Below are 56,407 nucleotides of genomic sequence, written 5' to 3' on the forward strand. Positions count from 1 at the left end.
AGTAAATAGAAGAATCTTTAAAGAGTTAGGCGAGTTTGATAAGGATTTTTTTACGGCTATGGCGATACTGATTTTTCGTTTAGGGCTTTAAAGAGGGGTTATAAGGTAGTTTTTCCCTGCTACGGTAATTCATCATGAGCATGGTTCGTTTTCTAAGGATTTGAGAAGTAGGGAAATAAGGCTAACGTATTTTCTTGAGAGTAGAAGGCTTTATTTCCTCTTAAAGAACTTCAGTAGGGGGTATTTGTTTAGGAAAATGCCTAAAGTCCTTTTCTACTTCTTCGGTTCAATGCTCATGGACTTAGTTAAGAGGAGGAAGACTTATTTGTTTAAAGCCAGGGTTAAGGCATTACTTTGGGTTATATCCAAATTACCAGAAATTTACAGAAAGAGGAAGAATGAAATTTTCATTAATGAGGAAGAATTAATCAGAAGGAGTTTAATAGTAAAACACCAATTAAAAATATAAAAACACTAATTTCGTGTAGACAAGATTATTCCTTATCTAAACACTCTAGGTTTTATTTATTTAATTTTATCACACCATAACAACCCTTGTTCTTCCTTAGAGACCCAAGGTGCTAATGAAGTTAATTCACAGTGGAAGTCTTTAGATAATTTATCTATTAATTTTGTATATTCAATACCGGTAAACTTTGCATGGTGTTCCATAAGTAATTTCTCAAACATCCTAACGTGCTCATAATCATTTAATATTACATCAAACTCACAACCTTCACAGTCCATTTTGAGAAGATATGGCTCAGTAATTTGTTTCATAACCTCAGTTAAGGTTACTATAGGAACCTCACAATCTCCATTAGACTTTAAAGTAGAAAAACCGTTTGACATAAGCGTTGACATATTACAAGGTACTTTAAGCTTTCCACGCTTAGAGCCTATAGCAGCATTTATTAAAAATATTTTGCCCTCTAAGTGGTTAAGCTTGACATTCTCTATAGCTCGAGCGTACACGTTAGGTAAAGGCTCAACGCCTACAACTTTCCTAGCTCCTTTTAATGCAAAATAGATTGATGAGTCACCAACATTAGCACCTATGTCAATAACCTCTTTATTTAAAACATTTATATTTCCATATACATTTTCCTCAAAGACTTCCAAAACGGAATAACTTATATATTTAAATTTTACAGAACCATTTTCCATATACATTTTCCTCAAAGACTTCCAAAACGGAATAACTTATATATTTAAATTTTACAGAACCATCGTTTTTCTCTATTATGCCGTCCTCATATTTCCATCCTCTTTTTATAAAAGAGTATAAAAGTCCAAATCCTTCGTGTAAAATCTCGGGCGATTCAGGGCTCCATTGCGATTTCTATTTGTTTCTATAGAATGAAAGTGACTTAATTGATCCTACATCAGTAACACTAAAAAGGGGACGAGCGCTAGGTGGGCGATTCAGGGCTCCTTTGCAAATTGTAATATCTCTGTTGATTTGGACTTATTCAATGGAGGAATTATTGAATATATTTGACCATTTTACGAAGAAATAAGGGATCCTGTAATATTATTACAATGATGAGATAACAGGTCGAGAGGTTGTAGTTGAGGGCTATGGCCCGGGCGATCTGGAGTATCCTCCAGGGGGAGTGGCACTTCCCGAACCTCCTCCTCTCCAGGAGGGAGTTGAAGGACTCGGCCAGGTTGTTTGACCTGAGGAGGGACCAGAGCTCCCTGGGGGCGAGGAGGTAGGAGAGGAGGGGAGAGCCACGGGTGGGGACGGACTCGGCGAGGGAGAGGAGGAGGTCCAGCAAGACCCTCACCCTCCTGCTTCGTTTGAGGTGGACCAGGCAGGTCTGCCTCGCGACCTTGATCCCGGAGCGGGAGATGGCCGTGTCTAGGGCCTTCACCCCGTCGGCTACGACCAGGGTGAGGTTGTACCTCCTCCACAGCCTCACCGGGAGGTCCCAGTAGCTCACGACGTCCTCCTCCCCGGTCAGGACCACGTCAAGCACGGCCCTCACACCGTGGTCAGTGAGTCCCAGCCCTAATAAGAGGACCCCCCTCCTCCCTCCCCTCAACTTCACGTACTTCCCGTCCACGACCACGTACTTGAAGTCCCCCCTCACCTCCAGCTCCTGGGTCCAGAGCTTGGCGTTCAACTTCCCTCCCAACACGGAGTAGAGCAGGAGGAGGGCCCTGAGCACCAGCCTCTCCTCCCTGAGCAACTCCTCCTCCACCCTCGTCCTCACCCTCTCTCCTCCCCTGTACATCACGGGCAACCTCACCGTGACCCACTCCAGCCCGTACACTACCCTCCTCCCCCGCGGTAGACCCAAAATCGTATTATGAAAAATAATTCTGGCAGTATAATATCGACTCATGGCAGATAACAGGATTTATAAGGGTATTAAGAATTCAGTTGAAGAAAGGTTTAAGGTGAGGGAGATGTGGTATTACCACGTGAGTAAGCGAGATGATAATACACTATCTCCCTCACCAAAACAACGTTCAACAAATAGGATATAAATTACTTTCCATGCTGAACTTCAAGGGAAAGAGAGGGGAAGAGGTGGCGAGAACCCTCATCTCAGCGTGTTTATGGAACGATTCGGTGGAAAGTAAGTCGAGGGCGTACGGCGTGTCCCCACAGACCGTGAGGAATTACGTGGAGGAGCAAGGGGTGGAAGTGGTGGAAAAGCTGTTGGAACAAGTGAGGAAGATATCCTTGGAGACGCTGAAGGGAGTCAAGGAGATAGACGTCTCAATAGACTGGACGACCAAGACCTGGTACGGGAGACCGGTGGGAGGGGCTCGGGAGTTCGGAGGAGGGAAACTCTTGGAACTACGCAACTGCGACGACAAAGTTTGACGGGAAAGTGCTCCTACTAGCTTTCATCACACTAGTCAAGGGCAGCAGTTATGGGACTTTCCCTTAAATATCGCCCTGTAATCGAGGCAAAATCTAATAGCTGCTGTCAAGGGGATGACCAAGGATGAGGTCGTGAAGGCCCTCGTGGAGCAAGTCGTCGCCATGGGGTTCAAGGTAAGGTTGATGACTCTCGACGCTGGTTTCTACACTGTAGACGTGCTCAACTTCGTTTCGCAGTTCAAGTACGTAATTGCCGTCCCTGTTGGTGATGTTAAGGTCTACCAGGAGTTCGACGGCGAGTACGAGACGAACAGTAAGAGGCACAGGAAGGACGAGCAGGTCAAGTTCAGGCTCCTCGTGTACAGCAAGGAGAAGGTCAGGAGAAAGAAGAGGACTCTAGTTTACTTCGCTAGGGCGACTAATCTAAACCTACCGAAGGGGGAGGTGTTGGACTTGTACAACAAGGTGAGGGGTCCCATAGAGACCTCTTACCGGAACATCAAGGCCTTTCTCCCATTCACCAGTTCCACCAAGTTCGTCTTCCGCACGTTGATCTTCGTGCTGGCAATCGTACTCTACTCCCTGTACACCGTGTTCAAGGGGGAGGTGAGGAGGGAGCAGTTCAGGTTACTCCTAATACTCTTGTTTTCTGATGATTTATTCTATCTAAGAGATTTTCTACTTAAATCAGTAGAACCGCTTATTAATAATATAGATTTATTTTCAAGGAGGTGATTTTGGGTCTACCGGTGAGGGTGGGGTAGATCACTATAGGGAAAAATTTAAAATTTGCCAAAACATTTGTTACTTATGAGTCAGCAGAAATATGGTTATCTTATAGATTACGTTAACTATGTGGAATATATAACTATTATGCAGCACATGAACTTTAGTACTTTTTGTAAATATGAAGATATTTATTATTGTGATGCAGATAGTGGAATACGTTTCTGGCAAAACGTAGAAAAAAGGATCTTTGTACAACTTCTAACTAGTGATGAAATAGCTTACCTCAGTGGTGATAATCCTCAAAAGATCAATTATTTCTTTAATAGTGCCCCAGAACAGATTATAAGGCAAAAGTGTCAACAATTTGCTAATACTATGGATGATATTAAAAATAACTTAATGAAGTATGAACTAGATAACTACAAGGAGTTGAAAAAGGCTTACATAGAGTTTATTAGATCCATGATCGATAAAAAATTAAGTGCTGCTACTTCTACGAGCCAAATAATGAACATTAAGCAGGCGTTAAGTCAGCTCTTAACCTTTGTTAAAATGAAGCAGGACGCTTTTAATGTTGTGAGATTTACAACTGATGTTGGAACTATATTTGTTTTAGATAAAGATCTAAAGCCAGGAGTACCAAAGCCTGACAGTTGGAGATATACAATAAGAGGTGTATCTATCATATTCGAGTGCAATATTAATGGAAAGGAAGAGTTTATGTATGCTTTTCCTGCTCCCATGTTTACTGATGACTTCGTAAACTTACTACAGGGATTCCTAAACAAAACCAGTTCCACTGGAGTCAATCAGACTATTCCTTCAGTCCCACAGCCCCTACTTCCAGTTGTTTGCTCCTCAGAAGACATTAAGAAAACCTTTCCAAATGTTAGAGATCCCTTAGAGGCGGCTACTGCTTATGCTTTTAAGCTTCTAGGCTTCAACGTCAGTACTAACGTATATGAAGAAAATAGGGCAGGACAAGACGTGGAGATAGACGTAAAGGCCATTAAAGGAGGTCTTGAGATCTACGCTTCTTGCAAGAACTTAGATAGTCCTGTAGATAGACCAACAGTTGAACAGGAAGTAGGCAGAGTTAACAGCCTAAAGAAGCTTCCGCATTTGAAAGTTCTGGTAGTCTCATCTCTAAACGATCAAGCTAGGGAAACAGCTAAGAGCGAGGGATTCCTTCTAGTTGAGCTTAATAGGAAAGTGACAATTAAAGACTTAGATAATGCTTGTATAGAGATTAGTAAGCAATTAAGAGGATATTTTGAGACTTTAGCGCCACCCGAGCTTGTTTCTGCCTATACAGCCTTACAAGAAGCGTTGAATTCCTTAAAGGAGGTAGAGGAGGGACTTAAGAAAGCAATAACAGCTCTGCAGAAGGCTAGCAACAAGGAGTGAAAGCAGAACCTAGAATGTTTTCGATAATCCCACAACTGGAAAAGCAAGATCGAAATTAACCCCGCAATACTTAAAAATGTTTAATGCCATTTCGATTAAGATGAGGCTCATTCCAATTCTTTTTCTCGATTTCTCCATATCTCCAATAGTATCAATAGCCTTTGTATATCAATTCAATCTACAGGGAACGACACTTCCCCCCAACTATTCCGAGTATATCAAAGTGAACATTGTTAAAGGGCAAGCGTACATATTTAACATCAGCAGTTATGGGACTTTAACGTAACTTGAAGTTTTTCATCAGCCCCGGCGATCCGCCTAAATGACGCTCGGGAACATGAGGAACGCCTCCACGCTCCTCAGGTTCAGCTCCCCCACCAGCTCCCTGACGACGTTGGTCATGATGGTGAAGATCGTGAGGTAGCCCTGGAGCCTCTCCCTCCTCCAGGATGAGGAGTCCTCCAGCCCAGGGCCTTGACGTCCCTTGGAGTTCCTCGATCTCCCACCTCATCCTCCAGGCCTCCTCGATCTCCTCGCTGAGCGAGAGGTCGGTCGTGTAGAGGTACCTGGCCTGTGTCCCAGAGTCACGTTTACGTTCCCGGACTAGCAACTTCACCGTAATCGCTCGGCCTCCCAGGGTCAGGTCGGCGTAGTAGACTCCAGGTTATCCCACTGGGAGGTGCCCCTCCTCGAGGGTCCCCTGCGCCGACTCTGAGCTCGGTTGGACTTGAGCTCAGACACCACGTTGTCCGTCACGAGCTTCTCGGACAGTACGGGAGTCGAAGACGACCCTGGCCACCGGAAGGGCCCCTTGAGCACGTCCAACATCTGGCCACGTTGATCTTGGTCTTGAACTCGGTGACCATCCTAAATCAACATCTTCCTCACGGCGTGGGGAAACCGTGAACGTCCTGCTTGAGGTCCACTATCACAACCGTGAGGAGCTTGGCCCTCTCGAACCTCCCGCGGGTGTGAGAGTAGATCCAGTGGTTCTCAGGGGCTCACGTCCTCCCGGAGCGTCGTGGTCCACGGTGTCGTCCACGATGACGATCTGACCCTTCACCAGTCTGACAGGGCCTCCAGTCTTCACGCGTAGTCGAGTTCTCCCAACCCCTCCAGTAGGTTTGCGTAGTCCAACCCGAACGTCTCGGCCGTGTTCCTCACGCTGACCCTCCCACCTACCAGGACCATCAGGACAAGTGCCAGTTAACCTTCCTGCTCCTCCCGTTCCTCCCGACCACTCCCAGAGCCTGTTTACCGCCTTGACCAGCCTCTCCCTAGTGAGTTCGATCATTCCCTATCCGTTAAGCTTCTTTTCAGGGGGACGTCGTCGAAAAACTTCTCACAATACCAAGTTCCTAGTATTACCTCCCTAAGATTCCCATAACTGCTGTAATTTAGATTCTTCGCTTATTGAGGAAGTTAAGAAAATAGAAGATAAGCTAAAATTGCACTCTTCAAAGCTATTAGAATAGCTATTAGAGAAAATGTGATCATGTATAATAATTGGGCGTTAATTTAATAGGCTCAGATAAGTTTATCTCAAGTTAACCAAAGTCTCTCTATTTCTTTAATTCGATCAAAATCCTTATCTTCACTTATAATTTTACTGATTGAGTTGTTTAACATTATGGAGACGTGAAACGCGTCAGAGGGCTTTAGGTTATATTGTAGCATTATCTCTTTTGCTTTATCATAATCTTCTTTTCTTATAGGAAGGATTAGAGAATTGGGTAAAACAACTTCATCTAGAAAACTTATTGTATCATTAAAGTTGACGTTATATTTCTTCTTTGAAATATAAATTACTTCATCTATAACTAATGAGTCTAAAGCTAATTGATCTTCTTGTAATACTTTAATATAAAAATTTTCTACTTTTTTAACATCTAAATTCAAGTATATGATAAAGTTTGCATCAAGAAAAATCATCGAACTCCTCCTCAAGGCTTGAGTAAAGTAAGTCTCCTAATTTAGCGCTCTTTGCATAAGAGGATATTTTAGCATGATGTTCTTCTAGTCTTTTTAAGATCTCATGGATGTCAACCTTCCTTTCAGGTTCAAGGATAATTTTACCGTCATAGACGTTAAGAATGAGCTTGTCACCTTCTTTTATGCCTAGAAGATCTCTAATGCCCTTAGGAATAATTACGTAACCTTTCTTTCCAACTTCCACCTTTATAGTCAAGCTAGTTTCACTGTAGTTAAACTAGCTAAACCAATATTTAAATATCGCAGCACCACGAATATTTAACTACTCCCAGCCTGTTGATCTCCCTGACCGGTCTCTCCCCAGCGAACCCCATGAATCCTTCCGCACCTTTTCAGCGGGACGACGTCGAGGAACTTCTTGCCAACACCGACTCTTCATATTACCTCCCTAGGATTCCCATAACCACTGTTTATTTAACTCCTCGAATAAATATAGCACATGGCCAAAGTACACGTCAGTGCTGTAGGAACTTCCCTATTAAAGAACTCTCTGAGCGACGGGAGGGTAAAGGAAGAGGTTGATAGATTGGGCCTAGGGGACTGGGATAGGCTTAAGTTTGATGACGATAGGCAAAATAAAATAGGGAGCAATTTTAACCGTCTTGAACCTCTCTTACTCAACTACTTGAAAGGTAAAGGAAAGGTAGCTTGTGCTGAACTGGATTCCTTGTTCTCAGCTCTTAAAAAATTAGAGCATGATAAGAAAAAAGAGGAAGTCCACGTATTTCTTTACGCAACGAACACTTGGAATTCTAGGCTTGCTGGGGAGGTGATTAAGAGCTACTTAGATGAGGAAGGAATAAGGTCTGAGCTAGCTATCGTAAAGACAATTTCATCTGAGGAGACCTTCTATGAGGGCATTGAGGATCTCTTTGATAAAGTTATTTACAAGATACTAAAATTTAAGGAGGAAGGAAACGAAGTTTACATTAACGCTACTCCAGGCTTTAAACCCGAAACAGCCTTCCTCACGTTAGCTGGCCTTTTGGCGGGGGCAGACTTAATTTACTATAAATACCAAGAGTTCAACGACGTGGTCATACTCCCTTCGCCTCCAATCATTTTTAGCCCTAGATATCTGGAATGGTTAATCAGGTTCGCCAATTGCGGTTACACTCTCTCTGAGAAGAGGGCTGAAGAGTTGGGAATACCGGTAAAAGTCCTTGAGACTAAAAACCTAGTTGAGAGAAAGGGTGAGGACGCGTACAGACTAAAGGGCTGGGTTAGGAAAATGTTAGGGCTTTACTTACCTTTAGCCGCTCCGAGCTCTCAGTATAAGGTTATTGTAGAGGGCGAGGAAGAGAAGGTATTTAACGACGAGAGGGAGGCCTACGAGTACATGGAGGCAAAGAGGAGGGAAGGTAAGAGGGTAAGAGTTGAAGTTCCGGATAAGGTGTATTTCCTTGGAACTTGAGCTGGAAATTGAGGGTATAAAGGTTCTGGCTAAAGTTGATACTGGTTTTGACGGAGATGTGATAGTTATCAAGAGGGTTTTTGACTCCATCCCTTGCGATCCTTCTCAAGGACCCAGAGTGTGTACTGCCACCTTGGAATGTTATTCTACTTTTGTTAAACTTGCTAGCGTTAGATACTTAGGAAGAGAGATTATAGCTACAGTCCTTAACTCGCCAGTAATTGAGAAGAACATAGTAGGGGAAGGATTTTTGAGGAAAATGAAGGCGATAATTGACTACAAGGATAACGATATAAGAGATCCTTAGAACTGGGGGGATTCAAGACTCCATCGCGACTTCTATTTGTTCCTTAAAACGAAAGTGACTTAATTGATCCTTCATCAGTACACGAAAAGGGGACGAACGCTAGGTCATACCGTGAGGTGCCCAATCACGTGGTGACCGCGCTCCTCCTTGAGGTAGTTGGGGAGGACGCGCCGTTAAACGAATGAGATGGAGAGGAGGGCCCTGGAGGAGAGGAGCAATAGTTGTGGGACTTTCCCTTAAATATCGCCCTGTAATAAAGGTAAAAACTGATAACTGCTGTAATAATGTTACAAGAACCCTTATTTCTTTGCGAAATGATCAAATATATTCAGTAATTCCTCCATTGAATAAGTCCAAATCAACAGAGATATTACAATTCGCAAAGGAGCCCTGAATAGCCCCATCATACTATAATCTCTTTCATCACCTCAAATATTCTAACTAAAACCCAGTTTACAGCAGTTATGGGATTTCTCGTTAGGTTCGGCCTTGAAGTCAAGGCAAAATCTAATAACTGCTGCCAGTTTATAAATTTTTTAACTATCTTGCTGTAAAGAACAGTTAATAACATAGCAATTGTAATATAAATAAAAAATGGAAGTAATTAAGTTTAGAGATTTAATAAAGCGTTTTGTATGTAATCCTTAAGCTTGAACTGGAATGTATAGGCGTTTATGAAAGTAATTCCGTTTATTGTCATTTTAGGGGCCACTGAATTTTCATGGAGATGCCCGTAAATGTAGTAGACTATCTTTTTGTTAGAATTAAAGATTATATTAGATAAGTCTTGCCCATCATAAGCGTTAAAGAATGAATGTTCTTTCATGAAATCCTTAAGTGGTGCGTGATGTGTGACTATTATGGTTCGCCTCCCCCTCATGTTCCCTTCTATCTTCTCTTTATTTATCTTAGCGAAACTTCTTGATTCGAGCTTTGTATATATACAGTCGTTATGCCAACTAGGGCATGAACACCCACGCGTGGTATTAAGATAAATGCAATTACTCTTTATGTACTCCTTACTAAACCCGTAGGGATTACAGTTTTCATAATCGAAATCGGTATAACCGGGGGCAAAAGAATAATCGTACCAACCTACATTGCCAACAACATCGTAATCCCCTAACTCTACCCTATTTATAGTATCTAATAGTTCTACGTTATATTTTTCACTTAGCTTGTTTATTCTTTCTATCTTACTAATGCTGTCTATGTCTCTCTCGTGTATCCATAAGTCATGGTTTCCTAAAACTGTAATTACTCTCATTTTCTGATTAGCTTTCTTTAACTTTATGAAAAGTTTTTCAATATCTCCCAGCTTTCCATCTACACTCAGATCTCCAGAAATTATAAGTGCGTCAGGTTTTACTTGTTTTATTCCCTCTAACATTGTAGCTAAGTAAGGTGATGGCATGTGGATATCTGTCGCTACAAGTATTCTAGTCATTATTCATAAATAGTATTATCTAGCTTTTAAATAATTGATGGTTCTTCGGTTAGTGTCGTCATTGACCTACAAATTCTGGAATTAATTTTCTCTCCCACAGCAGTTATGGGAATCTTAGGGAGGTAATACGAAGAAGTCGGTATTGTGGGAAGTTTTCGACGTCTTCCTGCTGAAAAGGTGCGGAAAGGGACAGATCGAGTTCGCTAGGGAGAGGCTGGTCAGGAAGGTTAACAGGCTGGGAGTGGTCGGGAGGAACGGGAGGAGCAGGAAGGTTAACTGGCGCTAGTCCTCATGGTCCTGGTAGGTGGGAGGGCCAGAGTGAGGAACGCGGCCGAGACGTTCGGGTTGGACTACGCAAACCTGCTGGAGGCGTTGGGAGAACTCGACTACGCGTGAAGACTGGAGGCCCTGTCAGACTGGTGAAGGGTCAGGTCGTCATCATAGACGACACCGTGGACCATAACGCTCCAGGGGGAAGGACGTGAGCCCCTGAGAACTACTGGACCTACTGCCACACCCACGGGATGTTCGAGAGGGCCAGGCTCCTCACGGTCGCCGTAGTGGACCTCAAGCAGGACGTTCACGGTTTCCCCCACGCCGTGAGGAAGATGTTGATTTAGGATGGTCACCGAGTTCAAGACCAAGATCAACGTGGCCAGATGTTGGACGTGCTCAAGGGGCGCTTCCGCGTGTCCAGGGTCGTCTTCGACTCCCGTACTGTCCAAGAAGCTCGTGACGGACAACGTGGTGTCTGAGCTCAAGTCCTATCGAGCTCAGGGTCTGCCCAGGGACCCTCGAGGAGGGGCACCTCCCAGTGGGATAACCTGGAGTCTACTACGCCGACCTGACCCTGGGAGGCCGACCCATTACGGTGAAGCTGTGTGGGAGATCGAGGACCTCCAAGGGACGTCAAGGCCCTGGGACTCCTCATCCTGGAGGAGGGAGAGGCTTCAGGGCTACCTCACGATCTTCACCATCAACAACGTCGTCAGGGAGATGGTGGGGGAGCTGGACCTGAGGAGCGTGGAGGCGTTCCTCAAGTTCTAGAACGTCATTTAGGTGGACCACCCAGGCTGATGAAAATCTTTAAGTTACGTTAAAGTCCCATAACTGCTATACATTAAATCGTTTCCTTGACCTTTAGAGTCTAAGGAAGCATAGTTATTTCATAGAAGCTTAAACTAACTCCAAAGCTAGTTCATGATAAAATATTAAGGGGTTATTCAAGTAATTAATCATGGCATCACAAGGGAAATGCATGTTATGTGAAAAAGAAATTACTACTTCTACAGCTTTAACACATTACAAATCATGTGATAAGGCTAAAGAAATATTGAATGGAAAAATAGATGGATATATAATAAATGTGAAGGATAAAAACATTCCTGATTATTGGCTTTACATAGCAGTACCATCATCTTTTACATTAGAAGATTTAGATGATTTCCTTAGAGATATTTGGGTTGAGTGTTGCGATCATTTGAGCGAATTCGTGATTAAAGGTGCCCATTACGGTTCTTCGAATGCTATAGAGGCCAGTAGAGAACTACCTTTTGGACCCCGCTTATTATCGGCAAAAAAGAAACTTTCCAATATTTTATCTAAGGGACTCAAATTCGATTATATATATGATTTTGGTAGTAGTACAGAACTTATATTGACAGTAAAAGATAATGTTAAGTTAAAGGACGATCATATATATGTTTTAGGAAGAAATGATAGACCAGATCGCAAATGTGTTAAGTGCGGTAAACCTGCTGAGTACATTTGTTATGAATGTTTAGTCGATGCAGGTGAATTGGAATCTTCGACTTATTGTAAAGAATGTTTAATGACGCATGAACACGCTGACGAAGATGCTGGATTCATTCCTAACTCTCCAAGAGTTGGAGTTTGCGGTTACACTGGTGATGAGGATATGGAGAAGCTAAAGCTATGGCCTATTGAGTCCAATGAATCACTTCGTCTATCTTAAATATTATTACTTTCCGCAGTTTTTTATCTTATCCTTATTTCTTTTATGCTGTAAAAGAATAAGAGCTTTAAGGAATCAGTGATGTGTCGGGCGATTCAGGGCTCCTTTGCAAATTGTAATATCTCTGTTGATTTGGACTTATTCAATTAAGGAGTTACTGAATATACTTGATTATTTCACGAAGAAATAAGAGTTCCTATAATATTATCAGGATGAGATAACAGGTCGAGAGGTTGTAGTTAAGGGCTATGGCCCGGGCGATCCTCCAGGGGGAGTGGCACTCACAGAACTCTCCGGGAGGGAGTTGAAGGGTTGGTCGGGTTGTTTGAGGAGGGGCCTCCCTGGGGGCAAAGAGGTAGGAGAGGAGGGGAGAGCCCCGGGTGGGGCAGGGAGAGGAGGAGGTCCAGCGTGTCCCTCATCCTCCTGCTTCGTTTGAGGTGGACCAGGCAGGTCTGCCTCGCGACCTGGATCCAGGAGCGGGAGATGGCCTTCACGGCCTTCACACCGTCAGCTACAACGAGGGTGAGGTTGTACCTCCTCCACAGCCTCACCGGAGGTTTCAGTAGCTCACGACGTCCTCTTCCCCGGTCAGGACCACGTCAGGCACGGCTTCACACCGTCCTCCGTGAGTCCCAACGCGATCGGGAGCACCCCTTCCTTCCTCCCCTCAACTTTACGTACTTCCCGTCCACGATCACGTACTTGAAGTCCCCCTCACCTTAGCTCCTGGGTCCAGAGCTTGGCGTTCCCAACACGGGCAGGAGGGGGGACCTGAGCACCAGCCCCTCCTCCCTGAGCAACTCCTCCACTCCAGTCCTCACCCTCTCCCCTGTACAGCACGGGCAACCTCACCGTGACCCGCTCCAGCCCGTACACGACCCCCCGGAGGGAGACCTTGAACCCCTTCAAGAACCTGTACCTGGCGTAACCCCTCCTCCTCACCTCCTTCCCCCTGGCGTACCTGGGGGAGGTCCTCTCCGCCTCCTCCAGGGCCCTCCTCTCGATCTCAGCCACCGTTTCATTTAATAGCGCGTCCTTCCCAAGTAACTCGGGGACGAGCGAGGTCACCACGTGATTGAATGAGTGTCTCATGGTATGACCTAGCGCTCGTCACCTTTTTAGTGTTACTGATGTAGGATCAATTAAGTCACTTTCATTCTATAGAAACAAATAGAAATCGCAATGGAGCCCTGAATCGCCCTGCAAGAACAAGATCCGAATATATTGGATCATAGCTCCCAAGTAAGTTAAATAGCTTATTTCTCTTTTCTATAATTATATTAGTATCAACGAGTACTTTCAATTTCACCACTACTTAGAAAGCCAATACAGTTGTTGTGAGAGGTGCTCCTTGTATTTATCCATCGTGAACTCTCCACATACTGGAATAATTTCTTCCCCTAAGCCGTTAATCAGAGTCAATGAAAGAACAACGTACTCTACTCTCTTTACCAATCCACAGTCGCTTAAATAAAGGATCTTTGTCTCTCGGTCTACAGGAGTTAGGTTATGCTTTGTTTCTATTTTATATTCCCAACCAAGGTCTTTCATCACTTCTTCCAGGTCTAATGACTTAACGTCAGGTAAAACTATCTCCTCTAAGTCGGAGTCCCTCACGTATTTCAACCAGTCCTCGAATGTAGTAAAATATATTGGATTCCCTTCATTATCACAATCTATACGCAACACACTGAAAGGTGGAGCATATACACTACTAATAGGATATGAAGATTGTAAATATGTAGTAGCCATTAATAATATATGATGTAGTATTTCAGTTGTAGATCTTAAAGACTCTATCTCGCGCAACTTTTCTCTAGTCAAGCTTAAGCTAATTTTTCATCACCTCTTACTATCTTCTCTATCTCATTTATTAGACTTTTTAATTACATCTACGCTTACTTGCCTATTCCTATAAATTATTTCGACTAAGGATTTCCTCGAGTCGAGAACATAAGGCAAAACATATATTGACGATAAGTATTCTGACTCTCTTAAGTCGCCTTCGTTACTATAGTCCAATAACACGTAGCCTGCCTTTTTATATTTAGATAATCCGCGTAATTCTACGTCCAAGACGTAAATTAACATAACCTCAATTAAATAGTCTATATTTAACAATTTTCCTAGCTCAGATAACTTCAAAATAGCGTCCTCAACTTTCTCATCAGTAGTTTTACCTAATGCTGCCTGCAAAATAATTTTCTTCTCTATAAAGGAAACCTCATATTATATCAGTAATTGCAAGTCATCATAAGTTACGGTAGTAAGAAGGGAAGAAGGAACAGGGACATTAGGATACAACGACTCACTTACAGAAATTAAAGGCAATTTTAGGTCTACTTTATCATTAGACAGTACCTTCAAAATCGCATCCTTACTAGAATTAGTAATAAGCGAGACGGAAGCGTAACGAAACTCAGTCATAACTAAAGTTTAGAGTCAATTCTAATAAAGGCTAATTAATAATTGGATCCTAGTGTCGTCATTTTAAATGAATTTGCCTTTACAAAAGATTGAAAGCCTCGAGAATGGGCGGGGATGATGCTATGTGGGCTACTTCAGAATTATACAAAAATTTATAAATAATCAGCAGTTATTAGACTTTGCCTAGACTTCAGGCTACACCTAACGAGAAATCCCATAACTGCTGTCATGTTGTTTAATTCTTGGAAAATTTATTATTGTGGGATTTAGTAGAGTATCATATGAGGCTTGAGGAGCTGTATAATGTACAATCGTTAGATGAGTGGGAGCTTCTTATGGATGAGGCTATTAAGAATAAGGACAAGGTTGCTATTTTAGTACTCACTGATTATTTGAGGTGGATTCCTAAAGATTTTTCTCCTAAATTTCCGAATGTAAGGGAATACGTGCAGCACGTTAAGTACCTAATTGATAATTGTAATGATTTGGTGGAGGATTGGCTGAACATTCATTCCTGTGAGGAATTAAGAGAATCGTGTAATTTTAATATTGAAGGAAAGAGAAGCTCCTTTATTCCAATAGATGATAAGGAATTAGTACGTTACATAGCTAAAGGGTGTGGAATCTTTTGGCTAGTATGAAGTTCTCTCCATCTATATGGATACCAGTTTTACAAAAGTTCTATAAGTCCTTAGAGATACCAGTAGTCATTTATGGGTCTCAAATAATATATGTAAACTTAGGAATAGCATTTGAGAGTAAGGATATAGACTTACTCATATATGACGTTTATCCGCACACTGTTTTCGTTAATGCGTATAGGAAGGCATTTAGTGAGGAAAACGTAAGAATAGAAGTTTTTGTTAAAAATAGAGAAACAATTTATCACTTATTTACCAAATACGGAGTTTCAATAGAGATTTTTGCTCCACCTAAAGAGGAGTCGCCGTTAACTCTATTTGCTGACGAGATTTTATTTAAGGAAAGAGACGGTGTATCATACTGGACATTAAGTTTGGAAGCGTACGCTGTGATTCAAGCCAATAGAAAGGAAGGTATAAGAGATATTGATGTAAGTAGATTTAGGCTTATAAAAGACCAGATTAATTGGGATAAGGTAATTACTCTAGGAAGAAAAATGAATATAGAAAGAGTTAAAGAATTTATTAAATTAGTTAATTCACCCACTTAAAAACGAATTTTTCTTCTAGAAGGAATACAATAATTTTCTGACTTATTTTTATATAATATTAATATAATTGTATTATTAGTGTTGGTATCTTTTAATTGAGCTAACTTGTTATAAGTTCAGTTTTTCTCTAGTACAGCTAAACATTTAATTTGATTGCATAGTTAAAGATCATTTCCTTTTATTGATTCCAAGGGCGATTCAGGGCTCCTTTGCAAATTGTAATATCTCTGTTGATTTGGACTTATTCAATTAAGGAGTTACTGAATATACTTGATTATTTCACGAAGAAATAAGGGATCCTGTAATATTATTATTTCAGTTATTTGATTTTGCCTTAATTGCAGGACGATATTTAAGGGACAGCAATTGTGGGATTTTTCCTTAGGTAGCGCCCTGTAATCAAGGTAAAATCTGATAACTGCTGTGAGGGAAAATCCGACAACTGCTGTTAATTATTAGTGCCCTTATGTAGATAAATTGAGTAAAATCTAGAACTACATTATGTTTAATTAATACGAAAATTAACAGAATATTAAGCTAATATTCTTCTAATACCGTGTACCTCACTATTGGGTCTGCAACCTTATACTCGTTTCCTTCTTTTTCTATGAAACCCATTTCAAGTAAATTCTTTAAATCTCTAGAGATGGTGGACGTTGTTACTTTCCTCCCTGTCTGAGCGATGACGTAATTTACAATATTCTTCCACCTAGCCTCACCTAAAGTAGCTATTGCCTTCATTATTAATGCGTAATATGGGCTCCTAGAGAAAGCCTCATCTAATTCCTTAAATTTTAGAGCCCAATGACTTTACCTCGTCAATTGCTTCCTCCCCTTTCTCCAAATATAACTTACCGAAATACACTAACCAACCTACTATACCGTCAAGTTCAGAGACGGCTTTATCTAACACCGGATCTTCAACCCTAACTCCTAACTCCTTAAAACCTGCCCTCAAGAATTCCTTTGATTTTACTTCGTCGAAAGGCTTTAATTCAACGCATACGTAATACCTACCATAAAAGTCCGAACTCGGGTCGTCTATTCCTATGAAATCGTGTAGTAAACCTACTTCGCTTCCCATGAATATTAGAGTTACGTTTTTTAAGTAATCGTATACGTGAGCTAGAAGGGGTTTAACACCTATAGTGGAATATCTGAGGTATTGTGCTTCATCGAGTACTACAACTACTTTTCCTAACTCGTTTATGGCCTCAAAAATTTTACTTATGTTATTTCTTATCTCCTCTAAAGGTAATTTTACGTTTAATGGATATTCTAATGATAGGTTAAATTTTGACAGTAAGTCCCTAATTCTTTCCTTTCTACTTAGTTTTAAAAGCCCAGAGTAGAGTTCCTCGTAAAGTTTTTCAGCGGGAACTTTCTTGGATATGTCGTCGTAGATTTTCCTTACGTCTATGAAAACGCAATTCGCGTTTAAAGAGTTGAGAGTTGACAGTACTAAACTGGATTTTCCAGTTCTCTTTAAGCCTAGAACTACTATCATTCTCTCGTTTAAACTCCTTTTTAACCTATCTATTTCAGTTTCACGATCGAATAAGTCTTTAATGGAATCCTTAGGCTCTGTTGAAAATAGCAAGTATCACCCCTGATACTTAGTATCACCCCCGCTAATAAAAACGTTTATGATTAGACTACTTTTACAGCAGTTATCAGATTTTACCTTGATTACAGGGCAGTACCTAAGGGAAAATCCCGTAACTGCTGTCCTTTACTTTTACCAAATAGTTCCCAGGCAGAGTCAAGGTATTTCTATCTCATCTGTAATGACGTTCTTGACTATTTTGAGAGAAGAGCTCCTATTGCTTGAGGTGCGCAGAGTTTATTCTGTAAGCAAATTCTCCAAAGGTTTATCTATCTATTGTATGTATGTATTATGTATGAAAACGATAATGATAAGGGACGACGTCTACAGAAGATTGGTGGAAATAAAAGGAGATAAAAGCTTAGTGAAATAATTGAGGAACTTATAGAAGAATCTTTAACTGTGAGGAGAAGAAAATTAGAGAAATATTTCGGAATTCTTAGCGATAGGGAAGCTGAAGTGGTGATGGACGAAATCAAGGAAGCGAGGAAAATACTTTAACACAGCAGTTATAAGACTTTAACGTAACTTAAAGATTTTCATCAGCCCAGGTGATCAGCCCAAATGACGTTCGAGGACCTGGGGAACGTCTGCACGTTCCTCAGGTTCAGCTCCCCCACCAGCTCCCTGACTACGTTGGTCGCGTGAAGATGGTGAGATAACCCTAAAGCTTCTCCCTCCTCCAGGATGAGTCCCAGGGCCTTGACGTCCCTTGGAGCTCCCCCATCTCAGGCCAGGTAGTCACTCCATGCGTCCTCTAAGTTCTCTAGTGCTTTTAACAAGTTCGCGTAGTTTAACCCGAATGTGATGGATGCGTTTCTAATGCTGGCCCTCCCTCCTATCAAGGCCATGAGTGCTAAACCTACTGCGACCTTTCTGCTCAATCCGTTCATCCTCAGTATTCCGACTAAGGAATTGAAGGACTTAATGAACTCACTCCTCGCAATGTTCAGCTCCCTCTCGAATTTCACAGTTTTCAATCAACTAAACGCAAATCTAAAAACTTTATCGATAGTACCGTGAACTTTGTATTACCGAGGAAAAGTAGAACAACTGCTATTCCTAGAATGGTGATGGTAAGTAGCGTCACCCAAGAAGTACTTACCGCAATCCCTACACAAATACCTCTGCCTACCCAAAGGCCTACCACACTTAACAACATGATGAGAACCACAAGAGGGGCAAGAAACGTCTTGCCTAACTACAGCCTTCCTACCATATGTAATACTCGTTATACAAATATAAATAGCTTAATGACGACACTATCGAGATATTGAACGTTATAGATATGAACACAGATAATATGCAAGATATTAAAATAATTATAGATTTCATGAAGAATTTCGTTGATAATTGCCACCACGTTAAGGAAGAGAAACTACTGTTTGACTTTTTAGAACATAAAGGGATGGTAGGAGGTCCAATTTATGTTATGGCATATGAGCATAACAAGTTAAGGGATATAATAAATAGGATAGAGGTTAAATACAATGAGCCCAAAGGCTTGCGAGAGGATTTGAATAACCTTATCGTGATGTTATCTAGCCATATCGATAAGGAAAATAACGTTCTATTTCCAACTGCTGAAAATTTGCTATCTGATGATGAAGACAAAATAATTTATTATAAATTTGAGAGGATAGAAGAAGGTTTTGGTAAAGAAAGACACAGGAAATATATAGAGCTAATTAACACGCTTTATAATAGATATACCAATAAAAATCAAATAAAAGATAAAAGAATAAATTACCCAACTAATTTTTCTACTTTTTAGATTAACTTTTTAATTTCTAGGTCATATTAATCACAAAATTTTTTAACCTATGTACTAAGTAATACGTATGGAAAGCAAAAAGTTACTATTAATAGGCATAATAGTTGCAGTTGTGGTTGCGAGTGTAGTAGGATATGCTTACTATTATAATTACTATCTACCTGTCCAAAATTCTTTAACATACTATAACCAACAATTACAGTACATGGGATATTATTCACAAGGAAATTACGGAATGATGGGTAGAGGAATGATGGGAGGTGAAGGAATGTACCACATGATGGGATATTATGGAGGTTATGCTACCTTATATGAGAATACTATTCCAATAAGCGAGGCAATATCCATGATGAGAAATATACCATCTTACGTTAAAGTGTTTCCCAATAACAACACTTTACTTTTCACCTCTTCAAATATAGTATTAGTAGTTTTGGGAATGGGTCATGAGAGGGCAATAAACTTAACTGGACAACAACCGCCAGCCTATGCACAGCACGATGTCTTCGTAATTTATGGTTTGATTAACCCAACACTTATTATCCCGAGGGGAGCTACAGTTCAAGTTGTATTCATTAATCCAGATGATGATATGTTACATAATATTGCAATTACACCAGTCCCACCACCTTACCCCTATTACCCTATGATGTACATTAGAATGAATACAATAGGAATGACGCCAATGTTACCTTATGCGAACTATAATTCTGGACAAGCTTATGAGTTCAGCTTTACAACCACCTTGAGTCAGCCAAGTGTATATTATTACGTTTGCGAATATCCCGGTCATGCAGAAATGGGAATGTATGGAGAGATAGTGGTGGCGTAAAAGATGGAGAACTATCAAATTTTAGGATTGGTTGGCTCACTACTTTTAATTATTGGAATAGCCTTTCCTTTCGCATTTTTCTACCCTAGATATGGAATGATGGGATATGGAGGAATGATGTTTTACGGCTTCATGGAATTTCTAGTTATATCTGCGTTTGTTTTGGGTATAATCGGTTCGTTAATTTCAGATAAGACAATAGCAGGTGTGTTATTAGTTTTAGCTGCAGTACTTTCAATACCTGCCATGGGATTTATCGGAATAATATCATTTATCCTATTACTGATTGCTGGAATTCTAGCTTTCACTAGTGGTAAGAAGACTTAATCAGATATAATATCCAATTCTCTTTTTTATTTTTACTTACTATAATGTCAATACCCTTCTTAAGTTTCAGTCTTGCAAGTATCCTAGCTGGATCAACTTTGGAAATTACCACTATTATTTCACCCTCTACTATCTCATTAATCCTTCTTTCAATTATCTTATGAGAGAAATACTCTAAAACTCTAGTATCAATTATATACCTTGTCATCTCATGGATTGTATGACCTCTTTAGATATAAAAGGAGGACCTAAAATATAAGGTGGTTAAATAGAGTGAATCGGAAAGTCTAAGAAAATTGTGCCGAGATTTTTGTATATTTAACGTGTCTCTCATATGGTCGCTAAAGAGCTCTAGGCGTCCTCAACTCTCTACTTCTAACTGGCATTTTCAAAAAACGTAGTAACCCTAATGTTTTAGCGTACCATTTTTTATAATATAAGGTAAAACACTATCCCATGGAACTAGATCTAAGAAGTGTGGAACCAGAATATAGGCACAGACTAGTGTTAGAAAGCTTCGATAAGCTAAAAGAAGAAGAGGAGTTGACAGTAATAGCTGATCACTATCCATCTCACTTAATACAACTATTATCCGGTCATGTTGAGAAGTATAAGGTTGAGCAAACGGAAAATGGTGATTTCGTATTAAGGTTGACAAAAAAGAAGGGAGAAAGTAATAAGGCGATAATTTCACACATTTCCGAGTTTAGAAAAACTGGAGAAGTTTTCACTCCAATTCCAGTACTTAGAAAAGAAGAGTATGGGGTTATTTTGGTCTTTTTCAAGCCAAGCCAATACATTCCAATACATGCACCAAATTCAGATTTAATATTTTATGTACTGCAAGGACAGGGAAAAGTTACCATTGGCAATAAGGAATATGAAGTACGTGATGGATCAATCGTAATAGTACCTAAAGGAGTTAAGAGAGGAGTTAAGGCTGACACTTATATGGAGGCTTTACACATAGTTGTACCAAGCCCTTCACCAGAAGATCACGAGAAAGTAATGGGAGCAGCCAAAAAGGGTATTGCAGAGGTTAATCTAAAACACTAGACAAACAACCTTCTCTCTTTTATATACTTTAATTTCCTATTTTTTAATAAGATGATAACTCTCGTTGGAAAGATATTCGACGGAGAAAGAATTATTGAACAAGGCACAGTAATTGTAGAAAATAATAAGATTGAAAGAATCGTAGAAGGAATCGAGATTCCTCAAGGAAGTAAGATTATTCATGGCAATTTCATAATGCCAGGGTTAGTCGATTCCCATTTGCATTTCTTCGGAGTTGAAGAGGATAACGTTCTCTCTTGGAATATGGTTAACGAAATTGACGCTGCAATAAGGAGTACTAGGGACATGGAAAGACTATTACGTTCAGGATTTACCCTAGTTAGGGATTTGGGAAGTAAGGTCGCAGTTAGGTTAGATTACCTTCAGAGAAGAGGGGAAATATTAGGACCAACTGTGATCGCCTCTGGATACTCTTTAGCGATTACTGGCGGTAACGATGATCCTAAAGATTTACCAATAGACATTGCACAAAGACTTTCATACTCATTCTACTGTGATTCCCCTTATGAGTGCAGAAAGGTTGTAAGAATGGCAGTAAGGCAAGGTGCTAGGGTAATAAAAGTTTACGCCTCTGGAGCATTTTCTCAAGGTGGAAAAATCTTACCGGGGTTAGCATTGGATGAGCTTAAGGCCATAGTTGACGAATCACATAGGTTTAGTTTGAAAGTGGCGTCTCACGCTTACGGAAAAGATGCAATCATGAACTCAATTTTAGCTGGTGTGGATACAATAGAACATGGCTTAGGATTGGATGATGAAACTGCGAGCATGATTAAGGAAAGGGGAATTTGTTACATTCCGACGTTAGCTACTTATGAAATTCCATTTGAGGTAAGAGATCCTGAAGCTAAGGTTTACAGAGAAGAGTTAGTTAAGAGACATTTCAGCGAGGATATGAGTATCGCCGTTTCCCATAAATTGAAAATAGCCACTGGCACGGATTACGTGGGATCTAAGAGGAGACCTCATGGACGGAACTACAGAGAAGCTGTGTTGCTATCTAAATATATGAGCAATTTAGAGGTATTAAGGGCATCAACTTCAATAGCTTCCGAATGCCTTGACGTTAAGGCCGGTTATATAAGAGAAGGGCATAGGGCTGACTTAATAGTATTAAAGGATGATCCCACTAAGGATATTGAGAACTTAAAGCCCACTAACGTTTCATACGTTATTAAGGATGGCAGATTATATACTGGTTATGGATTGTATCAAGAATAACTAATCTTTTCTAACCGCTTCTATAACGGTTAATTTGGAGGCCTTCCATGCAGGATATATACCAGCTATAATACTCGTCACTAAGGCTATCACAATTGAGATTCCAACGTCAGACATTGAGAAAAGTGGACGTATGACTATAAGTAAATTTGAACCATTGCTTGAACCTGCATTAAATGGTATACCATTTATGTCTAATAAATATGTACCCACAAAAGTTAATGTTAGTCCTACTATTCCTCCGATTACTCCTATAATAAGTGCCTCTAATAAGAAGGCTAATAAGATTTGTCTAGTTGTTAGCCCTTAGGGTTTTCATTATTCCAATTTCCCTAGTTCTCTGATAAACTCTAGCTAAGGTTATCCCCATTATTCCAACGGCACCAACGAATAGTGATATAGATCCTATTAATATTACTAGAAACGAGAAGCTCGTTATTATAACTTGAACAGATGATACTGCTTGCTGTATTGTAGTTACCGTTAAGGAGTTTCCGTAAATGTAGCTTAATAGAGTGGTGATCGTGTTAATTTCACTTATACTACCAGCTTGCAATACTACTAGAAAATAGCCCGGAGGATTTATCAGCGCCCTGGCCTCACTTAATGAATGAAAATGGCATCTGAGGTATCACCTATGACAATGGATTGGGTTGATTGTAATACACCATATACTGTTAAGGGAGCCGTATTTCCATTAAGAGGAAATTCTATGTTTTAATTGGAGATAACATAGAGATTGGCTTCTATTATAACCTTTATTTACCCGATGGAAAGAGAAATGGTATAGTAGAGATGATACCTTACTACAAGCAGTATAAATAATAAGGCGTAAACGTTGATGATAATAATATGATATCACTTATTTTAACATTAGATCATAGGAGACTTGAGGGTTTGGTAGAGGATTTTTTAGCAAATCCTAGTCTTTCTCTTTATACCATGATGTGGAAAGCGTATACTAATCATATTTATTGGGAAGAGGAAATTCTATTTAAAAAGATTACAGATACTTCTTTTCTTGCCATCATAAGAAGCTTGGAGATAGAGCATGGAAGCATGTGGATCTTATTAAAACAAACAGAGGAGTTATTGAAATCTAATGAGATTGAAGGAGCGAAAGATAAAATAAGGGAGTTTATGAGAGTACTTTTAGAACACGATGGTGCTGAAGAGGGAAGTGTGTATCAGTTTCTTGAATCATTATCCGATGAGGAACAAGCTAAGTTAGTCTTGGAAGATATAGAGTTAGCGGAACCACCTAGTGATTGGAAATGTCACGCAATCACCTAATGGCTTAGGTGTTTCGTATAAATCCTTAGTCTAAAAGCAAGAAACGTGTGAGATTACCACTTTTATTGATGATTACGGGAATATTACTGCTTTTACTTGGAGGAGTACCTGCAGTATTTGAGTTCATGAGCATGCAAGGGTTCTTCGTAGACCCCACGGAGTCATTATTCCCGGCTCACTGAGTTTAAATGATACAACTTTAAGGAAATTTTAACCAAATTTCAAATGAACGAAATTGTTGTCCACACTCTGAACATGTGCCTGCTTTGTGGATTAGTTGAATTTTCTTAGATCTTAAGCTAGGAGAAGTAAAATAAATTCTAAATCTTATGTTGAGTTAAAATTTAGCTATACGTTCCTATTGAGAAAAACTGAAGAATTCCACAAAGCAACATGTGCCAAAATTGTTATAAGTTATTGTTTTTGCCATTTAAATTTACTAGTATTCATTATTTATAAAATCCCATATTCTGCTTTAAATCATCATTTAATTAATCTCATTTTGAACAACAATTTCATTCGTTTTATCGGAAATATAAATGAATATAAAATAAAATCTTTAATGAAGGTCTCCTAAAATGACTATTAGTTTCTCATAAATATCATCGCTAATAATTTTACGCTCTTTTACCGTGTATGCATAACTTACTATATACTATATATTTTCTAAATTTTCTATTGAAAGATATTTCTATCAGTTTTATCTTATATTTTACGAGCAGGCATTCACACACTATTTTCCTTCTATGCTTGTAGAAGGCGTATCTGAATAGCTGTTCGAATAAATTACGTCTCTTATGACTACTATTGAGATAATAAAGGAATAGGGAAAGAAACAGAAAAGTTTTAAATGAGTTTTATTTCTGTATTATTGTGGTTTGTAAAGAATGGAAAATAAGGTTTAAGATGAGGAAAGCTGTAACTTTCGAAGAATTTGTAGACTATATATCTAACGAATTTTCTAACATAAAAATTTTGAATAACATAAGGGAGAAGCTTAAATTGCTCAGAAATGACCCTTTCAAATACTCTAGGGAGAAGTTAGGTAAGGATAAATACGGTAATCCAATGTTCTCTATAAAAGTTACGGGAGATATAAGAATACTTTATAGCGTTGATCCAAAAAATTGTGTAGTTTTCATTTGGGAGGTTGGGTCTCATAAGAAGGTTTACGGGCGTTAGCTTTCTCCTTAACTTTCTTTATTACTTCATCAAATAATTTATCTATATCCTCATCATTCTCTAACTCAAGGAATCTTTCTCCATCTTCATCTTCAACAATTCTCATATATATATAAACTACTCACAGGTGTTATTAAAGGAATGTGTTATAGTCTTTTTCATAATAGTTGCAACAGGCTTTTAACTTCTCTCAATACAAAATATAGAAAAACATTGAGAAAAGCTTGTATTATTGTGAAATAAAACTTGATAAAACTTGTTAACAGATAATAAATCAAATATGAGAAAAATTTTCCCATACTTATACCTTCCTCAAGATCCCCAAGCACGTCACGAAACTTATTAATCCAATACCTAGTATAATTACCCTTAGAAACCAAATAATAGAACTCATCCTCAATTCTAGAGCATAACACGAGTAATAATAAGTATTAACCCAACGCTTCAAATCCTTCCAAACCAACTCAATTGGGTTTAAATCCGGAGAATAGGGAGGCAAGAAAAGCAAAGTAATGTTAAGCCTAGAAGCAGTAGCGAAAACGTAAGAAGACTTGTGAAACTTAGCATTATCAAGAATCAACACGACATTACCAGAATTCCTAACCCTAAGCAAGTAAAGAAAATTAACGAAAACCCTAGAATCAACATTGGAATAAATTAGCATAAAACAAGGCTTACCATCAAACAAGGGAATACAAGCTAGAATATTAACCTTAACACTTGGATAATCAACCCTAACAACATACAAACCCAACCTCCTAACCCTAGACGGATCATGACTAATACCAGACTCGTCCATGAAAAACACTTTTACGCCCTTCTTAATAACGCCCTTCAACCTCTCCCTAAGTATATTGTCGGCATCTATTGGTCTCTTCTTGTCGATCTTGTAGGGTTTTATGAAGGGAATTTTCAGTCTTTTTCTCGCTATTCTCCAAGCTGTTACGTAGCTTATTTTTACGTTGAACTTCTCCTCTATGTAGGCCTTTGCTTCCCATATGGTTTTTCCTTGTATTTCTTCTACCTTTATTTCCCTCTCGTTTACCTTCTTTTTTCTTCCTTTTCTTTCCTTGTGGAATAGGCATTTTTCTCCCTCTCTCTGGAATTCGTTAATCCATCGAATGCCCTATTTGTCACGAAAAAGGAAAAGATTAGAACCCATGTTAACGCATATGGGCTTGCAACACCTAATTAACAACCCAATAAGGACTGAGATTGCACAGTAAGATGGGTAATGTACTTTAAAATTATTGCACCTAATCTATTAGTCTCCCTATTTTTATTTTAGAGAGGATAAGTACTCATATGATAAAAGTTAAGAGAGTTTACGATCCTTTAGAAAAGGATGATGGGATTAGGATTTTAGTAGACAGATTATGGCCTAGAGGTGTTAAGAAGGATCAAGTAGACGTTTGGCTTAAGGATATAGCACCTAGTGATGAACTAAGGAAATGGTATAATCACGATCCTAACAAATGGGAGGAGTTTAAGAGGAAGTACTTTGAGGAACTCAGTAGAAATCCTAAGGTTGAAATACTCTTACAGTTAATTAAAAAGGGGAATAATGTAACCTTACTTTATGCCTCAAAATCTCCGTATAATAATGCGTTGGCATTAAAAGAGTATTTAGAGAAGGTATTAAAGGTTTGAACACTATTTTATAGATCATGTATAGATCTACCTTTGAAGTAACATTACTAATAGAGGATCACCCTTGTGAAGTAATGAAAATAATATCATTAACGGGACTTAAAGCAAGTGTGGAAAACGTTAAGTTAGGAGAACAAACTACGGACCATATAGTTAGCTTCGAAAAGGAGATAGAGAAGAGTGAAGTTCTAAAATTAAAGTCAAATAGCGTTAAAGTGTTAAAACTCAGTGAAACTAAAGTATGGGTGAGAACTAATGGATGTGCGGTATGCAGGATACTTTATACTTCTGATGTAGTTGCAGAGAAAATTAAAGTACTAAAAGAGAGGACTTTACTTTATACTCTACTTGTACCTAATAGCTCATCGTTTAATGAATTTTTAACCAAATTATCGAAAGAAGGAGTGAAAGTAACAGTTTTAAACGTCTCAGAGATATCTAGCGCGGAACTTACTGAGAGGCAGATGGAAATACTACAATTAGCCTATAAGTTAGGTTATTTTAATGATGATAGGGGTATTACATTATCTCAGCTAGCAGATAAATTGGGAATAAGTACGCCAACTCTGGAAGAGATATTAAGGAGAGCTCTCAGAAAAGTTGTTAAGTATTATTTGGATAAGCATTAATATAATTGAAATTATAATATTAACTTAAAAAATTAAATTCATATAATACTATACGTATTAAAAATCCTTTTTAATATAACGGGCGATTCAGGGCTCCTTTGCCAATTGTAATATCTCTGTTGATTTGGACTTATTCAATTGAGAAATTACTGAATATATTTGATCATTTCACGAAGAAATAAGGGATCCTGTAATATTATTACAATGATGAGATAACAGGTCGAGAGGTTGTAGTTGATTGCTAAGGCCCAGGCGATCCGGTCCTCCAGGGGGAGTGGCACTTGCCGAACTCTCCGGGAGGGAGTTGAAGGGCTGGTCGGGTCGTTGGACCTGAGGAGGGGCCAGAGCTCCCTGGGGGCAAGGAGGTAGGAGAGGAGGGGAGAGACCCGGGTGGGGACGGCGAGGGAGAGGAGGAGGTCCAGCGCGTCCCTCACCCTCCTGCTTCGTTTGAGGTGGACCGGGCAGGTCTGCCTCGCGACCTGGATCCCGGAGCGGGAGATGGCCTCGTCCAGGGCCTTCACCCCGTCAGCTACGACGAGAGTGAGGTTGTACCTCCATAGCCTCACCGGGAGGTCCCAGTAGCTCACGACGTCCTCTCCCCAGGTCAGGACCACAGCACTGCCCTCACACCGTCCTCCGTGAGTCCCAACGCGATCGGGAGCACCCCCTTCCTTCCTCCCCTCAACTTCACGTACTTCCCGTCCACGACCACGTACTTGAAGTCCCCCCTCACCTCCAGCTCCTGGGTCCAGAGCTTGGCGTTCAACTTCCCTCCCAACACGGAGTAGAGCAGGAGGAGGGCCCTGAGCACCAGCCTCTCCTCCCTGAGCAACTCCTCCACTCCAGTCCTCACCCTCTCCCCTGTACAGCACGGGCAACCTCACCGTGACCCACTCCAGCCCGTACACGACCCCCAGGAGGGAGACCCTGAACCCCCTCAGGAACCTGTACCTGGCGTAACCCCTCCTCCTCACCTCCTTCCCCCTGACGTACCTGGGGGAGGTCCTCCTCTCCTCCAGGGCCCTCCTCTCGATCTCAGCCGTTTCATTTAATAGCGCGTCCTCCTCAACTACCTCGGGGACGAGCGTGGTCATCACGTGATTGGATGAGCATCTCATGGTATGACCTAGCGCTCGTCCCCTTTTTAGTGTTACTGATGAAGGATCAATTAAGTCACTTTCATTCTATAGAAACAAACAGAAATCGCAAAGGAGCCCTGAATTGTCCCTAATGGATTAGGTTCAATATTTTTAAATAAAGTAAACTAACTACTCTTGATGTGCGATGAGTAAGGATATGCGTAAAGAGGGGAAGTTGGTCAAGTCATCTGACATTCTGGGTAATCCCGGCAGAGGCTTAATGGCCGGCACCATAGCCTTCTTTGCCGGCTATGCTGCTGTAGCACTCTTCGGCATCACCGTGCACAGCATCGCGCCTCTGCTTCATCTGACGATAGTTGAGATCGGTTGGCTGGTCGCGATACCCCTGCTTACGGGCTCGCTACTCAGGATACCATTCGGGGCACTCGTGGACGCCGTCGGAGGGAGGAGGACAATCATGATTCAGTTGCTGGCCGCGTTGATCGGCATGGCCGGACTAATACTCACATTGCATTTAATATATTTAAATTCATTGACGGCATCGGTCGGTTACGCGTTGCTAATGCTATCCGGTGCGGTGGCTGGCATCGGAATCTCCACATTTGCCTCCGGCATAGCTTACGTATCGTACTGGTTCCCACAGCGCAGGCAGGGTTACGCGCTGGGAACTTTTGCCGGCGTCGGTAACGCGGCGCCCGGAATATTTACCGCGATATTGCCATTCGCCCTTGTCAGCATAGGCTTGATCGGGTCTTACATAGCATGGGCAATATTCTTGGCCATAATGATACTGGTATTCTTTCTCATCGGCCACGACGCCTACTACTTCCAGCTGGTGCGCAGGGGCCTCTTAAGGAGCGACGCCATCGACAAGGCCAAGGCTCTCGGGGAGGAGTTGGTGCCCTCCGGATCAACTGCGAGGAGCCTGGCGATAGCCGCCAGGGCGTGGAGGACATGGCCGCTGACGATCATGTATTTAACTTCATTCGGCGGTTTTGAGGCGCTGACCGAATGGCTGCCGACGTACTGGACCAAATACCTCGGCATATCACTGGTCCTGGCGGGCATATTGACCGGGATCGTTTACTCGCTCCTCACAGCGCTCATAAGGGTCCCAGGTGGATGGTGGAGCGACAGATGGAGTGGAGAGATGGTGGCCATAGTATCGTATTTAATACTGATCCTCGGAAGCGTGTTGTTCATGACAAGCCATTCGCTGATCGCCGGCATCATATCCGAAGTCGTGATGGCGATGGGCATGGGCATCGCGAACGCCGCGGTCTTCAAGATGGTGCCTAAGTATGTGCCGGAGGCCGTCGGCGGCGCCACTGGCTGGGTCGGCGGGCTGGGTGCTGTAGGTGGGCTGTTGATACCGCCGATCATGGCCTACATAGCGGCCGTGATGGGAAAGCCCGGCTACGCTTATGGCTTCATCATATTTGTAATTCTTGGTATATTATCGATGATCCTGGCGTTGATTCTGCGGAGCACATCGAGGTAGATAGCACATGATGATGGACGCGTTGGGCGACGTGCTATGGGCTTTCCTTCCGTACATCACCATCGCGGTATTCATTCTCGGCCATGTATACAAGTACGCCACGGATCAGTACGGCTGGTCGTCGAAGTCCAGCGAGATTCTGGATAGAAGGTGGCTCGGCGTCGGTAGCCAGCTGTTCCATTGGGGTCTATTGATAGTTTTCCTAGGTCACATAATCGGGCTCCTGGTACCGCCGAGCATCACGCTTGCAATGGGCATAACGGATGAGGAGTACCACCGGATCGCCATAATCCTCGGTGGTGCTTCAGGTCTCGCCGCGTACGTTGGCGTGTGGATACTCCTCTTGAGGAGGTCATTGATCAACAGGGTCAGGGCTACTAGCGACGCCTCCGATTTCCTCGTGCTGGCCCTCTTGGTGGTAGTCATGAGCCTCGGTTTGTATAACACACTTTATTACGATATATTCATACATCCGTTCGACTACAGGACAACTATAGGCGCGTGGGTCATGTCCGTGCTCACGCTGCACGCCAACCCGAACTATATGACCAACGTGCCAATATCCTTTCAGCTGCACATAGTCTCCACATACGCGCTGTTCCTCGTGTGGCCATTCACGAGGCTCGTGCACATGTGGAGCTACCCGATATTCTACCTAAAAAGAGCCTGGATACTGTATAGAGGGCAGGAAACCTCCGAGGTGGTGGCTAATGCCTAAGGCAAACTTCCTCAAGGAGGTTTTCAGACACTTCTTGCCCAGCGAGAGGTTCAACGGGAACTGGAGCGAAGTCGATAATGCCGACAGGTCCTGGGAGGAGCTGTACAGGCACCGGTGGCAATACGATAAGATGGTTAGGACGACCCACGGCGTCAACTGCACGGGCTCCTGCAGCTGGAGGGTCTACGTCAAGGATGGCATCATAGTCTGGGAACACCAGGCCGTAGATTACCCGACCAACGGGCCCGGGATGCCGGAGTATGAACCAAGGGGCTGCCCGAGGGGCGCCAGCTTTTCCTGGTACATTTACAGCCCGTTGCGCATAAAGCATCCCTACGTGAGGACCGAGCTGCTGAGACTATGGAGGGACGCGTTGGGCAGGACCGGCGATCCAGTGGAGGCATGGGCGAGGATTGTTGAGGATGCTGAGTCGAGTGCCGGCTACAAGTCCAAGAGGGGCATGGGCGGCTTCGTCAGGATCTCCTGGGATGAGGTGCTACAGATGATCTCCGCGGCGCTCACGTACACAATCAAAAAATACGGGCCAGATAGAATATTCGGCTTCACCCCGATACCGGCAATGCCAATGGTCAGTTTCTCAGCCGGCTCCAGATTCCTCGAGCTGTTAGGCGGCGTCATGCTGAGCTTCTACGACTGGTACGCCGACCTGCCAACGGCGTCGCCGCAAGTCTGGGGCGAGCAGACAGACGTCCACGAGAGCGCCGATTGGTACAACTCTATGTACACGATCGTCTGGGGCAGTAACGTGGCAATGACTAGGACGCCAGATGCGCATTTCTTGGCGGAGGCCAGGTATAGGGGGTCCAAGCTGGTCGTCATCACGAGCGATTACACAGATGTAACTAAATTCGCAGATCTATGGGTATCCCCAAGGCCTGGGACTGATGCAGCGCTGGCCCTGTCCATGCTCCACGTGATCCTCAAGGAGTTCTATGCTGAAAGACGAGTTGATTATTTCGTGAATTATGTCAAGAAACACACGGATTTACCGTTCCTCGTGAAGCTCGAAAAACGGGGCGACGTTTACGTCCCCAGCAGATTCCTGAGGGCCTCGGATCTGGGGCTTGACGTACCTAATGCCGGGTGGAAGACGACGGTGCTGGACATGAACTCCGGCGCGATTTCCGTGCCCAACGGCAGCATCGGCTTTAGATGGAGCGGAGAGAGGAGATGGAATCTGAAGCTCGAGGACTCAGTGACCGGTAAGGCCGTGGATCCCGCGCTGACGCTACTAGGCGCCCACGACGGCGTCGCAATGGTCGAGTTCTATACATTCGACGGCAACGGCACCCGGCGCATGATCAGGGGCGTTCCAGTCAAGACCATAAACACCCGGTCCGGTCCATCCGTGGTCGCCACGGTCTTCGATCTGCTCATGGCACACATGGGTGTCAGCAGAGGACTGCCTGGTGATTATCCGTCGTCATACGATGATCCCCGCCCCTTCACACCCGCTTGGCAGGAGGGTATAACGGGCGTGGACAAGCACGTCGTCATCCGGATAGCCAGGGAATTCGCCATGAACGCAGAGTCCACGCACGGTAGGTCCATGGTGATAATAGGCGCGGGCGTCAACCACTGGTACAATTCGGACTTGTTGTACAGGGCCATAATAACCATGCTGATGCTCTTGGGCACCGTAGGCGTCAACGGCGGCGGCCTTGGCCATTATGTCGGCCAGGAGAAGATAAGGCCACTCGATTCGTGGTCGCAAATAGCGTTTGCGCAAGACTGGGTCAGGCCACCGAGGCTCCAGAACGGCACTTCTTGGGTCTACGTGCACTCCGATCAGTACAGATATGAGGATGTGGGAATGTCGAGGATGGGGGTCAACGTAAGTCACGAGCACCCCGTGGATTACAACGTCATTGCGGTGAAGAAGGGCTGGCTGCCATTTTATCCCCAGTTTAATGCAAATCCGATATCGCTATATAGGGATGGAACCACGAAGGTCGACGTCGCGAGACAAGTCGAAGAGAAGTTGGCCACCGGGGACCTCAAACTTTCCATTGAGGATCCGGACAGTCCTGAAAATTTCCCGAGGATACTCCTCATGTGGAGGGCAAACTTCCTGGCCTCCAGCGGTAAAGGCCACGAGTACATTCTTAAGCATCTACTGGGCACGGACAACTCCGTGCTCGCTAATGAGGGAATCTTGAAACCTCGCGAACTGACGCAGCGCGATAAGGTGCCGATCGGCAAGCTGGACCTTGTAGTCACCATCGACTTCAGGATGAGCACTTCCGCACTGTACTCCGATATCGTGCTGCCCGCTGCCACGTGGTATGAGAAGTACGACTTGAGTACCACCGATCTGCACCCATTCATCCACCCGTTCAACCCGGCCATAGCACCACCTTGGGAGGCCAAGACGGACTGGGACATATTCAAGGAGCTTGCGAGGGTTTTCTCGTCGATGGCATGTAAGCATCTCGGCAAGGTCAGAGACGTCCTGCTCACGCCGCAGTTGCACGATACACCCGGTGAGCTGAGCGGCGAATCCCCAAAGCCCAAAGTGACGGTGGTGGAGAGGGACTATTGTGAGGTCTACCATATGATGACGACGCTCGGGCCCCTGATTAAGGACTCGATTGGGACCAAGGGCATCAACTGGCGCGGCGAGGACGAGTACCTCGAGTTGGCCAAGCTGAATGGCGCGGATGAGCACAGCCATCCACTGATCACCAGTGATAAACAAGTCGCGGAGGCGATACTTCATTTGTCCAGCACGACCAATGGCAATGCCTCGTACAAGGCCTATGAGGCGCTCGAGAGGATCACCGGATTGAAGTTGACGCAATTGGCCGACGGTCAGAGGGATATCGTAATCCACTTCGATGATCTAACGGCGCAGCCGAGGAGGGTTCTAAGGAGCCCCATCTGGAGCGGTCTGGAATCGGAGGGCAAGCCATACACGCCGTTCGCCCTGAATGTGGAGTACCTGGTGCCGTGGAGAACGCTGACAGGTAGGCAACAAGTCTACATCGATCATGAATGGTTCAGGGAGTTCGGCGAGCACTTGCCCACGTACAAGCCGCCCGTCGTCAAATCGCCCTTCGCCCAGGGCGAGGACATACCTGTCAGCGGCAAGTACTTGGTAGCCAGGTACTTGACGCCCCACGGCAAGTGGCAGATCCACTCCACCTACATGGATAACCAGATAATGCTCACGCTTTTCAGGGGCGGCCCCGTAGTGTGGATCAATTACGAGGACGCGCGGGAGATCGGCATCAAGGACAACGACTGGGTAGAGGTGATAAACAGGAACGGTGTAGTTGTGGCCAGGGCGGTAGTGAGCATCAGGGTGCCCAGAGGGACGGTGATCATGTACCATGCCCAAGAGAGGACGGTGTACGTCGGTAATTCAGAGTTGACGGGCAAGGTAGGCGGTACCCACAACAGTGTTACCAGGGTCATGGTGAAACCCTTGCATATGGTGGGCGGTTACGCGCAGCTGAGCTGGTCCTCCAACTATTATGGGCCGATCGGCACTCAGAGGGACACTCTGGTTATTGTCAGGAGGCGGTCGAAATGAAGGTGCTTGCGAACGTATCCATGGTCATAAACTTGGATAAGTGCGTTGGATGTAACGCATGTAGCATAACTTGCAAGAACACATGGACCAACAGACCCGGAGTCGAGTATGCGTGGTTCAACAACGTGGAGACGAGGCCCGGGATCGGCTATCCCAAGAAATGGGAGGACCAAGTCAAATACAAGGGTGGTTGGGTACTCGATCACGGGAAACTAAAGCTGAGGATCGACGGCAAGATATCGAGGTTGTTCAGGATATTTTACAATCCATACCTTCCAGAACTCGATGATTACTATGAACCTTGGACCTATGACTATGCTAAGCTGATCGAGGACGAATCGGGGAAGCAACCCGTCGCGGAGCCCAAGTCACTCTTGGATGGCAGACGTATCGACTTAAACTGGGGTCCGAACTGGAATGACGACCTAGCGGGCTCCCCGGAAGTGGCCTCAATGGATCCCAACTTGGAGAAGGAGATAAAGCTCGAGTTCGAGAGGACTTTCATGTTCTACTTGCCGAGAATCTGCAACCACTGCCTTAATCCGTCATGCGTGGCGGCGTGCCCATCTGGTGCAATCTACAAGAGGATGGAGGACGGCATTGTGCTGATTGATCAAGAGAGATGTCGTGGATGGAGATTTTGCGTGAGCGCGTGTCCATACAAGAAGATATACTTCAACTGGAGAACGTACAAGTCTGAGAAATGCACCTTCTGTTATCCGAGGATTGAAAACGGTCTGCCGACCGTGTGCTCTGAGACTTGCGTAGGCAGGATCAGGTACATAGGCATTCTCTTGTACGACGCGGATTCCGTGTTGAGGGCCGCCTCTGTTCCCGACCAGAAGCGTTTGGTCGAGAGCCAGCTCTCCATCATAATGGATCCGAATGATCCGGAAGTCATCAAGTCCGCCAAGGAGAATAGCATCGCCGATGACTGGCTGGACGCCGCCAAGAAGTCGCCGGTCTATAAGTTCCTCGTGAAATGGAAGATAGCGTTCCCGCTGCATCCCGAGTATAGGACGTTGCCGATGGTCTTCTACATACCGCCGCTGAGCCCCGTGCTCAAGCTGTTCAACGGTGTGGATGAGGGCAATTTGAGCCCCGAGGATGTATTCCCAAAGATAGACAACTTGAGGATACCCATCAAGTATCTAGCGAACATGTTCACGGCGGGCAATGAGGAACTGATCAGAGACGCCTTGAAGAGGTTGATGGCCATCAGGATCTACATGAGGAGCCTGGAGTTGGGAAGCCCGAACAAGGATGCGCTAAAGGAGGTCGGGTTAACTGAAAACGATGCCCTCGAGATGTACAAATTATTGTCGATTGCCAAGTATGAAGATAGATTCGTGATACCCAAATCACACAAGGAAAACGCGATGAACGCGTATGTGGAACGGGGAATGTGTGGTTACGATGAGTTCAAGGATGCAGTCCCCGAGTTGAAACGATTTAGTAAGATGTCTCTCAGGATCAAAGATAAAAACACGAAGAACTACCAGCTCCAGCAAAAAGAAGGGGTAGAATTCAAGGATTAAGTGGCGATGAGCTAGGCGATGTGAATGGATCGCTGGGAGGCACTTGAACTGTTAGCAAAGTTGCTGGATTATCCTGGGAATCAAATGGGTGGTATGGAGAATATGACTGGGGAGATCGGAGAATTCTTGGATAATATTATTAGGATGGATCCATATGAATTGCAAGAATTATACGTGAACACGTTCGAAATATCCGAAAAAGTGAGCCTTTATGTGACGCACATAATATATGGAGATGATAATGATAAGAGGAGTGAATTGATGCTGAAATTAATTGACATTTACCGCAAGTATGGATTTAAATTTGATAGGCATGAATTGCCGGATTATTTGCCCACCATGCTGACCTTTATTTCGACACGTCACAATTCTATCCCCATTGCTACGCTGCGGGAACTGTCGTCGCTGATATATAACGCATTCATAAATATAAAAGATAGAATACCGGACGATAATCCATATAAGCTCTTGATCAACGCGCTAGTGAAATTGATGGATGATATCATTAAACAATTAAAATGATATTAATCATGGCTATATTATAACATCACACAATTAAACTTTGTAGAGTAGTAGTAGCGGATAGGAGCCCAGGTTCGAGGCCGTCGACTGCCCTGACGGCGGGGAGGAACCCCTCCTCCAGCTCGATGGACCCAAAATCGTTCTACAAATATAAATTCAATACTAAAACTCATATTTTTTCTTAATAAGTAAAAGAGTTTTTTTATCATACTCATAATAGAGGGCATTAAGGATAATGTATTAAATAATCGATATGAATGAAACGGATTCTATCATACATACATATATCTCATCATTATTTTCTAATATTATAATAATATTCCCCAGTTAATCTTGTGGAAATATAAAAGATCTAATACAATACTTAAAAATTCCCAAAAAATATTGTAGAATCAACTGTTTAATTTCATTAAATCTTCATGTTATTAATAACAAATAAAAATTATTTTTACTATTCAGATTTTGGGTCTACCGCTAGGCGTGGGGAGGAGAAGAGGAGTGATGAGGTGCTTTGTGGACCTCTTCAGTTTATTTCATAAACATAATATGATACACTGAGGGTTTTTCAGTAATTAATATTTATTTCAACGTTGTTCACAAGCTCAAACCTTAATACCCGGAGCCCTACCGACTAAAGAATTAGCCAAGTGAACCATCCACGCGTAGGCCCAGAACTTGAGCTTAGCCTCAACCACTTGCCCTAGAAAACTTGTAGCCCCAACAGATTCACCAAAGGTGCGCTTCACGGCAGAGAACAGGGACTCAACCAACCACCTAACACCGTAACCCCTCTCCTCCCTCCAACGATCGTAACCCAACTCCTTGAACTCCCTCACAGCCTTTCTCCTGGCGGGATGACCGCGTCTAGTGGAGGCGTTCTCCCTAGGTGGGACGACCTCAACCCCAGTATTGTAAACCTCGTTGGCGTCGTAAGCCTTATCCCCGTAAAACCTCTTGACCTTCTTCCCCTATCTTGTAAATCCCCTATCTTGTAAGTCCTTAGTCTTGACTGCAGTCTCGACCTCGTCGCTAGTCACCTCAGCGTCTATCACGTTGAGCTCGTCCTTATCCATTACTATCTCTATCTTGAGGAATTTTGAGTCCCTCCTTTTGCCCCACTTTGCAATGATGTATTGTCCTCCCCTTGTTGTGCTTATCCCCGTCGCGTCTGCTATTACTTCAAGTTGGTCACCCGCTTCAGGGAACGTTATGTCCATGTTCCTCACCCTTTCCCATATTGTCGAGTAGTCTAGGCTTGTCGGGACGATCTTCAGTCTCTCCAGTGCTCTCAATACTCCTTCCATTGCCCTGTAGGGTAAGAACAAGTGTAGGAATGCTAGGAACTCGTTGAACTCCTTCGGTGCCTTGTAGGTTTTCTTTGCATCCCTATTCTCCTCTGCTAGTAGATCCCACCAGTGTTGGAAGACGTAGAAGGGGAACATTAGCTTGTATCTCGTTATGACGTTCTCGTCGTACTTGCTCCAATCCCTCTTGTACTCACTCTTTCCCATGGGTAATACACGATATATTAGTTATAAATTTTTGTATAATACTGAAGTAGCCCACAATACAGTGATGAGGACGAGTGATTAATAGTCATTAAAAGTGGCTATTAGTTACGATGAAGGCCGAACTCTTATCTCTCTCACTTTAACCTAATTATTAAGGGTATTTACTTTTTAATTTAACCTTAACGCTGTCTTATCATGTTATTATTGTATTTAACGTTCATCATGATTATCATACATATGTTAGGAGTCTTATTATCTTTTTCTAAAAGGACTTTCCCAAAGCTCATTGGTAATTTAATTGCGGTCTATGAAATGGTATTTTATTTTATAATCATATTTTCACCAATTATATATAAAAATAAAATTATCCTTGTAATATCATATATTTATCTCATAATTCACCTTATAGGGGGAATAACTTATTTAAAGGGATATCTAAACAGGCTATATTCCGCTGAAAGGCTAAAATATTATGGTTTTTATGAGCTGATTGAAATGTTATATCTAATTTCCATTTTATTTAAGATGTGAGTAACCTAAAACATTAGGTATATTCTATAAAAATATCCCGTTTCAAAGGATGGTGTATGAAAGCAGCTTTATTTTTGATGATTATTGGTATTTTACTACTCTTACTTGGTGGAATACCTGCTGTATTTGAATTTATGGGAATACAAGGCTTTCCTTTAGATCCTACTAGCTCACTGTTTCCTTCTCATTGGTTTCTAATGATTTACGGTTTCTTTGGAGCCCTTATAGGTAATGAAGTCTTGGTTGCGTTAAGTGTAGAATGGACAGGGAGAACTGCAGATAATAAACTGATAATCTTATTTATAATTTTTACGTTAATTGGTTCCATATCATTTATTTATAATCAGCAATTAGGATTGGTTTTAATTTTAGTCGCCATGTCAATTTTACTATATTATTCTAAAGAATATTTAGGACGATCCAGAATAGGATTAAATCCAACCTTGTATAATTGGCTACTTTTCTTATCCTTAATGGTAACCGTAACTATAATCGATGTTCAGATAAGTTTAGGTTATGTAATACCGTATCTAAATCTAATATTTCCAGTAAGTATGGTATTTGCAGTTATGGCTAGGGACATTAGTCTTGTAACGGGTGTTAAACCAACTAAAGGCTGGGAAATTTCTTTAGCCTTAGTTCTTCTAATTTTAGGTATGACTTTTCGATTAGATTTTTTAATGATTTTAGCATGGATTCTGTCTTTTCACACGTCTCGAATTTACAAATTTAAGGGAAGAAAATACCCAATAATTCATCTCTTTACTGCTTGGCTATATCTTTTAATCGGTTCGATATTCGTATTCAATTACGACATTTTCATTCACTCTATCGCAGTTGGTTTCCTATTTAATACGGTATTCGGCGTGGATGTTGTCTTAATGGATCTATTTATTAATACTTTTCAAAAGAGGGTTTCAATTAAACCTTCTTATGCCCCATATTTTTTATTAAATTTAGGACTGCTGATGAGGTTTATATATGATCTTGGATTATCATTACCGTTTTTCTTATTATCTGCACCTCTTCAAGGTATAGGAATTTTATTGTTTTTTATACTTACTTTAAGGCAGGTGATTAAATGAAAATGAGAGTGAGAAATCACGCTTTATATTTCATAGGAATTTTATCTTATATCGTTTCACTAATTCCATTCTTTGGAATTAACGTAATCAGAGCCCTACTGTTAATCCCAGTAATAGCATATACTTTGCCTATACTTGAATACTTACAGCCTAAAATTATGATTTTGAAAATTAACTATAAGGATATATTATTAATACTTTTAGCTACAATGCCCTACATTTTTATTAAAATTAATATATATATAATTATACCAATGGCATTATTAACAGTAACATTCATGTTCTATTTTAATAAAAATACAATGTGGGGAAATGTTCTAGGCACGACATTTATAGTCTCATTGTCCCTAGTTTGGGCTTTATTTGAGAGCAATTACTTTCTTATACCTGATATTTACTGGATATTATATATATTCACGGGGGCCCTATATGTGGAATATAAGATACCTTATAGAAGACTTAACAAATCTATAGTCCAAGCTTCCTGGGTATTATCGTTAATAATACTTACATTGATTAGCTTAAACACTCCCCTATTATTAGTATCGCTAATAGAACCCTCAACGAGGTTTCTAAGACCTGGAGAAAAGTTAAAATCATCGAAAGAGATAGCACTCCTAGGTAGGAAGGGTTCTAGAAGGGATATAATCTTCGTGACCCTGTTGATATTACTGTCCTTGCTGTCCCTTCTTCACTATTAATCTGTTAAATACAAATACAGCAGTTATGGAATTTCTCGTTAGGTATAGCCTTGAAGTCGAGGCAAAATCTGATGACTGCTGTTCCTTAGTTAGAGCCTTATAACCAAGGTAAAATCTGAGAACTGCTGTAAAAATTCTTTGTAATAAAATTTTATATCATATAAAAATCCTTAAAAATTATTGTGAAAATTGTTTCACGGTAACAGAATTGCTCTACCTAAGATCTTACCACTTTTTAACTCCTCTAATGCCTGATTAGCTTCGTTTAACGGAAAAGTCTTAACCTTCACCCTAACCTTACCTTGAGTATATAGTTCAACTAATTCGGTAAGTTCGTTATAAGTTCCCACTAAATTTCCAACAACGCTAATCTCTCTGCTAATGAAATCTACTGTGTGATCCCTAAACTCTCCACCGTATCCTACTATTGAATATGTTCCACCTTTTCTTATCATATGAAGCGAGTCCCTAGGGGTATTATGTTCTCCTACAAAATCGATTACAACGTCTACTCCCGTGTTATCAGTTATTTTCCCAATCTCGTCTACGGCGTCCTTTGCCAATACTGTGTAGTCAGCTCCAAATTCCTTTGCCATCCTCAGTTTACCTTCATCAATATCTATTGCAATAATCCTGGCTGAAGTTATAGCCTTAGCTACTTGTATGCCTATGTGTCCCAGGCCACCGACCCCGATTATAGCCAAGAGTGTACTGGGATATAATTCTTTGGAAACCTTCTTAACTGCGTGATACGCAGTTAACCCAGCATCCGCTAAGGGGGCCATCGATATCAGATCAACTCCCTTAGGCACTTTAATCGCGGAGAACGCCGACGTTTTTAGATATTCGGCGTAACCTCCGTCAGTACCGTCTAATCCCGGAAATTTACCGTTAGGGCAATGCATATCATTTCCAGCCCTACATGCTCTACATCTCCTGCAAGTCACGTAAGGATGAAGTATAACTTGATCGCCTCTCTGGAGCCAATCGACACTGCTACCCATATCTTCAACTATTCCCACATTCTCGTGTCCTATGATGAATGGAAGTTTAGGATTAAATATATCCTTCCATATTCCCTCCTGAATGTGCAAGTCGGTTCTACAGACTCCTGCGCCCTTGATCTTAATTATTATATCAAAAGGCGATGTAATCTTAGGCTCCGGAACATCGTCAACTCCCAACGGCTTATTATACTCATGAATTCTGACGGCCCTCACTCATCCTTCGCCTCAGCTACAAGTTTACAAAACTCACCATTTACATTGAGAGAAAGTTGAGTTAAACTACCCTTTCCCTTTCTCTTGAAAGTAAACCTCTTCTTAACGTCCTCATATTCGGATGAAGCTTCACCTGAGTAACACTCGTGGAACTTTAACCCTTTATTTATACATTCGGTTAGCCTTTCAGCGTCGTGATGGTTTACAAGGTTTATTGTGGAATTAGGTATTTTTTCCTTAACTTCTTCTAGGATCACATATAAAAATAACGGAGGGCAGAAGAAAGTTGGAGGGGAGAGTGTTATTTTCACTTTACCCTCTTTATTTTCACTATATCCCTTTAGAAACTTCAAATCGATTATGGAGTAGTTCGTCTCAGGATCTATGACTTCTCTTAACATCTCCTCTATATTCAACATCTCATTCCTCCAACTTCAGTGCAATTCTCCTTTTAGAAATTTCATCTTCTCTCTTGGCAATCTCTTCTATTGGTATTCCCCACAGTTTAGAAGCGTTCTCGTACAATATTTTTTTCTTTATATCAATTGTTAGTTCGATACCGTATTCTCTTCTTATGTCTTCCGGTAATTCGAATTTAATGAAGTCTTCTATTATCCATTTTGGGTTCCATATCGCGTAGTCTGTTCCGAATAGTATTCTATCCGGGCCTAGCCAGAATAGTAGCTCAGCCATCATTTGGGCGAAGTATCTGGGTCTTTTCCTTATGAACGCGGACGCTACAGCCAGGCCTGCATAAACGTTCTTATCTTGTACTCCGATCCAGCAAAAGTCATCAAATCTGGGTAATCCAATATGTGTGACTACGAATTTCATGTCTGGAAATGATGAGGCTGCTGAATCGACGTCTTTAACGTCGAATGCGTCTTTATCTAAGGGCCATACTGTGGGGCCCTTGTGAGGAACTAATATGTTTATGCCTAGGGATTTACTATATTCTAAAAACTCAAACGCTTCCTTGCTATCCAGTCTCCATCCCCTGGACAACCTGTCGCCAGTTTCTTTCCATTCGGCTGTGTATAGTTTTACGTGTTTCATCTGCCAAGGCTTAACCCTATATTTTCTAACATCTTCCTCTAATTGCCTTTTGCCCTCCTCACCATCCCTGGGATCCCACCTAGTACCAATGACGAATCTATAAGGATTTTCTAAGGCCAATTTTCCAAACTCCTCAGTATTTCCAAAAGGTTTTCTATAGAAATATGATAGATACTGTGGTTGAGTTATTGCAACATCAACATAACCCTTGACCATTACGTCCTCTATCATCCTATTTGGTCCATAATATTTGAAAGTATTATAATCCATGACATATTCTTCCGGACTTAATGACTTATGATAATCATAAAAACAATCTATCCAACCCTTTGCCAATTCAGGTCTTAGCCAATTATCCTCACTTGCTCTCCACACGTGGACGTGATAATCAACTACCGGAATTTCTTCCCTTCTACCGCTCTTACTCTCAACTGAAATCATGATATCACACCTTAAAATTTTATTTACTGCTCTTATATATAAAGATTCTTATATAACACTAATTTTACGATTTTAGCTCAGCTGAAGCTTTCGTTAAACCAGGATCTACCTAAATGACCTTCGAGCACCGTTTGAAGCCAACTTTTTAGGTACAGCCGTTGTGGGATTTTTCCGTAAAGTATGGCCTTGAAGTTAGGCAAGCTTAAAAGTGCTGTCCGACAAATACCGTACACCGGCTTTAATGGCCTCTTCTCACTCTAGTTGAGACTCTTTAAGGGTTTAAGGTCACTAGGACCAGGAGCGAGGGGCCTTCAGGACGACCAACCTCCTGTTCCTCGACCGGATAGGTGGTGAGCTCCTCTCGAGCCCAAGGGACTTGAGCGCTTTTATCACGACCTCCACGTCCCACCGATGCTCCGAGATGCGAAGAGGACATTCCTCCATGAACAGCAATTATGGGACTTTCCCTTAAATATCGCTCTGTAATCAAGGCAAAATCTAATACCTGCTGCATGAAACCGGCGAGTTATGGCTGACCTTAAGATCCCCGGTGGAGGTGACCGATAGCTTAATGCGTCCAGGCCAATCCATCGAGACGCCCTCTCGTCGGTGGAAGGGATGACTACAAGCTTGGGGTGTCAAATGAGCTTAAATTCTAAGACCTCACAAAATATATATGAAATCCTGTCTAATTTACGTCGCCGGGGACGTGACCAATTACGAGCTTGTGGACTACATCATAAACGACGGAAACGCGGGGATAAAGGTAAAGACTTTCTTCGCAGCCCACGCCTTACACAAGGTCTTCAGTCCGGAGGAGGTAGTCGCCTTACTCCCAGACAGCCTGATACACGACGATAACGAGGACTGGGAGAGCGTAAAGGAGGCTTACAAGGGGCTCGTGACCTCTCGTGCTAACGAGCTAGGAATGGAGAACCAGACCGGGGAGGCACTCGAGACCTTCCTGGATAAGTTGGACGTGAGACTTATACCCAACGTGGGAGTGGGGAGTGCTAAAAGGAGTAGTGGAGGGAAGATTGTCCTCGACTCTAATGGCACACCTCAGACTGTACAGTATCAGAGGAGTAGGACCCCGAGCTTCATCTTCAACGTCATCTACTCCGTGTTTGAGGACCTCTCCTGTGAAAAATACCTCGTCGACCTAACCCATGGGACTAACGTCCTGATTTCTGCTGTCTTGACTGCCGGTTCACTGTTTGACTCCAGGTTCTTCTCGGCCCCCATCATGGGGAGACCAGGAGTCCAGGCCGAGGTCGAAGTCGTGGAGCTGACGGGATTAGTTGAGGCAATGAAGAATTCCATGATGATCTCTGAATCCATAAAGAATCTGGACGAGAGGTACTTCAGGGACTTCAGCGGTCAGCTGGGACGTTTGAACCCGAAAGAGTTCAAGGACAAGGGTTTGATCGAACGGGTGAAGAAGACAGATACCAATAAGGTCAAGGACCTTCTCTGGAACATAAGGAACGGTTTCTCGGTAAAGGCAGTGAAGAGTATGGCCGATGTTAGGAATCACATGGATCAGATAAGGGGCGACGTGAACACCCTGAGGGCATATTTCCTGAATTGGTATGACCATCAGGATCTGGACAAAGAGGAGTTAGTCCTTTCCAACTTGAGCTCGACGTTGAAGGTCGGGGACCTGATTCAGCCGGGGGACGACTTGACCTCAATGAAGCGTTTACTGAACCTCTACGTGAGGGCCTCCCTTTACGATAAGGCCCTTTCCCTAGCAAGGGAACTCCCAATAGCGTTCTGCCTGAAGGAGCAGGGAGGGGGAAAATTCGCCGATGATGATAATAATTACGATCAATGCAACAATGAGGTGGTCGAAGGTTACCAAAAAGAGAATAGTAACGTCCTGAGGCTTAGGAACGTTCTGATGCATGGAGGTCTGTCGAAAGATCTGAAAGTTCAGGTGGGACCAGACGGGACCGTTAAGGCTGACGAAGTTGAAAAGAAACAAATTGAGGACGTGGTCAATAAAGTGCCGGAATACGTGGACGAGATTATCGGCTTGTTGAGCCAGAAGAGGACTAAAGACCCGTGACAACGAAGGGAAGATACCCTCTTCTGTTTGTCCCTACGCTCTCATTTCACTCACTTTGTGTTCAATCATGATGGAGTGCGGGGACTTAGCCCTCAGCCACTTACCAGCCTTAACGGTAGGTGGGTCATGGGACTCCTCGGAGCCGATGGGCACGAGGCTCAGATCCCAGATCACTCTTACCCTTTTGAGCAGAGCTCACATCGAGTGAGAGTTCATCTTTTATCAACGAAAATAAACAAATATAAAAAAATTTGTTAACGTGAAAAAGGATTCAGTCAACTAGGTCTTGCATTGGTTTTCCGCTGGCTTTCGGACGTGGAGGAGGCCCACCACTCTGGGGGATAGCCCTGAGCTCATCAAGAAGAGGTCTGCTATTAAGTTAGGGGAGGAGCTCCAGGTTTATGGGGACCTCGGAAGGTTCTACCCGTGGCGTAACTTATCCTTACTCTTAGTCACTTCCAATCACACCACGGGCATCCCTCTCAATGGCTCATAAAGGTCACCCTCAAGTCATTGGGACTAGTAGAGGGAAGCTTTAACACCCTCCTATCCAATCACTCCTACCCTCGTGAGCAGTGTCCGTCGCCAGTTGGGAGATCATCAGTAAAAACTATTTGTAATACTACACGAACATTACTTAATCAAAACGATGTTTAGAAGTAATTAAAATAACGAGTGGTTACGTAAAAGAGTTACAGTCTACCGTTTGCCTTCACCTGGGCCTGTAGGCGCTCCCTCCCACGTAACTCCTGGTGTTCAAGGTTAAGAGGAGACCCACGAGGCCCACCATCTTGACCACGTCACCCACGATGGCTACAGGTCCTAAGTTCACGAGGTAGAGGGGCAGGCCTGCAGTGAACACTACAGCCCCCCAGAAGAAGAGGGAGGAGTAGGTGGGCCTGACCCTCTTGGCTGTCAGGTATATGGGTATCCCAGCCACGGGCTCGAGGGTGTAGCCCAGTAGGATCAGCTCCACCCCCAGGAACTTCCCTAGGGTGAGGTACACGAGCCCTATCCCGGCGATCATCACGGCCAGTGCTCCGAAGAAGTCCAACATCCATTGCCTCTCCAACTTGACCATGTGGTAGGTGAGAACTGAAGGGATGGCCATGGCCCAGATGACCCACAGTGTCAGGACTGAAGGGAGGGCAAAGATGAAGTTCAACCCCTCAAACTCCAGCAGGGTTAACTCGAGGAGAATGACTAGGGACGCGATCAGGCTTATCAGGTTTCCCCTGAACAAGTGTTTGACTTCCATGTGATAATTAGGGCGGGGAGATCAAAAAACATTGGATTAAATTAATTTTAACAGGGCATCTCATGTCGTCCCGTTACAACATCGCCTCCCTCAGGCTAAGGGAGATACCTTGATGCAGTGATTGGATCTAACCTTGGTTGCAAGGTGATGTCCAACGGAAAGTCCCATAACTGCTTTCCCTTGATTAGTATCAGGCACCTCTCAGGGAATAGGTGAGTCACAGTCTAGTGTCCTACTATCGTTGAGTCCCGACGGGGACGAAACTAAGAGCGAGTTGGGCTGATTTCTTTATGTTAGTGAAGGTATTTTTTATCCTTTTATTATGTCTTTACTGATAAAAGATGTCCTCCCACTAGATGCGGGCTCTCCCCAAAGGGGTGGGAGCGATCTGGGATCTGAGCCTAGTGCCGTTTGATTCCAAGGAGTCCCGTGACCCCCTACCTTGAGGTCGGGTAGGTGTTTAGGGCCTAAGTCCCTGTATTCCATCATGAATAAAGATAAAATTATTGAAAAGTGTTAGGGACAAACGGAACAACTCTCGAACTAGTTCAAGGGAACTATCTAAAAAAGGGTTTTTAACCTAACCGCTCAAGTCCTGATCTCCTTCCTCAGGGCCCCGTAAATCGCTCCGATCACCATCCACACCACGAAGGTCGCGACTCCTATGAGCACGTAGGAGTTGACCGAGGTGGTGACTATGTTGGCGAATATCACGAACCCCACTATGGCGTTTATGATCGCCGTTAGCAGTATGTTCCAGAGGTTCAACGCCTTGTGCTCCCTCAGGATGAAGAGCAGGCTTATGTTTGCGGTGAATATGGCAACCAGGAAACCGAATGTCGTGGTTATCCCAACAGCCAGGAACACGTTGGCCGGGCTCAGGAACACTGAGAAGACGACGGTGTATATCAGGGAGAACAGTAGGGCGAAAACGACTGCCACGTGGGGGGTCTTGTTGTTGTCGTGTACCCCCTCCAGCCTCCTGTCCAACACTCCGTCCCTGGCCATGGCGAAGACTACCCTGGACACTGTGTTGAAGAAGGTCACGGAGTCTGTAAGTCCGCTGTTGATCAGGAGTACCGTGAGTATCACGCCGAGGATGAACCCCCCATATCGGACTCCCAGTACTATACCTGGAACCAGGTTGGTGAAGAACGAGGACATATCGTTGACCCCCCAACCCACGGTGAAGGCCTCGCTCGCCAGGACGTAAGTTATCCCCACCAGGAGGGCACTGGTGAATACTCCCTTGGTTATGGTGTTCTTCGGGTCCACAGCCTCCTCTCCCAGGACCGAAGCGGTCTCGTAGCCGGCGAACGCTAAAAAGACGAAGGCCATCCCCACTCCCACGTTGAAGGCTGAGGGTGGAGGAGCGTAGGCCAGCGTGAAGGTTTTAGGGTCTGGAGGGACTCTGCTTAAGATCAGGAGCGAAGTCCCCACGATGAACAGTATCTCCACGATACTCATGGTCAGGATGAACTTCAGGGAAGGCCTTATCCCCAGGTAGGATAGGACTCCACCGAACAGGGCCACAGCGACCACGATGGGAGCCCAGATCCAGGAGGGTGTGTTGACTCCGAGGACCTGCAGTGCCCCAGGTAAGAAGACTCCCACAGAGAGGTATATGAACACCAGTGCCGTGAGAGCGTAGAGCACGTAGGCCCAACCTATGAGGAAGCCCACCTTCTTCCCTAACCCTTCGGAGATGAAGGCGTAAATACCGCCGGCGCTCTGAACGTATCTGCTCGTGATAGAGAGCCTGGTAGCGTCCAGAAGGACGGCAAAGGTAGCTAGCGCTACGGCGAGAGGGAAAGAGCCGTATGCGTAGGCTGCAGCACCTGTCAGGGTCACTAGGCTGGCCATAGCAGGCGCAGCTCCCCGTTTGTCCCTACACTTTCATTTCAATCATTTTATGTTCATTCATGATAGAGTGTAGGGACTTAGCCCTCAACCACCCACTTACTGTAGGTGGGTCATGGGACTCCTTCGAGCCCAACGGCACGGGGCTCACATCTCTGCAATCACTCCCACCCTTTTGGGCATAGCCCACATCGGTGTGGGAGGTCATTATTTATCAACGAAAATTCGTTATAAACAGATATAAAAAGATTTCTATTAACGTGAAAAGGATTCAGTCCACACCCTGAGCTACGACTTCCCTATAACTAACGGAGTTACGAGCCAACTCCTTCTTTTCTGTCATGTCAGGTCTTACTTTTAATGATTGGAGATCTTTTAAGCTTTTACCTGTTTGATTAAAAACTAATTAGAAGGCGAAGGAATCTTTATTTAAAGAAACTGCTAGTTTCTCAGAGGTGTAGAGACGTGGTCAGGGTAATTTCACGAGGAGTGTGATCTGTGACTCGTCATCGAGCAGGTCGTGGAGTATTACCGTGTTCTGGGACCTCGAGTGTCAAGCTCCCGCTCGCGTCGGTAATACTAACGTGTTCCAAGGTCCGATGGGGGACGTTAGGTCTCGCCTTGATGGTGAGGTGACACTTGAGGGAAACTCCCATAACTGCTCGTCTGATACTCACTTCTTGAATCAGCGTGGATGATCAACGTAGTCAAGTAGGTGGGAGGATTTGGAACTTTAGGATGAAGTAGGATCTGTACTGGTTGTAGAATTTCCTCGGGTGTTGACCACGTTGAGCCCACTCAAAGTCGAAATTACAGATCAGTTTAAAACAAGATTCGTGTGAATGCTAAAAAGTATTTAAGAAGCCCACGAGGGCGTTGAAACTCCTCAGAGGGGAATCCGTGACTATCGAGGTTGAGCACCTCACGAAAGTCCTCAGAGGATCGTTCAGACCTTGGACGTTATTCCAGTTCTGGGGTTAACCCACGTTAGCGCTCACAACCGCACTCGTCTCGTTCCGGGCTCAAAAGAAAAGTATGGTTCTGGAGTTCTTAGAGATCAGGTCACATACCTCTTTCAACTGGTCGCACTTACCTTGGCCAGCCTCCTCCACATCCCTCTCCTTGGCTTTCAGGGGCTTGAGGAGATTGTTCACCCTGGTGTACTCATCTGGAGATACTACGGTGGTGACGATGTGGGCCCTCTTGTGGAGGCCCTCCAGAGCTGCGGCCACACTCATGGCCTTCCTCCCCCCTGTGAAATCTACGTAGTCCCCCACGTTTATCCTCGAGCCTACCTCCTTCCTAAACTTCTTGAAGTCGTCTGCGCTGTTTATGTCATCCATGGGCAGGGGGATGTCTGCTATGATAATTTCCTTTGATCCGCAACACGCGAATATTGCTTTGACCAGCTTCCACGCAAAGGTTACGGCCTCGTTGTTTGTCCTGATCACGTACACTTCGTCCACCTTTACAGGCGTCGGGTTTTCGGCCTCGTATTTCCCTTGACTTAGGTTGATGAAGGTCTCGTAGATTCCACCGGGGGTAGTGCCCAGGACAGAGACGAGTTTTACCATAATAGGGAACGGGAGACAAAGGATATAAGCGTAGGGGTCTCCTGAGTACTAGGGAAGGGGCGTACATGGGAGTCAACCCTGACCGGGACCTCCCCGGTTCTGATGAGGCTAGGCCTGAGCTCACCGCATGTGAGGGAGCTCGAGTGACCGGGGGGAGTTTGGGCTCTCCAAGGGGCGTTCAGAAGACTCAACCCCAGTTATTAGAATTCGCCTAGATTACAGGGCGATACTCAAGGGAAAATCCCGTAACTGATACTTAACTGACTTCGAGATTCAGGGGCCTTGGTTGCTGATCGAGGTTGAACAGTGAACTGAGTGTAAATCCTGCTCAATGCCCCAACACTTCTCCCACCTCAGCAATCTCCGGTCATGTCCGATCCGTCTCTTCTCCCTCCCCTCTGGCCCTCCATGGAAAGCACTCAATCTCGCCGAAGCCTATGGACCTGGACTTCCCGACCCCCATGAAGTTGCCATACCCCAGGAGAGTCCTAACCTTCTCCCTGAACCCCGAGCTCCTCCTGGCGTCCAGGGAGAACTTGGTCCACCCCACGAATCCCCTGACCGTCCCTTGCTCATAGGGGACAGTTATTGGGGTGAGGTTGTAACCGACCTCCCTAAAGTAGTACAGGGCCCTGAGACCCCCGACCCCGTTAACCTTCACGTGGGAGAAGGCGTTCCAGTGCACTGCCAGAGAAGTGAGGAGGAGCGGGGAGTAGGGGAAGAGTACATATCTGTTCCTCCTCCTCTTGAAGGACGGCCTTGGGGGTTGCAGGAGGGTAGGAGTGAGGAACCTGACCACGTACGTTCGGGAGTCCTCGAGGGCTAAGGACTCTACCTGCACATACTTCACTTGGTTCAGCTCCACCTTTCCCTCGGTGTGGTACACCCTCACAGTACCTGAAGGGTTCTTCAAGACCTCCTCTGCCAGGACCTGCTCCAGTGAGTTCAGGTAAAAGGTATACTCCTTCCCAGGGTAGAGGCGTAGAACGTTCTTCCCTGTGGAGAACAGAGGCCTGCGGTCCCTGAGGGCCGTCACCCTGTGGGGTTTAGGTCCCGGAGAGTCCGTGGACTTGAGATAGTGTGGGTAGAGTTGGGCGAGGATCATCCTCGAGACCTTGGAACTGAAGGGCTGGACTATTACCTCGTCCTTCACCCTCAGGGAGAACGCGAGGGAGAAAATCATTGAGATTTTAAGTCTTGATGGCTTATAACCTTTGAGGGAAACCCTCCCCTGGAGAACAGCTTGAGGAGAGAAAGGTGACGTGATTCCCGAGTAGTAGTTATTTGACTTTCCCTTAACTGACGTCCTGTTATCGAGGGAAACCTAATAACTACAGCAGTTACCAGATTTTGCCTCGACTTCAAGGCTACACCTAACGAGGAATCCCATAACTGCTGTAACTACACAAGCACATTGGAAAAAGGTCACGTCCGTGCAGTTATATGTCAGTTTCGTGGAATTTCGACGCTCTCAGGCGTTAGGCTCATTGGAAAACCTAAGTTCCAAATTATACCTCGATTTGGAAAAAGCTCCCGGAACTCTCTGATGAAAGTTGAGGGACCCGCGAACCGCGTCCTTAACCGAAAGTCTTATTATCTGGATAGGCTATCCAGCCCTATGCTTCCAAAGAGGGTGATCGTGGGGTTCTACGCCTCGATGCTAGTCCTGGTTTTTGCACTCTTCATTTGGTTGGCTGACCTTTCGGACAAACTGGGAGGGGCCATGACCGGTCTGGGCTCCCTGGCCTTCTTCTTCGGCCTCAGGCACGCCGTGGATGCAGACCACCTGGCTGCCATAGACAACTCTGTGAGGAAGCTCACCCAGGAGGGTAGGGAGTCCCTGTTCGCAGGTACCTTCTTTTCCCTGGGCCACTCGACCGTGGTGATCCTCCTCTCCGCGGCTCTAATATTCGTCTCCAGGGAGGTCGTGAAGAGTGTACCACAACTCCAAAGCCTCGGAGGACTCCTGGGTACGTTGATCAGTGGAGGTGTCCTATACCTCCTGGGTGCCCTCAACCTCATCGTCGCCCTGGAGATCTACGCCCTCTTCAGGAGGGTCATAAAGGGGGAGGAAACTGACGTAGACCAGGTGTTACTGAGGAGGGGCCTCATGGGCAGGTTCTTCCGTAACCTCTTCAGACTTGTGGGTAACCAGTACTACCTCTATCCCATAGGTCTCCTGTTCGGCCTGGGTTTCGACACGGCCACCGAGACTGCCCTCCTCGCCATCTCGGCCTCAACCGCTTCCCTGTACACGGCAGTACCTCCCTACGAGCTCCTCGTGTTCCCACTCCTCTTCACTGCGGGCATGACGCTCGTGGACTCGAGCGACGGGTTCTTCATGAATTCAGCCTACAGGTGGGCCTTCTCGGGGGACGCAGTGAGGAAGGTCTGGTATAACCTCAGCATGACCGTGATCTCAGTGATCGTGGCGTTCCTGGTGGGCTCCCTGGAGTTACTGGGCCTATTGCAGGCTCAACTCAGACTGAGCGGGTGGCCCTGGTATCTCGTGGGGGAGATAAACAGTGAGAGCTATTGGAGCCTGGTCGGTTTAACCATAGTGGGGGTGTTTGCCGTGTCATGGATAATATCCTACCTGGTATACGTGCACAAGGTCGACGAGTGGAGATCCTGAATCACGATTAAAAGTGAGACCGGTAGAACTCGAAGGACTTTTAGCCCCTGTCTCTCTCCGTCTCTCATGTCTCAGTTCACCCAGGGACTTGTGCTCCTCACCTCCGGAGTTCTGGGATACCTTCTCACCTCTACCCGGTCAGGTACAGTCAACGTCCTCAAGTTCCTCAACCCCCTGAACAGTTGGTTCATCATCCCCATGCTCTTCTTCATGGGAGTCATAGACAGGGGCCTCCTACCTGAGGACCTGGACCTCTTCCTCCTCCTAGTGGTCTACCTTTTGCTGATAGTCCCGGTGATACTCCTCATGGGTAAGGGGTTGAGTGGGCAGACCTTGGGCTCTGTGATCTTGGCCGGGGCACTCATGAACAGCGTGAACCTACCCTTCTCCCTTCTCCTGATACTGCAGGGAAGTTACGGCTACGCTGCTACCTTCGCCTCAGGGGTGAGCTTCTTCAGGCCCATAGTTGCCCTGGTAGCTTACCAGTTGCTCATGGGGAGGAGTGGGAGAGCCTCCACTCAGACGTACGTTCAGGGTAGTCTCTCCATAGTGGGCCTGTTGACGGGAGGGATCCTCCATCCCTTCCTTCACTTGCCTCCTCTGGCGACCTCCTTGAGTACCGTTATAGGGCTCTCCGTGATAATATTCTCCTTTGGAGTCTCGTTGAGAGCGCTGGGCGTATCTGTGAACTCGGTGGAGAGGAAGGGGTTTACGCTGGTCGCCTTAACCAGGTGCGTACTCTCGCCCATCCTCATACTCGTCCTGAGTTTACTGTTCCTTAGGGGGAACACCGACGCCCTGAGACAGGTGGTGTTGGAGTCGGCCATGCCCCCAGCAGTCACCGACTCGGTGTTCGCCAGGATCTACGGCTTCGACCTGAAGTTCACCCTGGCTGTGACCCTAGCGCTGACCCCCGTGAACACGGTTGAGGGGGTGTTGCTCTACTACCTGGTGAGGTAGAGTGTGGGTTAACTTCCTGCTATAGAGGCTCTAGTAGGGCACCTGGAGTCGGTGACGGTCTAAAGGAGAGTCCCTACTTCCTAACCGACCTGGGCACTCACCTCGTAAAAGGGATCCATTAAACTATTACTCCCTCACGTAAGTGCTCGTTATTTTCAATTTTATAAATATCGTTTTGACGTCGGTCACGTTCGTGAAGCGTTACCCAGAAATCTCTCTCGATGACCTCCCAACCGATGACGGACACTGCTCATGAGGGTGGGAGAAGTTTCACGGGTATTGAAGTTTCCCTCGATTAGTCCAGCGACTTGTAGGGTGACCGTTACGATCCCTAGGATGGGTGCCCGTGGCGGAATTAAAAGTATTAAAGAAGGTAAGTTACGCCACGGGTAAGCACCATACTTCTCGTTCTCCTTCTTGACTTACCTAAGGAAAAATCCCCATGCTATAAAGGAGAAAAATTAGACTTGCTTCACCTCGACCGGGATCGGGTTCCTCACAGCGTAGAGGGCGGGGCACTTCCTCTCTGCCCTCCTCAAGACCTCCCCCAGCTCCTTGTCTGCCTTCACCTCGAGGACAACCTTCTTGATGATGGGATTATCGGACTCTCCAACTACCGGTGCGAGGTCGTAATATATGTGCCCAGATATCCTTAGCTCCTTGAGCTCCACGCCGGAACTGGCGGCCTCTATGGCCAGGGTGGAGGCGAAACAGGCCATGACACCGAACAGGGTGTAACTGAGGGGCGTGCCGTGGACTCCCTGACCCCCCAGAACCTTGGGCTCGTCTGCGGTGACTATCACCTTGGTGGTTTCAGTCCTCATCTCAGCCACGAACATGGGGGAACCGTCAAACCTGAACTCTCCCTGTATGTGTCTCTCCATGGGGATTGATCCTTCTCTCCTGGCCCTCTCCGAGAGTGCCTTAACTGCATCAAGGTCTATGTTGTTTATTCTCATGCTCATTCCTCTATGGCAATGACTCTGGCCATGGCTCCTGATCCGTTCCCAACCTTCACCGGGAGGGCAACCACCAGGTATTCCTTACCCTCCTGCAGTTGATCCAAGTTTGCCAGGTCCTCTATCACAGTGACTCCTGCACCCAGGAGCCTCTTGTGCACGTGGAAGTCGGTGTGATGGTAGGGCTCTATGCCCAAGGTGTCTATTCCGACGAGCTTCACCTTGTGCTCCATGATGAACTCTGCTCCGTCCATGGAGAGTCCTGGGAACTCGTAGAGGAACTCCCTGGTGAAGGCCCTCTTCTTGCTCCACCCCGTGTCTATGAGTATGGTTTTCCCGTCGTATTCAGGTCTCCACACTGCCTTCAGGGCCTCAGCTGTGATCTCCTGTTTGGAGTTATACTTCGGCCTTATACAGTAGCCCTTATTGACCAGGACATTCAGGTCTATCTTGTCCACCGTGGTTCCCCTCTCGTCGAAGTGATACGGGGCGTCTATGTGTGTCCCTGTGTGGGTGGAGAAGTCCAGTTTCTCTACGTTGTACCCGTCCCTACTCACGATGCCTATGGGCACGATCTCTGGCATGGGGTTAGTGGGCCATATGGGCATGTGGGGTAGGAGTGTCACGGAGAGGTCGTAAATCTTCTTCACGTTCAAGCATGTTCACCGGGTTATTGTTGTCATAATACAATTTAAAGTCTTATTCCCGAAAGGTAGGACTTTTCGTTGCGAGAGGTTGTGGGTTCACCCTAGATAGACAGCTGAACGCGTCCCTCAACATCTTCCTCAAGATGTGTGGGTTTCCCCACCTCTTTCTCACTCCCACCGGGATTAGGTGGGTTTAGGTTACCCCGCTGAGGGGCGGAGGGGTGTGAGCGGGTTTTCCCGTGAGCCCAATGAAGCCCAAGGGCCGAGGATTGGATATAAATTCACGAAAATTCAATGAAACCTGACCCCCATAAGAGTTCAACTGGAGAGGAGCAAAGCCTGGAGGGAGGAGCGGGAACATAACCTGAGGATCTAGACCTTTAGTACCCGAGATATTGGCTCGACCGGTTGTGGCTGGGGCTGAACCAATAAATTTTACTTACTACCGAGGATTTAAATCATGGCCAGGATCACAAGGGGTTTCACGATCCTCAGGAAGATTACTCCCAGACTACTCAAGTACAGGGAGTTCAGGAGGAAGATCTTGAGGGGTGAGAGCGTAAACAGGGAGGAAATGCGTGAGGAGGCCAAGAAGTTCGTGGATTCCCTCATAGAACTAGGTCCGACCTTCATAAAGCTCGGGCAGGTACTCTCGGTGAGAGCTGATGTGCTACCGGAGGAGTACATGAAGGAACTACAGCGACTCCAGGACGAGGTGACTCCAGCTCCCTTCTCCCAGGTCAGAGAGGTCATATTCTCAGAGGTGGGGGATCTAGTCCAGGAGGTGGAGGAAATCCCCATAGCTGCAGCAAGCCTTGGACAAGTTCACCTCGGGAAACTGAAGGACGGGACCCCAGTGGCCATAAAGGTCAACAGACCCAGAGTGGAGGAGATCCTCAAGGAGGACATATCCCTCATAAGGACTTTCCTCCCGCTCACTAGACTCTTCCTGGACTCCTCCCTTGTGGAGACACTCAAGATGATATTCAGGCAGTTTTCCTCCAGGATTTTCGAGGAGCTGAACTACGAGAAGGAAGCGTTCTACACCGAGAAGATCAGGGAGACATTGGAGGGGTTCAGGGTCAGGATACCCAGGACGGTCAAGGCAACCAGGAGGGTCCTGGTGATGGAGTACGTCCCCGGTATGAAAGTGACGTCACAGGAGGCCAAGTCCGTGGTGGACCCCAAGAACCTGGCGTGGAGGGTGTTCAAGGTCTTTGTCTACCCTGTCCTGAAGGGACAATACTTCCACGCAGATCCGCACCCGGGGAACATATCCGTGGATGAGGAGGGTAACTTGATCCTCTACGACTTCGGGATGGTCGGGACCATAGATAGGGAGACCAGGCTGAAGCTCATAAGGATGTACCTGACGATTAGCAGGGGGGATCCGGTGATGTTGGTGAACGTACTGGAACAGTTGGGTGCGATCCAGCCCTTCGCCGACAGGATGGTGTTGGCCAAGGGTTTCGAACTCATGATCAAGGAGATCAAGGGAGTACCGGTGGACCAGCTGGAGCTGGAGGACTTCAATAGGATGGCCAGTGAGGCCTTCTTCAAGTTCCCCCTCAGGTTACCGGAGAAGTTGGCATTATACTTCAGGATGTCCGCAGTGTTGGAGGGAGTCTGCAGGATGATAGACC

At 44.5% G+C, this 56,407-nt stretch carries 52 protein-coding genes and 14 pseudogenes (1 of these 66 only partly in view); 35 read left to right on the forward strand and 31 right to left on the reverse strand.

Features of this window, described 5'->3' with window-relative positions:
- Positions 1–160 precede the first annotated feature (160 nt).
- Positions 161–469 (forward strand): hypothetical protein, encoded by a 309-nt coding sequence (locus tag METMK1DRAFT_RS01840; RefSeq protein ID WP_009070205.1) that lies wholly within the window; start codon positions 161–163, stop codon positions 467–469.
- 56 nt (positions 470–525) lie between these two features.
- On the opposite strand, the gene METMK1DRAFT_RS01845 is transcribed toward METMK1DRAFT_RS01840, so the two are convergent.
- Both METMK1DRAFT_RS01845 and METMK1DRAFT_RS01850 read right to left on the reverse strand, forming a co-directional pair.
- Positions 526–1,167 carry an FkbM family methyltransferase gene (locus METMK1DRAFT_RS01845; RefSeq protein WP_245544520.1) on the reverse strand — a complete coding sequence of 214 codons (642 nt, stop codon included), beginning with the start codon at positions 1,165–1,167 and terminating at the stop codon, positions 526–528.
- A gap of 317 nt (positions 1,168–1,484) precedes the next feature.
- Positions 1,485–2,291: pseudogene (locus tag METMK1DRAFT_RS01850) on the reverse strand (transposase); the annotation flags it as partial.
- A 58-nt stretch (positions 2,292–2,349) separates the two neighbouring features.
- Here METMK1DRAFT_RS01850 and METMK1DRAFT_RS01855 point away from each other — a divergent pair.
- Positions 2,350–3,571 (forward strand): annotated as a pseudogene (locus METMK1DRAFT_RS01855) (DUF4322 domain-containing protein); the annotation flags it as partial.
- A 78-nt stretch (positions 3,572–3,649) separates the two neighbouring features.
- Entirely contained in the window at positions 3,650–4,975 is a 1,326-nt protein-coding gene (locus METMK1DRAFT_RS15420) for a restriction endonuclease (protein ID WP_009070212.1), read from the forward strand.
- A gap of 277 nt (positions 4,976–5,252) precedes the next feature.
- Here the strand turns inward: METMK1DRAFT_RS15420 and METMK1DRAFT_RS19865 are convergent.
- The 3 genes and pseudogenes from METMK1DRAFT_RS19865 to METMK1DRAFT_RS01890 form a co-directional block, all read right to left on the reverse strand.
- Positions 5,253–6,269 (reverse strand): annotated as a pseudogene (locus METMK1DRAFT_RS19865) (IS701 family transposase).
- 248 nt (positions 6,270–6,517) lie between these two features.
- The gene (locus METMK1DRAFT_RS01885; RefSeq protein WP_009070221.1) at positions 6,518–6,907 is read right to left on the reverse strand and encodes a type II toxin-antitoxin system VapC family toxin; all 390 of its coding nucleotides are present in this window, start codon (positions 6,905–6,907) and stop codon (positions 6,518–6,520) included.
- Entirely contained in the window at positions 6,894–7,163 is a 270-nt protein-coding gene (locus tag METMK1DRAFT_RS01890; protein ID WP_009070224.1) for an AbrB/MazE/SpoVT family DNA-binding domain-containing protein, read from the reverse strand. The genes METMK1DRAFT_RS01885 and METMK1DRAFT_RS01890 overlap by 14 nt, the downstream gene beginning before the upstream one ends.
- Before the next feature lie 243 nt (positions 7,164–7,406).
- On the opposite strand from METMK1DRAFT_RS01890, the gene METMK1DRAFT_RS01895 reads away from it, so the two are divergent.
- From METMK1DRAFT_RS01895 to METMK1DRAFT_RS17135, 3 genes are all read left to right on the forward strand, one after another.
- Positions 7,407–8,381 (forward strand): CRISPR system ring nuclease, encoded by a 975-nt coding sequence (locus tag METMK1DRAFT_RS01895; protein ID WP_009070226.1) that lies wholly within the window; start codon positions 7,407–7,409, stop codon positions 8,379–8,381.
- On the forward strand, positions 8,371–8,688 hold the full coding sequence (locus tag METMK1DRAFT_RS01900) for a clan AA aspartic protease (protein WP_009070227.1): 318 nt from the start codon (positions 8,371–8,373) through the stop codon (positions 8,686–8,688). Before METMK1DRAFT_RS01895 ends, METMK1DRAFT_RS01900 begins: the two co-directional genes overlap by 11 nt.
- 181 nt (positions 8,689–8,869) lie before the next feature.
- The gene (locus METMK1DRAFT_RS17135) at positions 8,870–9,082 is read left to right on the forward strand and encodes a hypothetical protein (protein ID WP_155812256.1); all 213 of its coding nucleotides are present in this window, start codon (positions 8,870–8,872) and stop codon (positions 9,080–9,082) included.
- 216 nt (positions 9,083–9,298) lie between these two features.
- On the opposite strand, the gene METMK1DRAFT_RS01905 is transcribed toward METMK1DRAFT_RS17135, so the two are convergent.
- Entirely contained in the window at positions 9,299–10,135 is an 837-nt protein-coding gene (locus METMK1DRAFT_RS01905; protein ID WP_009070233.1) for a metallophosphoesterase family protein, read from the reverse strand.
- Between the two features lie 142 nt (positions 10,136–10,277).
- On the opposite strand from METMK1DRAFT_RS01905, the gene METMK1DRAFT_RS17140 reads away from it, so the two are divergent.
- The 3 genes from METMK1DRAFT_RS17140 (at position 10,278) to METMK1DRAFT_RS01915 (ending at position 12,110) form a co-directional block, all read left to right on the forward strand.
- Positions 10,278–10,421, forward strand: a complete 144-nt coding sequence (locus tag METMK1DRAFT_RS17140) for a hypothetical protein (protein WP_009070234.1) — start codon at positions 10,278–10,280, stop codon at positions 10,419–10,421.
- A gap of 335 nt (positions 10,422–10,756) precedes the next feature.
- Entirely contained in the window at positions 10,757–11,182 is a 426-nt protein-coding gene (locus METMK1DRAFT_RS15425; RefSeq protein ID WP_009070237.1) for a hypothetical protein, read from the forward strand.
- A 190-nt stretch (positions 11,183–11,372) separates the two neighbouring features.
- Entirely contained in the window at positions 11,373–12,110 is a 738-nt protein-coding gene (locus METMK1DRAFT_RS01915) for an IS1096 element passenger TnpR family protein (RefSeq protein ID WP_009070238.1), read from the forward strand.
- Positions 12,111–12,306: 196 nt separating this feature from the next.
- Here METMK1DRAFT_RS01915 and METMK1DRAFT_RS16000 read toward each other — a convergent pair.
- From METMK1DRAFT_RS16000 to METMK1DRAFT_RS18735, 3 genes and pseudogenes are all read right to left on the reverse strand, one after another.
- Positions 12,307–13,202: pseudogene (locus METMK1DRAFT_RS16000) on the reverse strand (transposase).
- 219 nt (positions 13,203–13,421) lie between these two features.
- Positions 13,422–13,736 (reverse strand): hypothetical protein, encoded by a 315-nt coding sequence (locus tag METMK1DRAFT_RS18730; RefSeq protein ID WP_245544522.1) that lies wholly within the window; start codon positions 13,734–13,736, stop codon positions 13,422–13,424.
- A gap of 240 nt (positions 13,737–13,976) precedes the next feature.
- The gene (locus METMK1DRAFT_RS18735; protein ID WP_009070242.1) at positions 13,977–14,306 is read right to left on the reverse strand and encodes a hypothetical protein; all 330 of its coding nucleotides are present in this window, start codon (positions 14,304–14,306) and stop codon (positions 13,977–13,979) included.
- Positions 14,307–14,818: 512 nt separating this feature from the next.
- On the opposite strand from METMK1DRAFT_RS18735, the gene METMK1DRAFT_RS01935 reads away from it, so the two are divergent.
- Together METMK1DRAFT_RS01935 and METMK1DRAFT_RS01940 are read left to right on the forward strand one after the other, a co-directional pair.
- The gene (locus tag METMK1DRAFT_RS01935) at positions 14,819–15,178 is read left to right on the forward strand and encodes a hypothetical protein (RefSeq protein ID WP_009070249.1); all 360 of its coding nucleotides are present in this window, start codon (positions 14,819–14,821) and stop codon (positions 15,176–15,178) included.
- Complete coding sequence (locus METMK1DRAFT_RS01940; RefSeq protein WP_009070251.1) at positions 15,175–15,729, forward strand: nucleotidyltransferase family protein; 555 nt, start codon at positions 15,175–15,177, stop codon at positions 15,727–15,729. Before METMK1DRAFT_RS01935 ends, METMK1DRAFT_RS01940 begins: the two co-directional genes overlap by 4 nt.
- A gap of 537 nt (positions 15,730–16,266) precedes the next feature.
- Here the strand turns inward: METMK1DRAFT_RS01940 and METMK1DRAFT_RS18415 are convergent.
- Both METMK1DRAFT_RS18415 and METMK1DRAFT_RS01945 read right to left on the reverse strand, forming a co-directional pair.
- Positions 16,267–16,482, reverse strand: a pseudogene (locus METMK1DRAFT_RS18415) (transposase); the annotation flags it as partial.
- 34 nt (positions 16,483–16,516) lie between these two features.
- Complete coding sequence (locus tag METMK1DRAFT_RS01945; RefSeq protein WP_009070256.1) at positions 16,517–17,329, reverse strand: AAA family ATPase; 813 nt, start codon at positions 17,327–17,329, stop codon at positions 16,517–16,519.
- A gap of 286 nt (positions 17,330–17,615) precedes the next feature.
- Between METMK1DRAFT_RS01945 and METMK1DRAFT_RS01950 the strand changes: the two are divergent.
- Positions 17,616–17,836, forward strand: a pseudogene (locus METMK1DRAFT_RS01950) (antitoxin VapB family protein).
- A gap of 54 nt (positions 17,837–17,890) precedes the next feature.
- On the opposite strand, the pseudogene METMK1DRAFT_RS19870 reads toward METMK1DRAFT_RS01950, so the two are convergent.
- From METMK1DRAFT_RS19870 to METMK1DRAFT_RS17150, 3 pseudogenes are all read right to left on the reverse strand, one after another.
- Positions 17,891–18,048 (reverse strand): annotated as a pseudogene (locus METMK1DRAFT_RS19870) (IS701 family transposase); the annotation flags it as partial.
- A gap of 21 nt (positions 18,049–18,069) precedes the next feature.
- Positions 18,070–18,306 (reverse strand): annotated as a pseudogene (locus METMK1DRAFT_RS01955) (IS701 family transposase); the annotation flags it as partial.
- Positions 18,307–18,396: 90 nt separating this feature from the next.
- Positions 18,397–18,561 (reverse strand): annotated as a pseudogene (locus tag METMK1DRAFT_RS17150) (IS1/IS1595 family N-terminal zinc-binding domain-containing protein); the annotation flags it as partial.
- Positions 18,562–18,608: 47 nt separating this feature from the next.
- Here METMK1DRAFT_RS17150 and METMK1DRAFT_RS01960 point away from each other — a divergent pair.
- From METMK1DRAFT_RS01960 to METMK1DRAFT_RS01970, 3 genes are all read left to right on the forward strand, one after another.
- On the forward strand, positions 18,609–19,109 hold the full coding sequence (locus METMK1DRAFT_RS01960) for a hemerythrin domain-containing protein (protein WP_012717641.1): 501 nt from the start codon (positions 18,609–18,611) through the stop codon (positions 19,107–19,109).
- Between the two features lie 67 nt (positions 19,110–19,176).
- A complete protein-coding gene (locus tag METMK1DRAFT_RS01965; protein WP_009070262.1) occupies positions 19,177–19,941 on the forward strand; it encodes a plastocyanin/azurin family copper-binding protein in 765 nt (254 codons plus the stop codon).
- A 3-nt stretch (positions 19,942–19,944) separates the two neighbouring features.
- Positions 19,945–20,268, forward strand: coding sequence for a hypothetical protein (locus METMK1DRAFT_RS01970; protein ID WP_009070263.1), 324 nt, complete (start codon positions 19,945–19,947; stop codon positions 20,266–20,268).
- Here the strand turns inward: METMK1DRAFT_RS01970 and METMK1DRAFT_RS01975 are convergent.
- On the reverse strand, positions 20,249–20,476 hold the full coding sequence (locus METMK1DRAFT_RS01975; protein ID WP_009070268.1) for a hypothetical protein: 228 nt from the start codon (positions 20,474–20,476) through the stop codon (positions 20,249–20,251). The genes METMK1DRAFT_RS01970 and METMK1DRAFT_RS01975 overlap by 20 nt on opposite strands.
- Before the next feature lie 248 nt (positions 20,477–20,724).
- On the opposite strand from METMK1DRAFT_RS01975, the gene METMK1DRAFT_RS01980 reads away from it, so the two are divergent.
- The gene (locus METMK1DRAFT_RS01980; protein WP_009070270.1) at positions 20,725–21,324 is read left to right on the forward strand and encodes a DUF2249 domain-containing protein; all 600 of its coding nucleotides are present in this window, start codon (positions 20,725–20,727) and stop codon (positions 21,322–21,324) included.
- A gap of 51 nt (positions 21,325–21,375) precedes the next feature.
- Positions 21,376–22,566, forward strand: coding sequence for a metal-dependent hydrolase family protein (locus METMK1DRAFT_RS01985; protein ID WP_009070272.1), 1,191 nt, complete (start codon positions 21,376–21,378; stop codon positions 22,564–22,566).
- Here METMK1DRAFT_RS01985 and METMK1DRAFT_RS18740 read toward each other — a convergent pair whose 3' ends face one another.
- Positions 22,567–22,854 carry an FtsX-like permease family protein gene (locus METMK1DRAFT_RS18740; protein ID WP_342632953.1) on the reverse strand — a complete coding sequence of 96 codons (288 nt, stop codon included), beginning with the start codon at positions 22,852–22,854 and terminating at the stop codon, positions 22,567–22,569.
- A 564-nt stretch (positions 22,855–23,418) separates the two neighbouring features.
- Between METMK1DRAFT_RS18740 and METMK1DRAFT_RS01995 the strand changes: the two genes are divergently transcribed.
- From METMK1DRAFT_RS01995 to METMK1DRAFT_RS02000, 3 genes and pseudogenes are all read left to right on the forward strand, one after another.
- Positions 23,419–23,859 (forward strand): hemerythrin domain-containing protein, encoded by a 441-nt coding sequence (locus METMK1DRAFT_RS01995; protein WP_009070277.1) that lies wholly within the window; start codon positions 23,419–23,421, stop codon positions 23,857–23,859.
- A 47-nt stretch (positions 23,860–23,906) separates the two neighbouring features.
- Positions 23,907–24,038: pseudogene (locus tag METMK1DRAFT_RS18420) on the forward strand (nitric oxide response protein); the annotation flags it as partial.
- 694 nt (positions 24,039–24,732) lie between these two features.
- Positions 24,733–25,041 (forward strand): type II toxin-antitoxin system RelE family toxin, encoded by a 309-nt coding sequence (locus tag METMK1DRAFT_RS02000; RefSeq protein WP_009070281.1) that lies wholly within the window; start codon positions 24,733–24,735, stop codon positions 25,039–25,041.
- A 373-nt stretch (positions 25,042–25,414) separates the two neighbouring features.
- Here the strand turns inward: METMK1DRAFT_RS02000 and METMK1DRAFT_RS18425 are convergent.
- A pseudogene (locus METMK1DRAFT_RS18425) lies at positions 25,415–26,161 on the reverse strand (IS630 family transposase); the annotation flags it as partial.
- Between the two features lie 185 nt (positions 26,162–26,346).
- On the opposite strand from METMK1DRAFT_RS18425, the gene METMK1DRAFT_RS02015 reads away from it, so the two are divergent.
- A complete protein-coding gene (locus METMK1DRAFT_RS02015; protein WP_009070294.1) occupies positions 26,347–26,691 on the forward strand; it encodes a DUF488 domain-containing protein in 345 nt (114 codons plus the stop codon).
- 17 nt (positions 26,692–26,708) lie between these two features.
- Positions 26,709–27,320: a helix-turn-helix domain-containing protein gene (locus METMK1DRAFT_RS02020; RefSeq protein ID WP_048087343.1), complete on the forward strand. Its 612-nt coding sequence runs from the start codon at positions 26,709–26,711 to the stop codon at positions 27,318–27,320.
- A 146-nt stretch (positions 27,321–27,466) separates the two neighbouring features.
- Here METMK1DRAFT_RS02020 and METMK1DRAFT_RS16020 read toward each other — a convergent pair.
- A pseudogene (locus tag METMK1DRAFT_RS16020) lies at positions 27,467–28,438 on the reverse strand (transposase).
- Between the two features lie 196 nt (positions 28,439–28,634).
- Between METMK1DRAFT_RS16020 and METMK1DRAFT_RS02035 the strand changes: the two are divergent.
- Genes METMK1DRAFT_RS02035 through narJ form a run of 5 tightly spaced genes read left to right on the forward strand, consistent with a single transcriptional unit; the run spans position 28,635 to position 36,255 of the window.
- A complete protein-coding gene (locus METMK1DRAFT_RS02035) occupies positions 28,635–29,921 on the forward strand; it encodes an MFS transporter (RefSeq protein ID WP_245544524.1) in 1,287 nt (428 codons plus the stop codon).
- Positions 29,922–29,928: 7 nt separating this feature from the next.
- A complete protein-coding gene (gene narI / locus METMK1DRAFT_RS02040) occupies positions 29,929–30,639 on the forward strand; it encodes a respiratory nitrate reductase subunit gamma (RefSeq protein WP_009070302.1) in 711 nt (236 codons plus the stop codon).
- A complete protein-coding gene (locus tag METMK1DRAFT_RS02045) occupies positions 30,632–34,195 on the forward strand; it encodes a nitrate reductase subunit alpha (protein ID WP_009070304.1) in 3,564 nt (1,187 codons plus the stop codon). Before narI ends, METMK1DRAFT_RS02045 begins: the two co-directional genes overlap by 8 nt.
- Complete coding sequence (gene narH / locus METMK1DRAFT_RS02050) at positions 34,192–35,733, forward strand: nitrate reductase subunit beta (protein ID WP_009070305.1); 1,542 nt, start codon at positions 34,192–34,194, stop codon at positions 35,731–35,733. Before METMK1DRAFT_RS02045 ends, narH begins: the two co-directional genes overlap by 4 nt.
- Positions 35,734–35,757: 24 nt before the next feature.
- Positions 35,758–36,255 carry a nitrate reductase molybdenum cofactor assembly chaperone gene (narJ, locus tag METMK1DRAFT_RS15440; protein WP_009070307.1) on the forward strand — a complete coding sequence of 166 codons (498 nt, stop codon included), beginning with the start codon at positions 35,758–35,760 and terminating at the stop codon, positions 36,253–36,255.
- 602 nt (positions 36,256–36,857) lie between these two features.
- On the opposite strand, the pseudogene METMK1DRAFT_RS02065 reads toward narJ, so the two are convergent.
- Positions 36,858–37,766: pseudogene (locus METMK1DRAFT_RS02065) on the reverse strand (IS5 family transposase).
- 587 nt (positions 37,767–38,353) lie between these two features.
- On the opposite strand from METMK1DRAFT_RS02065, the gene METMK1DRAFT_RS02075 reads away from it, so the two are divergent.
- Both METMK1DRAFT_RS02075 and METMK1DRAFT_RS02080 read left to right on the forward strand, forming a co-directional pair.
- Positions 38,354–39,382 carry a hypothetical protein gene (locus tag METMK1DRAFT_RS02075; protein WP_009070316.1) on the forward strand — a complete coding sequence of 343 codons (1,029 nt, stop codon included), beginning with the start codon at positions 38,354–38,356 and terminating at the stop codon, positions 39,380–39,382.
- On the forward strand, positions 39,379–40,083 hold the full coding sequence (locus METMK1DRAFT_RS02080; RefSeq protein WP_009070318.1) for a hypothetical protein: 705 nt from the start codon (positions 39,379–39,381) through the stop codon (positions 40,081–40,083). The genes METMK1DRAFT_RS02075 and METMK1DRAFT_RS02080 overlap by 4 nt, the downstream gene beginning before the upstream one ends.
- A 194-nt stretch (positions 40,084–40,277) precedes the next feature.
- Here the strand turns inward: METMK1DRAFT_RS02080 and METMK1DRAFT_RS02085 are convergent, their stop codons facing one another.
- The 4 genes from METMK1DRAFT_RS02085 to METMK1DRAFT_RS17155 form a co-directional block, all read right to left on the reverse strand.
- Entirely contained in the window at positions 40,278–41,303 is a 1,026-nt protein-coding gene (locus METMK1DRAFT_RS02085; RefSeq protein ID WP_009070319.1) for an NAD(P)-dependent alcohol dehydrogenase, read from the reverse strand.
- Complete coding sequence (locus METMK1DRAFT_RS02090; protein WP_009070321.1) at positions 41,300–41,722, reverse strand: iron-sulfur cluster assembly protein; 423 nt, start codon at positions 41,720–41,722, stop codon at positions 41,300–41,302. The genes METMK1DRAFT_RS02085 and METMK1DRAFT_RS02090 overlap by 4 nt, the downstream gene beginning before the upstream one ends.
- Position 41,723: 1 nt before the next feature.
- Positions 41,724–42,800, reverse strand: a complete 1,077-nt coding sequence (locus METMK1DRAFT_RS02095; protein ID WP_009070324.1) for an amidohydrolase family protein — start codon at positions 42,798–42,800, stop codon at positions 41,724–41,726.
- A 288-nt stretch (positions 42,801–43,088) separates the two neighbouring features.
- A complete protein-coding gene (locus tag METMK1DRAFT_RS17155; RefSeq protein ID WP_155812257.1) occupies positions 43,089–43,244 on the reverse strand; it encodes a hypothetical protein in 156 nt (51 codons plus the stop codon).
- Between the two features lie 232 nt (positions 43,245–43,476).
- Here METMK1DRAFT_RS17155 and METMK1DRAFT_RS02100 point away from each other — a divergent pair, with 232 nt between their 5' ends.
- The gene (locus tag METMK1DRAFT_RS02100) at positions 43,477–44,871 is read left to right on the forward strand and encodes a TM1812 family CRISPR-associated protein (protein WP_009070326.1); all 1,395 of its coding nucleotides are present in this window, start codon (positions 43,477–43,479) and stop codon (positions 44,869–44,871) included.
- 33 nt (positions 44,872–44,904) lie between these two features.
- Here the strand turns inward: METMK1DRAFT_RS02100 and METMK1DRAFT_RS18070 are convergent, their stop codons facing one another.
- The 6 genes from METMK1DRAFT_RS18070 to cas6 form a co-directional block, all read right to left on the reverse strand.
- Positions 44,905–45,045: a hypothetical protein gene (locus METMK1DRAFT_RS18070; protein WP_245544525.1), complete on the reverse strand. Its 141-nt coding sequence runs from the start codon at positions 45,043–45,045 to the stop codon at positions 44,905–44,907.
- A gap of 538 nt (positions 45,046–45,583) precedes the next feature.
- On the reverse strand, positions 45,584–46,129 hold the full coding sequence (locus METMK1DRAFT_RS02115) for a hypothetical protein (protein WP_009070328.1): 546 nt from the start codon (positions 46,127–46,129) through the stop codon (positions 45,584–45,586).
- Positions 46,130–46,717: 588 nt separating this feature from the next.
- The gene (locus METMK1DRAFT_RS02125) at positions 46,718–47,992 is read right to left on the reverse strand and encodes an APC family permease (RefSeq protein ID WP_009070330.1); all 1,275 of its coding nucleotides are present in this window, start codon (positions 47,990–47,992) and stop codon (positions 46,718–46,720) included.
- Positions 47,993–48,017: 25 nt separating this feature from the next.
- Positions 48,018–48,197 (reverse strand): hypothetical protein, encoded by a 180-nt coding sequence (locus tag METMK1DRAFT_RS02130; RefSeq protein WP_009070332.1) that lies wholly within the window; start codon positions 48,195–48,197, stop codon positions 48,018–48,020.
- An 814-nt stretch (positions 48,198–49,011) separates the two neighbouring features.
- Positions 49,012–49,563 (reverse strand): CRISPR-associated ring nuclease Crn1, encoded by a 552-nt coding sequence (gene crn1 / locus METMK1DRAFT_RS02135; RefSeq protein ID WP_009070334.1) that lies wholly within the window; start codon positions 49,561–49,563, stop codon positions 49,012–49,014.
- A gap of 367 nt (positions 49,564–49,930) precedes the next feature.
- Complete coding sequence (gene cas6, locus METMK1DRAFT_RS02140) at positions 49,931–50,746, reverse strand: CRISPR-associated endoribonuclease Cas6 (protein ID WP_009070335.1); 816 nt, start codon at positions 50,744–50,746, stop codon at positions 49,931–49,933.
- A 435-nt stretch (positions 50,747–51,181) separates the two neighbouring features.
- Between cas6 and METMK1DRAFT_RS02145 the strand changes: the two genes are divergently transcribed.
- The 3 genes from METMK1DRAFT_RS02145 (at position 51,182) to METMK1DRAFT_RS17160 (ending at position 53,551) form a co-directional block, all read left to right on the forward strand.
- Positions 51,182–52,198, forward strand: a complete 1,017-nt coding sequence (locus METMK1DRAFT_RS02145; RefSeq protein ID WP_009070337.1) for a HoxN/HupN/NixA family nickel/cobalt transporter — start codon at positions 51,182–51,184, stop codon at positions 52,196–52,198.
- A gap of 66 nt (positions 52,199–52,264) precedes the next feature.
- The gene (locus tag METMK1DRAFT_RS02150) at positions 52,265–53,158 is read left to right on the forward strand and encodes an AEC family transporter (RefSeq protein WP_009070339.1); all 894 of its coding nucleotides are present in this window, start codon (positions 52,265–52,267) and stop codon (positions 53,156–53,158) included.
- A 252-nt stretch (positions 53,159–53,410) separates the two neighbouring features.
- Positions 53,411–53,551: a hypothetical protein gene (locus METMK1DRAFT_RS17160; protein ID WP_155812258.1), complete on the forward strand. Its 141-nt coding sequence runs from the start codon at positions 53,411–53,413 to the stop codon at positions 53,549–53,551.
- A 68-nt stretch (positions 53,552–53,619) separates the two neighbouring features.
- Here METMK1DRAFT_RS17160 and METMK1DRAFT_RS02155 read toward each other — a convergent pair whose 3' ends face one another.
- Entirely contained in the window at positions 53,620–54,117 is a 498-nt protein-coding gene (locus METMK1DRAFT_RS02155; protein ID WP_155812259.1) for an OsmC family protein, read from the reverse strand.
- Positions 54,118–54,119: 2 nt separating this feature from the next.
- Positions 54,120–54,767, reverse strand: a complete 648-nt coding sequence (locus METMK1DRAFT_RS02160) for a cyclase family protein (RefSeq protein WP_245544526.1) — start codon at positions 54,765–54,767, stop codon at positions 54,120–54,122.
- Between the two features lie 61 nt (positions 54,768–54,828).
- Here METMK1DRAFT_RS02160 and METMK1DRAFT_RS18745 point away from each other — a divergent pair.
- A pseudogene (locus tag METMK1DRAFT_RS18745) lies at positions 54,829–55,062 on the forward strand (zinc ribbon domain-containing protein); the annotation flags it as partial.
- 162 nt (positions 55,063–55,224) lie between these two features.
- Positions 55,225–56,407, forward strand: partial view of an ABC1 kinase family protein gene (locus tag METMK1DRAFT_RS02165; protein ID WP_009070345.1) — the 5' portion only. It continues 284 nt past the right edge of the window; 1,183 of the gene's 1,467 nt are visible here — the first part of the coding sequence; the start codon lies at positions 55,225–55,227; its stop codon lies off the right edge, out of view.

The organism is Metallosphaera yellowstonensis MK1 (assembly GCF_000243315.1).
GTDB classification, from domain to species: domain Archaea; phylum Thermoproteota; class Thermoprotei_A; order Sulfolobales; family Sulfolobaceae; genus Metallosphaera; species Metallosphaera yellowstonensis.

Excerpts from the sequence above, each read along its gene's own strand:
- METMK1DRAFT_RS02015 (WP_009070294.1), top strand. The coding sequence starts at position 26,347 with ATGATAAAAGTTAAGAGAGTTTACGATCCTTTAGAAAAGGATGATGGG.
- METMK1DRAFT_RS01895 (WP_009070226.1), top strand. The coding sequence starts at position 7,407 with ATGGCCAAAGTACACGTCAGTGCTGTAGGAACTTCCCTATTAAAGAAC.
- METMK1DRAFT_RS02090 (WP_009070321.1), bottom strand. The coding sequence starts at position 41,722 with ATGTTGAATATAGAGGAGATGTTAAGAGAAGTCATAGATCCTGAGACG.
- METMK1DRAFT_RS17155 (WP_155812257.1), bottom strand. The coding sequence starts at position 43,244 with ATGGAGGAATGTCCTCTTCGCATCTCGGAGCATCGGTGGGACGTGGAG.
- METMK1DRAFT_RS01940 (WP_009070251.1), top strand. The coding sequence starts at position 15,175 with ATGAAGTTCTCTCCATCTATATGGATACCAGTTTTACAAAAGTTCTAT.
- cas6 (WP_009070335.1), bottom strand. The coding sequence starts at position 50,746 with ATGATTTTCTCCCTCGCGTTCTCCCTGAGGGTGAAGGACGAGGTAATA.
- METMK1DRAFT_RS17160 (WP_155812258.1), top strand. The coding sequence starts at position 53,411 with ATGAGGGTGGGAGAAGTTTCACGGGTATTGAAGTTTCCCTCGATTAGT.
- narH (WP_009070305.1), top strand. The coding sequence starts at position 34,192 with ATGAAGGTGCTTGCGAACGTATCCATGGTCATAAACTTGGATAAGTGC.
- METMK1DRAFT_RS15420 (WP_009070212.1), top strand. The coding sequence starts at position 3,650 with ATGAGTCAGCAGAAATATGGTTATCTTATAGATTACGTTAACTATGTG.
- METMK1DRAFT_RS01965 (WP_009070262.1), top strand. The coding sequence starts at position 19,177 with ATGGAAAGCAAAAAGTTACTATTAATAGGCATAATAGTTGCAGTTGTG.
- METMK1DRAFT_RS02150 (WP_009070339.1), top strand. The coding sequence starts at position 52,265 with ATGTCTCAGTTCACCCAGGGACTTGTGCTCCTCACCTCCGGAGTTCTG.
- METMK1DRAFT_RS01935 (WP_009070249.1), top strand. The coding sequence starts at position 14,819 with ATGAGGCTTGAGGAGCTGTATAATGTACAATCGTTAGATGAGTGGGAG.
- METMK1DRAFT_RS02020 (WP_048087343.1), top strand. The coding sequence starts at position 26,709 with ATGTATAGATCTACCTTTGAAGTAACATTACTAATAGAGGATCACCCT.
- METMK1DRAFT_RS02095 (WP_009070324.1), bottom strand. The coding sequence starts at position 42,800 with ATGATTTCAGTTGAGAGTAAGAGCGGTAGAAGGGAAGAAATTCCGGTA.
- METMK1DRAFT_RS02130 (WP_009070332.1), bottom strand. The coding sequence starts at position 48,197 with ATGACCTCCCACACCGATGTGGGCTATGCCCAAAAGGGTGGGAGTGAT.
- METMK1DRAFT_RS02125 (WP_009070330.1), bottom strand. The coding sequence starts at position 47,992 with ATGGCCAGCCTAGTGACCCTGACAGGTGCTGCAGCCTACGCATACGGC.
- METMK1DRAFT_RS17135 (WP_155812256.1), top strand. The coding sequence starts at position 8,870 with ATGAGATGGAGAGGAGGGCCCTGGAGGAGAGGAGCAATAGTTGTGGGA.
- METMK1DRAFT_RS01885 (WP_009070221.1), bottom strand. The coding sequence starts at position 6,907 with ATGATTTTTCTTGATGCAAACTTTATCATATACTTGAATTTAGATGTT.
- METMK1DRAFT_RS02115 (WP_009070328.1), bottom strand. The coding sequence starts at position 46,129 with ATGGAAGTCAAACACTTGTTCAGGGGAAACCTGATAAGCCTGATCGCG.
- METMK1DRAFT_RS15425 (WP_009070237.1), top strand. The coding sequence starts at position 10,757 with ATGGTCACCGAGTTCAAGACCAAGATCAACGTGGCCAGATGTTGGACG.
- METMK1DRAFT_RS01985 (WP_009070272.1), top strand. The coding sequence starts at position 21,376 with ATGATAACTCTCGTTGGAAAGATATTCGACGGAGAAAGAATTATTGAA.
- METMK1DRAFT_RS02080 (WP_009070318.1), top strand. The coding sequence starts at position 39,379 with ATGAAAATGAGAGTGAGAAATCACGCTTTATATTTCATAGGAATTTTA.
- crn1 (WP_009070334.1), bottom strand. The coding sequence starts at position 49,563 with ATGGTAAAACTCGTCTCTGTCCTGGGCACTACCCCCGGTGGAATCTAC.
- METMK1DRAFT_RS01845 (WP_245544520.1), bottom strand. The coding sequence starts at position 1,167 with ATGGAAAATGGTTCTGTAAAATTTAAATATATAAGTTATTCCGTTTTG.
- METMK1DRAFT_RS02145 (WP_009070337.1), top strand. The coding sequence starts at position 51,182 with ATGCTTCCAAAGAGGGTGATCGTGGGGTTCTACGCCTCGATGCTAGTC.
- METMK1DRAFT_RS02155 (WP_155812259.1), bottom strand. The coding sequence starts at position 54,117 with ATGAGAATAAACAACATAGACCTTGATGCAGTTAAGGCACTCTCGGAG.
- METMK1DRAFT_RS02100 (WP_009070326.1), top strand. The coding sequence starts at position 43,477 with ATGAAATCCTGTCTAATTTACGTCGCCGGGGACGTGACCAATTACGAG.
- narJ (WP_009070307.1), top strand. The coding sequence starts at position 35,758 with ATGGATCGCTGGGAGGCACTTGAACTGTTAGCAAAGTTGCTGGATTAT.
- METMK1DRAFT_RS01915 (WP_009070238.1), top strand. The coding sequence starts at position 11,373 with ATGGCATCACAAGGGAAATGCATGTTATGTGAAAAAGAAATTACTACT.
- METMK1DRAFT_RS01995 (WP_009070277.1), top strand. The coding sequence starts at position 23,419 with ATGATATCACTTATTTTAACATTAGATCATAGGAGACTTGAGGGTTTG.
- METMK1DRAFT_RS01905 (WP_009070233.1), bottom strand. The coding sequence starts at position 10,135 with ATGACTAGAATACTTGTAGCGACAGATATCCACATGCCATCACCTTAC.
- METMK1DRAFT_RS02075 (WP_009070316.1), top strand. The coding sequence starts at position 38,354 with ATGAAAGCAGCTTTATTTTTGATGATTATTGGTATTTTACTACTCTTA.
- narI (WP_009070302.1), top strand. The coding sequence starts at position 29,929 with ATGATGATGGACGCGTTGGGCGACGTGCTATGGGCTTTCCTTCCGTAC.
- METMK1DRAFT_RS02045 (WP_009070304.1), top strand. The coding sequence starts at position 30,632 with ATGCCTAAGGCAAACTTCCTCAAGGAGGTTTTCAGACACTTCTTGCCC.
- METMK1DRAFT_RS01980 (WP_009070270.1), top strand. The coding sequence starts at position 20,725 with ATGGAACTAGATCTAAGAAGTGTGGAACCAGAATATAGGCACAGACTA.
- METMK1DRAFT_RS01970 (WP_009070263.1), top strand. The coding sequence starts at position 19,945 with ATGGAGAACTATCAAATTTTAGGATTGGTTGGCTCACTACTTTTAATT.
- METMK1DRAFT_RS01975 (WP_009070268.1), bottom strand. The coding sequence starts at position 20,476 with ATGACAAGGTATATAATTGATACTAGAGTTTTAGAGTATTTCTCTCAT.